At 61.7% G+C, this 41,214-nt stretch carries 35 protein-coding genes and 4 pseudogenes; 25 read left to right on the top strand and 14 right to left on the bottom strand.

The window, feature by feature from the left end:
• From ACK59L_RS15285 to nuoN, 13 genes are all read left to right on the top strand, one after another.
• Nucleotides 1–353 (top strand): NADH-quinone oxidoreductase subunit A (locus ACK59L_RS15285; RefSeq protein ID WP_409274522.1); only part of this gene is annotated, 353 nt, incomplete at its 5' end.
• A 9-nt stretch (nucleotides 354–362) separates the two neighbouring features.
• On the top strand, nucleotides 363–1,040 hold the full coding sequence (locus tag ACK59L_RS15280) for an NADH-quinone oxidoreductase subunit B family protein (RefSeq protein ID WP_023534774.1): 678 nt from the start codon (nucleotides 363–365) through the stop codon (nucleotides 1,038–1,040).
• 79 nt (nucleotides 1,041–1,119) lie between these two features.
• Nucleotides 1,120–2,901: an NADH-quinone oxidoreductase subunit C/D gene (gene nuoC, locus ACK59L_RS15275; protein WP_023534867.1), complete on the top strand. Its 1,782-nt coding sequence runs from the start codon at nucleotides 1,120–1,122 to the stop codon at nucleotides 2,899–2,901.
• 2 nt (nucleotides 2,902–2,903) lie between these two features.
• Complete coding sequence (gene nuoE, locus ACK59L_RS15270) at nucleotides 2,904–3,401, top strand: NADH-quinone oxidoreductase subunit NuoE (RefSeq protein WP_027916252.1); 498 nt, start codon at nucleotides 2,904–2,906, stop codon at nucleotides 3,399–3,401.
• Complete coding sequence (nuoF, locus tag ACK59L_RS15265; RefSeq protein ID WP_023534745.1) at nucleotides 3,398–4,777, top strand: NADH-quinone oxidoreductase subunit NuoF; 1,380 nt, start codon at nucleotides 3,398–3,400, stop codon at nucleotides 4,775–4,777. Before nuoE ends, nuoF begins: the two co-directional genes overlap by 4 nt.
• A 133-nt stretch (nucleotides 4,778–4,910) precedes the next feature.
• Nucleotides 4,911–7,625, top strand: a complete 2,715-nt coding sequence (nuoG, locus tag ACK59L_RS15260) for an NADH-quinone oxidoreductase subunit NuoG (RefSeq protein ID WP_409274518.1) — start codon at nucleotides 4,911–4,913, stop codon at nucleotides 7,623–7,625.
• Nucleotides 7,622–8,629: an NADH-quinone oxidoreductase subunit NuoH gene (nuoH, locus tag ACK59L_RS15255; protein WP_027916254.1), complete on the top strand. Its 1,008-nt coding sequence runs from the start codon at nucleotides 7,622–7,624 to the stop codon at nucleotides 8,627–8,629. Before nuoG ends, nuoH begins: the two co-directional genes overlap by 4 nt.
• Nucleotides 8,630–8,640: 11 nt before the next feature.
• Nucleotides 8,641–9,189 (top strand): NADH-quinone oxidoreductase subunit NuoI, encoded by a 549-nt coding sequence (nuoI, locus tag ACK59L_RS15250; RefSeq protein WP_023534793.1) that lies wholly within the window; start codon nucleotides 8,641–8,643, stop codon nucleotides 9,187–9,189.
• 10 nt (nucleotides 9,190–9,199) lie between these two features.
• The gene (nuoJ, locus tag ACK59L_RS15245) at nucleotides 9,200–9,700 is read left to right on the top strand and encodes an NADH-quinone oxidoreductase subunit J (RefSeq protein ID WP_023534783.1); all 501 of its coding nucleotides are present in this window, start codon (nucleotides 9,200–9,202) and stop codon (nucleotides 9,698–9,700) included.
• Between the two features lie 3 nt (nucleotides 9,701–9,703).
• Nucleotides 9,704–10,012 (top strand): NADH-quinone oxidoreductase subunit NuoK, encoded by a 309-nt coding sequence (gene nuoK, locus ACK59L_RS15240; protein ID WP_003251446.1) that lies wholly within the window; start codon nucleotides 9,704–9,706, stop codon nucleotides 10,010–10,012.
• A complete protein-coding gene (nuoL, locus tag ACK59L_RS15235; protein WP_196136375.1) occupies nucleotides 10,009–11,862 on the top strand; it encodes an NADH-quinone oxidoreductase subunit L in 1,854 nt (617 codons plus the stop codon). Before nuoK ends, nuoL begins: the two co-directional genes overlap by 4 nt.
• 49 nt (nucleotides 11,863–11,911) lie before the next feature.
• Nucleotides 11,912–13,444, top strand: coding sequence for an NADH-quinone oxidoreductase subunit M (nuoM, locus tag ACK59L_RS15230; RefSeq protein WP_023534786.1), 1,533 nt, complete (start codon nucleotides 11,912–11,914; stop codon nucleotides 13,442–13,444).
• A gap of 7 nt (nucleotides 13,445–13,451) precedes the next feature.
• Nucleotides 13,452–14,921, top strand: coding sequence for an NADH-quinone oxidoreductase subunit NuoN (nuoN, locus tag ACK59L_RS15225; RefSeq protein WP_058605086.1), 1,470 nt, complete (start codon nucleotides 13,452–13,454; stop codon nucleotides 14,919–14,921).
• Nucleotides 14,922–15,019: 98 nt separating this feature from the next.
• Here nuoN and ACK59L_RS15220 read toward each other — a convergent pair whose 3' ends face one another.
• Nucleotides 15,020–15,280, bottom strand: a complete 261-nt coding sequence (locus ACK59L_RS15220) for an ogr/Delta-like zinc finger family protein (RefSeq protein WP_144966709.1) — start codon at nucleotides 15,278–15,280, stop codon at nucleotides 15,020–15,022.
• Nucleotides 15,281–15,479: 199 nt separating this feature from the next.
• Between ACK59L_RS15220 and ACK59L_RS15215 the strand changes: the two genes are divergently transcribed.
• Nucleotides 15,480–15,869, top strand: coding sequence for a helix-turn-helix domain-containing protein (locus ACK59L_RS15215; RefSeq protein WP_196136376.1), 390 nt, complete (start codon nucleotides 15,480–15,482; stop codon nucleotides 15,867–15,869).
• Here the strand turns inward: ACK59L_RS15215 and ACK59L_RS15210 are convergent.
• From ACK59L_RS15210 to ACK59L_RS15200, 3 genes are read right to left on the bottom strand one after another with little or no spacing between them, the layout of a single operon-like run.
• Nucleotides 15,866–16,186, bottom strand: a complete 321-nt coding sequence (locus tag ACK59L_RS15210) for a hypothetical protein (RefSeq protein WP_228385183.1) — start codon at nucleotides 16,184–16,186, stop codon at nucleotides 15,866–15,868. The two genes, ACK59L_RS15215 and ACK59L_RS15210, sit on opposite strands and share 4 nt — an antisense overlap.
• Nucleotides 16,187–16,220: 34 nt before the next feature.
• Nucleotides 16,221–16,562, bottom strand: coding sequence for a head completion/stabilization protein (locus tag ACK59L_RS15205; protein ID WP_144966703.1), 342 nt, complete (start codon nucleotides 16,560–16,562; stop codon nucleotides 16,221–16,223).
• Between the two features lie 8 nt (nucleotides 16,563–16,570).
• Complete coding sequence (locus tag ACK59L_RS15200) at nucleotides 16,571–16,855, bottom strand: helix-turn-helix domain-containing protein (protein ID WP_230380112.1); 285 nt, start codon at nucleotides 16,853–16,855, stop codon at nucleotides 16,571–16,573.
• Nucleotides 16,856–17,073: 218 nt separating this feature from the next.
• Between ACK59L_RS15200 and ACK59L_RS15195 the strand changes: the two genes are divergently transcribed.
• A complete protein-coding gene (locus tag ACK59L_RS15195; RefSeq protein ID WP_409274513.1) occupies nucleotides 17,074–19,146 on the top strand; it encodes a TonB-dependent receptor family protein in 2,073 nt (690 codons plus the stop codon).
• A gap of 82 nt (nucleotides 19,147–19,228) precedes the next feature.
• On the opposite strand, the gene ACK59L_RS15190 is transcribed toward ACK59L_RS15195, so the two are convergent.
• Nucleotides 19,229–19,789, bottom strand: a complete 561-nt coding sequence (locus tag ACK59L_RS15190) for an NADPH-dependent FMN reductase (protein WP_058639798.1) — start codon at nucleotides 19,787–19,789, stop codon at nucleotides 19,229–19,231.
• Nucleotides 19,790–19,944: 155 nt separating this feature from the next.
• Between ACK59L_RS15190 and ACK59L_RS15185 the strand changes: the two genes are divergently transcribed.
• Entirely contained in the window at nucleotides 19,945–20,163 is a 219-nt protein-coding gene (locus tag ACK59L_RS15185) for a hypothetical protein (protein WP_023534782.1), read from the top strand.
• A gap of 80 nt (nucleotides 20,164–20,243) precedes the next feature.
• Here the strand turns inward: ACK59L_RS15185 and dnaQ are convergent, their stop codons facing one another.
• The 3 genes from dnaQ to ACK59L_RS15170 form a co-directional block, all read right to left on the bottom strand.
• Nucleotides 20,244–20,948 (bottom strand): DNA polymerase III subunit epsilon, encoded by a 705-nt coding sequence (gene dnaQ, locus ACK59L_RS15180; RefSeq protein ID WP_409274524.1) that lies wholly within the window; start codon nucleotides 20,946–20,948, stop codon nucleotides 20,244–20,246.
• A 155-nt stretch (nucleotides 20,949–21,103) separates the two neighbouring features.
• Nucleotides 21,104–21,550 carry a ribonuclease HI gene (rnhA, locus tag ACK59L_RS15175; RefSeq protein ID WP_023534768.1) on the bottom strand — a complete coding sequence of 149 codons (447 nt, stop codon included), beginning with the start codon at nucleotides 21,548–21,550 and terminating at the stop codon, nucleotides 21,104–21,106.
• Nucleotides 21,551–21,563: 13 nt separating this feature from the next.
• The gene (locus ACK59L_RS15170; RefSeq protein ID WP_409274510.1) at nucleotides 21,564–22,337 is read right to left on the bottom strand and encodes a class I SAM-dependent methyltransferase; all 774 of its coding nucleotides are present in this window, start codon (nucleotides 22,335–22,337) and stop codon (nucleotides 21,564–21,566) included.
• An 86-nt stretch (nucleotides 22,338–22,423) separates the two neighbouring features.
• Between ACK59L_RS15170 and gloB the strand changes: the two genes are divergently transcribed.
• The 7 genes from gloB to ACK59L_RS15135 all read left to right on the top strand — a co-directional run bounded on the left by gloB (nucleotide 22,424) and on the right by ACK59L_RS15135 (nucleotide 32,230).
• On the top strand, nucleotides 22,424–23,203 hold the full coding sequence (gloB, locus tag ACK59L_RS15165; protein ID WP_409274508.1) for a hydroxyacylglutathione hydrolase: 780 nt from the start codon (nucleotides 22,424–22,426) through the stop codon (nucleotides 23,201–23,203).
• Nucleotides 23,204–23,303: 100 nt separating this feature from the next.
• The gene (locus tag ACK59L_RS15160; RefSeq protein ID WP_409274506.1) at nucleotides 23,304–24,734 is read left to right on the top strand and encodes a transglycosylase SLT domain-containing protein; all 1,431 of its coding nucleotides are present in this window, start codon (nucleotides 23,304–23,306) and stop codon (nucleotides 24,732–24,734) included.
• Between the two features lie 129 nt (nucleotides 24,735–24,863).
• Nucleotides 24,864–26,693: an extracellular solute-binding protein gene (locus ACK59L_RS15155; RefSeq protein WP_409274504.1), complete on the top strand. Its 1,830-nt coding sequence runs from the start codon at nucleotides 24,864–24,866 to the stop codon at nucleotides 26,691–26,693.
• Complete coding sequence (locus ACK59L_RS15150; RefSeq protein WP_058605099.1) at nucleotides 26,690–28,525, top strand: extracellular solute-binding protein; 1,836 nt, start codon at nucleotides 26,690–26,692, stop codon at nucleotides 28,523–28,525. The genes ACK59L_RS15155 and ACK59L_RS15150 overlap by 4 nt, the downstream gene beginning before the upstream one ends.
• A 1-nt stretch (nucleotide 28,526) precedes the next feature.
• Nucleotides 28,527–29,600 (top strand): microcin C ABC transporter permease YejB, encoded by a 1,074-nt coding sequence (locus ACK59L_RS15145; protein WP_023534831.1) that lies wholly within the window; start codon nucleotides 28,527–28,529, stop codon nucleotides 29,598–29,600.
• A gap of 1 nt (nucleotide 29,601) precedes the next feature.
• Nucleotides 29,602–30,621: an ABC transporter permease gene (locus ACK59L_RS15140; RefSeq protein WP_409274501.1), complete on the top strand. Its 1,020-nt coding sequence runs from the start codon at nucleotides 29,602–29,604 to the stop codon at nucleotides 30,619–30,621.
• Nucleotide 30,622: 1 nt separating this feature from the next.
• Nucleotides 30,623–32,230 carry an ABC transporter ATP-binding protein gene (locus ACK59L_RS15135; protein WP_409274499.1) on the top strand — a complete coding sequence of 536 codons (1,608 nt, stop codon included), beginning with the start codon at nucleotides 30,623–30,625 and terminating at the stop codon, nucleotides 32,228–32,230.
• Nucleotides 32,231–32,300: 70 nt separating this feature from the next.
• On the opposite strand, the gene ACK59L_RS15130 is transcribed toward ACK59L_RS15135, so the two are convergent.
• Nucleotides 32,301–32,732, bottom strand: coding sequence for a hypothetical protein (locus tag ACK59L_RS15130; RefSeq protein WP_409274497.1), 432 nt, complete (start codon nucleotides 32,730–32,732; stop codon nucleotides 32,301–32,303).
• Nucleotides 32,733–32,819: 87 nt separating this feature from the next.
• Between ACK59L_RS15130 and ACK59L_RS15125 the strand changes: the two genes are divergently transcribed.
• Complete coding sequence (locus tag ACK59L_RS15125; protein ID WP_196136418.1) at nucleotides 32,820–33,200, top strand: MerR family transcriptional regulator; 381 nt, start codon at nucleotides 32,820–32,822, stop codon at nucleotides 33,198–33,200.
• Here the strand turns inward: ACK59L_RS15125 and ACK59L_RS15120 are convergent.
• Nucleotides 33,181–33,612 (bottom strand): annotated as a pseudogene (locus ACK59L_RS15120) (methyl-accepting chemotaxis protein); the annotation flags it as partial. The gene ACK59L_RS15125 and the pseudogene ACK59L_RS15120 overlap by 20 nt on opposite strands.
• A gap of 105 nt (nucleotides 33,613–33,717) precedes the next feature.
• Nucleotides 33,718–34,293 (bottom strand): annotated as a pseudogene (locus tag ACK59L_RS15115) (PAS domain S-box protein); the annotation flags it as partial.
• 400 nt (nucleotides 34,294–34,693) lie between these two features.
• Between ACK59L_RS15115 and ACK59L_RS15110 the strand changes: the two are divergent.
• The gene (locus ACK59L_RS15110) at nucleotides 34,694–37,621 is read left to right on the top strand and encodes an aminotransferase (protein ID WP_409274495.1); all 2,928 of its coding nucleotides are present in this window, start codon (nucleotides 34,694–34,696) and stop codon (nucleotides 37,619–37,621) included.
• Nucleotides 37,622–37,919: 298 nt separating this feature from the next.
• Here ACK59L_RS15110 and ACK59L_RS15105 read toward each other — a convergent pair.
• From ACK59L_RS15105 to ACK59L_RS15095, 3 genes and pseudogenes are all read right to left on the bottom strand, one after another.
• Nucleotides 37,920–38,279, bottom strand: a pseudogene (locus ACK59L_RS15105) (transposase); the annotation flags it as partial.
• Between the two features lie 237 nt (nucleotides 38,280–38,516).
• The gene (locus tag ACK59L_RS15100) at nucleotides 38,517–39,380 is read right to left on the bottom strand and encodes an RHS repeat-associated core domain-containing protein (protein ID WP_409274493.1); all 864 of its coding nucleotides are present in this window, start codon (nucleotides 39,378–39,380) and stop codon (nucleotides 38,517–38,519) included.
• Between the two features lie 523 nt (nucleotides 39,381–39,903).
• Nucleotides 39,904–41,209: pseudogene (locus tag ACK59L_RS15095) on the bottom strand (IS3 family transposase); the annotation flags it as partial.
• Between the last annotated feature and the right edge of the window lie 5 nt (nucleotides 41,210–41,214).

The following is a 41,214-nucleotide window of genomic DNA, read 5'->3' as shown; positions in this document are numbered from 1 at the left end:
TCGTCGGCCTGTGCGCCTTCATGCTCGGCCTGTCCAGCCTGCTCGGCAGCAAGGCCTGGGGCCGCGCCAAGAACGAACCCTTCGAATCCGGCATGCTGCCCACCGGCAGCGCGCGCCTGCGCCTGTCGGCAAAATTCTATCTGGTCGCGATGCTCTTCGTGATCTTCGATATCGAAGCCCTCTTTCTCTTTGCATGGTCTGTGTCCGTCCGCGAAAGCGGCTGGACCGGGTTCGTCGAAGCACTCGTTTTCATAGCAATTCTGTTGGCAGGTCTTGTCTACCTATGGCGCGTCGGGGCCCTTGACTGGGCACCCGAAGGTCGCCGCAAGCGGCAAGCGAAGCTGAAACAATGAGGCTTTGGCATGCAATACAATCTCACCAGAATCGATCCGGACGCACCCAACGAGCAATATCCGGTTGGTGAACGGGAAACCGTCACCGATCAACTGCTCGAAGACCAGGTCCACAAGAACATCTTCATGGGCAAGCTCGAAGATGTGCTGCGTGGCGCCGTCAACTGGGGCCGCAAGAACTCCCTGTGGCCGTACAACTTCGGCCTGTCCTGCTGCTACGTGGAAATGACCACGGCCTTCACGGCGCCCCACGACATCGCCCGCTTCGGCGCCGAAGTCATCCGGGCCTCGCCGCGCCAGGCCGACTTCATGGTCATTGCCGGTACCTGCTTCATCAAGATGGCGCCGATCATCCAGCGCCTCTATGAGCAGATGCTCGAGCCCAAATGGGTCATTTCCATGGGTTCGTGCGCCAACTCCGGCGGCATGTACGACATCTACTCGGTCGTTCAGGGGGTCGACAAGTTCCTCCCCGTGGACGTCTACGTGCCCGGCTGTCCGCCACGCCCTGAGGCTTTCTTGCAAGGCTTGATGCTGCTGCAGGAGTCGATCGGCCAAGAGCGACGTCCGCTTTCCTGGGTCGTGGGTGATCAAGGCATTTACCGTGCCGAGATGCCTGCCCAGAAAGAGCTGCGTCGTGAACAGCGCATTGCCGTCACCAACCTGCGCAGCCCCGACGAAGTCTGATCCAGCGACCTGCCGCCGGTGCCCGAGGGTGCCGGCGGCCTGGCTTCATTCTTAACGTTGACCCAAAGCGACCGAGACCATGACAGCGGACAACGCTATTTACATTCCGCCCTACAAGGCAAACGACCAAGATGTGGTCGTCGAATTGCACAACCGTTTTGGCGCCGAAGCATTCGTCGCCCAGGAAACCCGCACCGGTATGCCCGTGCTGTGGGTCAAGCGCGCCCAACTCAAGGAAGTGCTGAGCTTCCTGCGTGGCGTGGCCAAGCCCTACAGCATGCTGTACGACCTGCACGGGGTCGACGAACGCCTGCGCACCCAGCGCCGTGGCCTGCCTGCCGCCGACTTCAGCGTGTTCTACCACCTGCTGTCGATCGAGCGTAACAGCGATGTGATGATCAAGGTCTCGCTCAGCGAAGGCGACCTGAACCTGCCGTCGGTGACCAGCATCTGGCCCAACGCCAACTGGTACGAGCGTGAAGTGTGGGACATGTTCGGCATCGATTTCGCCGGCCACCCGCACCTGAGCCGCATCATGATGCCGCCGACCTGGGAAGGTCACCCACTGCGCAAGGACTACCCGGCCCGCGCCACCGAGTTCGACCCCTACAGCCTGACCCTGGCCAAGCAGCAGCTTGAGGAAGAGTCGGCGCGCTTCAACCCAGAAGCCTGGGGCATGAAGCGTCAGGGCGCCAACGAGGACTACATGTTCCTCAACCTTGGCCCCAACCACCCGTCTGCCCACGGTGCCTTCCGTATCGTCCTGCAGCTCGATGGTGAAGAAATCGTCGACTGCGTACCGGACATCGGCTACCACCACCGTGGTGCCGAGAAGATGGCCGAACGTCAGTCCTGGCACAGCTTCATTCCCTACACCGACCGTATCGACTACCTCGGCGGTGTGATGAACAACCTGCCGTACGTCCTGGCGGTAGAAAAGCTGGCCGGCATCCAGGTGCCGCAGAAGGTCGACGTGATTCGCATCATGCTCGCCGAATTCTTCCGTATCACCAGCCACCTGCTGTTCCTGGGCACCTACATCCAGGACGTGGGCGCCATGACCCCGGTGTTCTTCACCTTCACCGACCGCCAGCGCGCGTACACGGTGATCGAAGCGATCACCGGTTTCCGGCTGCACCCGGCCTGGTACCGTATCGGTGGCGTCGCCCACGACCTGCCGCGTGGCTGGGACAAGCTGGTCAAGGATTTCGTCGAGTGGCTGCCCAAGCGCCTGGACGAATACACCAAGGCCGCCCTGCAGAACAGCATTCTCAAGGGCCGTACCATTGGCGTGGCCGCCTACAACACGCAAGAGGCGCTGGCCTGGGGCACTACGGGTGCCGGCCTGCGCTCCACCGGTTGCGACTTCGACCTGCGCAAGGCACGCCCCTACTCCGGCTACGAGAACTTCGAGTTCGAAGTGCCGCTGGCCCACAACGGCGATGCCTACGATCGCTGCATGGTCCGTGTCGAGGAGATGCGTCAGAGTATCCGCATCATCGACCAGTGCCTGCGCAACATGCCGGAAGGCCCGTACAAGGCGGACCACCCGCTGACCACGCCGCCGCCCAAAGAGCGCACCCTGCAGCACATCGAGACCTTGATCACTCACTTCCTGCAAGTGTCGTGGGGCCCGGTCATGCCGGCCAACGAGTCGTTCCAGATGATCGAGGCGACCAAGGGCATCAACAGTTACTACCTGACGAGCGACGGCGGCACCATGAGCTACCGCACCCGGATCCGCACCCCGAGCTACCCGCACCTGCAGCAGATCCCTTCGGTGATCAAAGGCAGCATGGTTGCCGACCTCATTGCGTACCTGGGCAGTATCGACTTTGTTATGGCTGACGTGGACCGCTAAGCATGAACAGCACGCTTATCCAGACAGACCGTTTCGCCCTGAGCGAAACCGAGCGCTCGGCCATCGAGCATGAAATGCATCACTACGAGGACCCGCGTGCGGCGTCCATCGAAGCCCTGAAGATCGTGCAGAAAGCCCGTGGCTGGGTGCCGGATGGCGCCATTCATGCCATCGGCGAGGTGCTGGGTATCCCGGCCAGCGACGTCGAAGGCGTCGCCACCTTCTACAGCCAGATCTTCCGCCAGCCGGTGGGCCGCCACATCATCCGCGTGTGCGACAGCATGGTGTGCTACATCGGCGGCCACGAGTCGGTGGTCAGCCAGATCCAGAGCGAGCTGGGCATCGGTCTGGGTCAAACCACTGCCGATGGCCGCTTCACCCTGCTGCCGGTCTGCTGCCTTGGGAACTGCGACAAGGCCCCGGCGCTGATGATCGACGACGACACCTTTGGCGACGTGCAGCCTGCTGGCGTCTCCAAGCTGCTGGAGGGTTACGCATGACCATCACTTCCTTCGGCCCGGCCAACCGCATCGCGCGCTCGGCTGAAACCCATCCGCTGACCTGGCGCCTGCGTGAAGACGGCGAGCCGGTCTGGCTGGCCGAGTACGAATCGAAGAACGGCTACGCCGCTGCCCGCAAGGCGCTGGCGCAGATGTCGGCTGACGAGATCGTGCAAAGCGTCAAGGACTCCGGCCTCAAGGGCCGTGGTGGCGCTGGCTTCCCCACCGGGGTGAAGTGGGGCCTGATGCCCAAGGATGAGTCCATGAACATCCGTTACCTGCTGTGTAACGCCGATGAAATGGAGCCCAACACCTGGAAGGACCGCATGCTGATGGAGCAACAGCCCCATCTGCTGATCGAAGGCATGCTGATCAGCGCCCGCGCGCTGAAGGCCTACCGCGGCTACATCTTCCTGCGCGGCGAATACACCACCGCGGCGAAAAACCTCAACCGCGCCATCGATGAAGCCAAGGCCGCTGGCCTGCTGGGCAAGAACGTCCTGGGCAGCGGTTTCGATTTCGAGCTGTTCGTGCACACCGGTGCAGGCCGCTACATCTGCGGCGAAGAAACCGCGCTGATCAACTCGCTCGAAGGTCGCCGCGCCAACCCGCGTTCCAAGCCGCCCTTCCCTGCCGCCGTGGGCGTATGGGGCAAGCCGACCTGCGTGAACAACGTCGAGACCCTGTGCAACGTGCCGGCCATCGTCGCCAACGGCAACGACTGGTACAAGTCGCTGGCCCGCGAGGGCAGTGAAGACCATGGCACCAAGCTGATGGGCTTCTCCGGCAAGGTCAAGAACCCAGGCCTGTGGGAACTGCCGTTTGGCGTGACCGCACGCGAACTGTTCGAGGACTACGCTGGCGGCATGCGCGACGGCTTCCGCCTCAAATGCTGGCAGCCGGGCGGCGCCGGCACCGGTTTCCTGCTGCCCGAGCACCTGGACGCGCAGATGTACGCAGGCGGTATCGCCAAGGTCGGTACCCGCATGGGCACAGGCCTTGCCATGGCGGTGGACGACAGCGTCAGCATGGTCTCGCTGCTGCGCAACATGGAGGAGTTCTTCGCCCGTGAGTCGTGCGGCTGGTGCACACCCTGCCGTGATGGCCTGCCATGGAGCGTGAAGATGCTGCGCGCCCTGGAAAACCGCCAGGGCCGTGCCGAAGACATCGAGACCCTGCTGGGACTGGTCAACTTCCTTGGCCCAGGCCGTACCTTCTGCGCCCACGCACCGGGTGCGGTGGAGCCGCTTGGCAGTGCCATCAAGTACTTCCGCTCGGAGTTCGAGGCCGGTGTCGCGCCGGTCGTCGCTGGCGAGGCGTTGCGCCCTGACCTGGCAAGACCGCTTCAGGCAGGGCCGACCGTAGTCGGCGCATAACAAGATGTTCCAGCGGGTGGTCCGTGCCACCCGCCAGCTTGCCGACAGGCCCGACCCGATCGCGGCGTGTCGCAGGCTTACCGATTTCCATTAGCCACGCCTGCTCACGCGGGCCAACGAAGAACTTTGAACAATGGCCACTATCCACGTAGACGGCAAAGCGCTCGAAGTCAACGGTGCAGACAACCTGTTACAGGCCTGTCTGTCACTTGGCCTCGACATCCCTTATTTCTGCTGGCACCCGGCGCTTGGCAGCGTCGGTGCCTGCCGCCAGTGTGCGGTCAAGCAGTACACCGACGAGAACGACACCCGTGGGCGTATCGTCATGTCCTGCATGACGCCTGCATCCGACGGCACCTGGATCTCCATCGACGATGACGAGTCCAAGGCGTTTCGCGCCAGCGTCGTCGAATGGCTGATGACCAACCACCCGCACGACTGCCCCGTGTGCGAGGAAGGCGGTCACTGCCACCTGCAAGACATGACGGTGATGACCGGCCACAACGAGCGCCGCTATCGCTTCACCAAGCGCACCCACCAGAACCAGGACCTTGGCCCGTTCATCGCCCATGAGATGAACCGCTGCATCGCCTGCTACCGCTGCGTGCGTTACTACAAGGACTATGCCGGTGGCACCGACCTGGGTGTCTATGGCGCCCATGACAACGTCTATTTCGGCCGCGTCGAAGACGGCGTGCTGGAAAGCGAGTTCTCGGGCAACCTGACCGAAGTCTGCCCAACCGGCGTGTTCACCGACAAGACCCACTCCGAACGCTACAACCGCAAGTGGGACATGCAGTTTGCCCCGAGCATCTGCCACGGTTGCTCCAGTGGCTGCAACATCAGCCCAGGCGAGCGTTACGGTGAACTGCGCCGCATCGAGAACCGTTTCAACGGCTCGGTGAACCAGTACTTCTTGTGCGACCGGGGCCGCTTCGGCTATGGCTACGTCAACCGCACGGATCGTCCACGCCAGGCGCAACTGGCCGACGGTACCAAGCTGGGCCTGGACGCCGCCCTGGACAAAGCCGCCGACCTGCTGCGCGGTCGCACCATCGTCGGTATCGGTTCGCCACGCGCCAGCCTGGAAAGCAACTATGGCCTGCGCGAACTGGTCGGTGCCGAGTACTTCCACTGTGGGATGGAAGCCGGTGAACTGGCGCGCGTGCGCCTGGCGCTGGAGGTGCTGAACAACAGCCCCCTGCCCGTTCCGACCCTGCGCGACATCGAAGACCACGACGCGGTATTCGTGCTTGGTGAAGACCTGACCCAGACCGCTGCCCGTGTCGCCCTGGCCGTGCGCCAGGCCACCAAGGGTAAGGCCGAGGCCATGGCCGAGGCGATGAAGGTTCAGCCGTGGCTCGACGCCGCCGTCAAGAACATCGGTCAGCATGCGCTGTACCCCCTGTTCATCGCCAGCTTGGCCGAGACCAAGCTCGACGACGTGGCCGAGGAGTGCGTGCATGCAGCCCCGGCGGACCTGGCCCGCCTTGGTTTTGCCGTGGCCCATGCCATCGACCCAAGTGCACCCGCCGTCGCCGGCCTGGACGACGAGGCCAAGGCCCTGGCCCAGCGCATCGCCGATGCCCTGATCGCCGCCAAGCGCCCGCTGGTCATTGCCGGCACCTCGCTGGCCGATGCCTCGCTGATCGAGGCCGCCGCCAACATCGCCAAAGCCTTGAAGCTGCGCGAAAAACAAGGCTCGCTGAGCCTGGTGGTGCCTGAAGCCAACAGCCTTGGCCTGGCCATGCTGGGCGGCGAATCGGTCGACGCTGCGCTGGACGCGGTCATCGACGGCAAGGCCGACGCCATCGTGGTGCTGGAAAACGACCTCTACGCCCGTGTGCCTGCGGCCAAAGTGGACGCTGCCCTGGCAGCGGCCAAGGTGGTCATCGTTGCCGATCACTCCAGAACCCCGACGGTCGAGCGCGCTCACCTGGTACTGCCGGCCGCTTCCTTCGCCGAAGGCGACGGCACCCTGGTCAGCCAGGAAGGCCGTGCCCAGCGCTTCTTCCAGGTGTTCGACCCGCAGTACCTGGACAGCAGCATCCAGGTCCACGAAGGCTGGCGCTGGATGCACGCCCTGCGTGCAACCTTGCTGGCCAAGCCCGTGGACTGGACCCAACTGGACCACGTGACCCACGCCTGCGCCCAGGCGGCCCCGCAACTGGCTGGCATCGTCGACGCCGCACCAAGCGCCGCCTTCCGCATCAAGGGCCTGAAGCTTGCCCGCGAGCCGCTGCGCTACTCCGGTCGCACCGCCATGCGCGCCAACATCAGCGTGCACGAGCCGCGTACCCCGCAAGACCGCGATACGGCATTCGCCTTCTCCATGGAAGGGTATTCGGGCTCGGCCGAGCCACGTCAGCAGGTCCCGTTCGCCTGGTCGCCAGGCTGGAACTCGCCCCAGGCCTGGAACAAGTTTCAGGACGAGGTGGGCGGTCACTTGCGTGCCGGCGACCCCGGCGTGCGCCTGATCGAATCCCAAGGTGATGGCCTGGCCTGGTTCACCACGGTGCCTGGCGCCTTCAACCCGGCCCGCGGCACCTGGACAGCGGTACCGTTCTTCCACCTGTTCGGCAGCGAAGAAAGCTCCTCGCGTGCCGCGCCAGTGCAAGAGCGCATTCCGGCTGCCTACGTGGCCCTGGCCAAGTCCGAAGCCGATCGCCTGGGCGTCAACGAAGGCGCCCTGCTGGACCTGAACGTCGCGGGTGTGGCGCTACGCTTGCCGCTGCGTATCAATGAAGCGCTGGGCGCTGGCCTGGTCGCGCTGCCCAAGGGCCTGGCCGGCATCCCGCCAGCCGTGTTCGGGGCATCCGTCGAAGGCCTGCAGGAGGCAGCACAATGAGCTGGTTCACCCCCGAAGTGATCGACGTGATCCTCACCGTGCTACGGGCCATCGTGGTCCTGTTGGCGGTGGTGGTCTGCGGCGCGCTGCTCAGCTTCATCGAGCGGCGCCTGCTGGGCTGGTGGCAGGACCGTTACGGTCCGAACCGCGTCGGCCCGTTCGGCATGTTCCAGATCGCTGCCGACATGCTCAAGATGTTCTTCAAGGAAGACTGGAACCCGCCCTTCGTCGACCGCGTGATCTTCACCCTGGCACCGGTCGTGGCCATGAGCGCCCTGCTGATTGCCTTCGTGGTCATCCCGATCACCCCGACCTGGGGCGTGGCCGACTTGAACATCGGCCTGCTGTTCTTCTTCGCCATGGCCGGTCTGTCGGTGTATGCCGTGCTGTTCGCCGGCTGGTCCTCGAACAACAAGTACGCCTTGCTCGGCAGCTTGCGGGCCTCGGCCCAGACCGTGTCGTACGAAGTGTTCCTGGGCCTGGCGCTGATGGGCGTGGTGGTGCAGGTTGGCTCGTTCAACATGCGCGACATCGTCGAGTACCAGGCGCAGAACCTGTGGTTCATCATTCCGCAGTTCTTCGGCTTCTGCACCTTCTTCATCGCTGGCGTGGCCGTGACTCACCGTCACCCCTTCGACCAGCCGGAAGCGGAACAGGAACTGGCCGACGGCTACCACATCGAGTATGCCGGCATGAAGTGGGGCATGTTCTTCGTCGGTGAGTACATCGGCATCATCCTCATCTCGGCGCTGCTGGTCACCCTGTTCTTCGGCGGTTGGCACGGCCCGTTCGGCATCCTGCCGCAACTGTCGTTCCTGTGGTTCGCCCTGAAGACCGCGTTCTTCATCATGCTGTTCATCCTGCTGCGCGCCTCCATTCCGCGCCCACGCTATGACCAGGTGATGGACTTCAGCTGGAAGTTCTGCCTGCCGCTGACCCTGATCAATTTGCTGGTGACCGCTGCGATCGTGCTTTACAACACGCCAGCCGTCGCGGCCCAGTGAGGATTTGACCCATGTTCAAGTATATCGGCGACATCGTTAAGGGCACCGGCACCCAGCTGCGCAGCCTGGCCATGGTGTTCTCCCACGGGTTCCGCAAGCGCGACACCCTGCAGTACCCCGAAGAACCCGTGTACCTGCCGCCACGCTACCGTGGCCGCATCGTCCTGACGCGCGACCCCGACGGCGAAGAGCGCTGCGTGGCCTGCAACCTGTGCGCGGTAGCCTGCCCGGTGGGCTGCATCTCGCTGCAGAAGGCAGAAACCGACGACGGCCGTTGGTACCCGGAGTTCTTCCGCATCAACTTCTCGCGCTGCATCTTCTGCGGCCTGTGCGAAGAAGCGTGCCCGACCACCGCAATCCAGCTGACTCCGGATTTCGAAATGGCCGAGTTCAAGCGTCAGGACCTGGTGTACGAGAAAGAAGATCTGCTGATCTCCGGCCCCGGCAAGAACCCTGACTACAACTTCTACCGTGTTGCGGGCATGGCGATCGCTGGCAAGCCGAAAGGCGCTGCGCAGAACGAAGCCGAGCCGATCAACGTGAAGAGCTTGCTCCCATAAGGACAGAAAGATGGAATTCGCTTTCTACTTCGCATCCGGGATCGCCGTGGTCTCCACCCTTCGGGTGGTGACCGGCACAAACCCCGTGCACGCCCTGCTCTACCTGATCATCTCGCTGATTTCCGTGGCGATGATCTTCTTTTCCCTTGGCGCGCCGTTCGCGGGCGCCCTGGAAGTGATCGCCTATGCCGGCGCCATCATGGTGCTGTTCGTCTTCGTGGTGATGATGCTCAACCTGGGGCCGGCGTCGGTCGCCCAGGAGCGCGGCTGGCTCAAGCCCGGTATCTGGGCAGGGCCGGTGATCCTCGGCGCCCTGTTGCTGGTGGAGCTGCTGTACGTGCTGTTCGTCGCACCCAGCGGCGCTGCCATCAGCGGTACCACCGTGGGCCCGAAAGCAGTGGGTGTGAGCCTGTTCGGCCCTTACCTGCTGGTGGTCGAACTGGCGTCGATGCTGCTGCTCGCGGCAGCTGTCACCGCCTTCCACCTGGGCCGCAATGAGGCGAAGGAGTAAATCATGGGTGCTATCCCTCTCGAACATGGTCTGGCCGTCGCCGGCATCCTGTTCTGCTTAGGTCTGGTTGGCCTGATGGTCCGCCGCAACATCCTCTTCGTGCTCATGAGCCTGGAAGTCATGATGAACGCTTCTGCCCTGGCGTTCGTCGTCGCCGGTGCCCGTTGGGTCCAACCCGATGGCCAGGTGATGTTCATTCTGGTGATCAGCCTGGCAGCAGCCGAGGCCAGCATTGGCCTGGCCATCCTGCTGCAGCTGTATCGCCGCTTCCACACTCTCGACATCGATGCTGCCAGTGAGATGCGCGGATGAACCTTCTCTTCCTGACTTTCGTCTTTCCCCTCATCGGCTTTGTGCTGCTGTCGTTCTCGCGCGGGAGGTTCTCGGAAAACCTGTCCGCCCTGATCGGCGTCGGTTCGGTAGGCCTGTCGGCGGCCACGGCCGCCTACGTGATCTGGCAGTTCAACGTCGCCCCGCCTGAAGGCGGTGCGTACAGCCAGCTGCTGTGGCAGTGGATGTCGGTGGATGGTTTTGCACCGAACTTCACCCTGTACCTGGATGGCCTGTCGGTCACCATGCTGGGCGTAGTGACGGGTGTGGGCTTCCTGATCCACTTGTTCGCGTCCTGGTACATGCGTGGCGAGACCGGCTACTCGCGGTTCTTCTCGTACACCAACCTGTTCATCGCCAGCATGCTGTTCCTGATCCTGGGCGACAACCTGCTGTTCATCTACTTCGGTTGGGAAGGCGTGGGCCTGTGTTCCTACCTGTTGATCGGTTTCTACTACAGCAACCGCAACAACGGTAACGCAGCGCTCAAGGCCTTCATCGTCACCCGGATTGGCGACGTGTTCATGGCCATCGGCCTGTTCATCCTGTTCGCCCAACTGGGCACGCTGAACGTCCAGGAACTGCTGGTGCTGGCACCGCAGAAATTCCAGGCCGGTGATACCTGGATGGTGCTGGCAACACTGATGCTGCTGGGCGGCGCCGTGGGCAAATCCGCGCAGCTACCGCTGCAGACCTGGTTGGCAGACGCCATGGCCGGCCCGACCCCAGTGTCGGCGCTGATCCACGCGGCGACGATGGTCACGGCCGGTGTCTACCTGATCGCCCGTACCAATGGCCTGTTCCTGCTGGCGCCGGACATCCTGCACCTGGTGGGCGTGGTGGGTGGCGTGACCCTGGTGCTGGCGGGCTTCGCTGCACTGGTGCAAACCGACATCAAGCGTATCCTGGCCTACTCGACCATGAGCCAGATCGGCTACATGTTCCTGGCCCTGGGCGTCGGCGCCTGGGATGCGGCGATCTTCCACCTGATGACCCACGCCTTCTTCAAGGCGCTGCTGTTCCTGGCCTCGGGTGCCGTCATCGTGGCCTGCCACCATGAGCAGAACATCTTCAAGATGGGCGGCCTGTGGAAGAAGCTGCCCCTGGCCTACGCCAGCTTCGTGGTGGGTGGCGCTGCCCTGGCGGCCTTGCCGATCGTGACCGTGGGCTTCTACTCCAAGGACGAGATCCTGTGGGAAGCCTTCGCCAGCGGCAACTCCGGCCTGCTTTACGCCGGCTTGGTCGGCGCCTTCATGACCTCGCTGTACACCTTCCGCCTGATCTTCATCGCCTTCCACGGCGAAGCCAAGACCGACGCTCATGCCGGCCACGGCATCAGCCATTGGCTGCCACTGGGCGTGCTGATCGTGCTGTCGACCTTCGTCGGCGCATGGATCACCCCGCCGCTGGCTGATGTGTTGCCACAGAGCGCAGGCCATGCCGGCGGTGAAGCCAAGCATGCCCTGGAGATCACCTCGGGCGCCATCGCCATTGCCGGTATCCTGCTTGCCGCCTTGCTGTTCCTGGGCAAGCGCAGCTTCGTCAGCGCGGTGGCCAACAGTGGCATCGGCCGCGTGCTGTCGGCCTGGTGGTTCGCGGCCTGGGGCTTTGACTGGATCTACGACAAGCTGTTCGTCAAGCCCTACCTGCTGATCAGCCACCTGCTGCGCAAAGACCCGGTTGACCGCGGTATCGGCCTGATCCCTCGCCTGGCTCGCGGTGGCCATGTGGCCATGACCAAGACCGAGACGGGCCAGCTGCGCTGGTACACCGCCTCCATCGCCATTGGCGCAGTGCTGGTACTTGGCGCTGTGGTGGTGGCCGCGGTATGACCATGAACCTTGCGAACCTTGCGACCCTGCAAAAGGAAACCAACCCGTCATGATTTTGCCTTGGCTGATCCTGATCCCCTTCATCGGCGGCTTCCTGTGCTGGCTGGGCGAGCGCTTCGGCGCTACCCTGCCGCGCTGGATCGCGCTGCTGACCATGTCCCTGTTGCTCGGCATCGGCCTGTGGCTGTGGGCTAACGGCGACTACACCCTTGCCCCTGCCCCGGGCGCCGAGCCTGCATGGGCCCTGGAATACAAAGTCCAGTGGATCCAGCGCTTCGGCATCAGCATCCACCTGGCGCTCGACGGCCTGTCGCTGCTGATGATTCTGCTCACTGGCCTGCTGGGCGTGCTGTCGGTGCTGTGCTCCTGGAAAGAGATCCAGCGCCATGTCGGCTTCTTCCACCTGAACCTGATGTGGATCCTGGGCGGTGTGGTCGGTGTGTTCCTGGCGCTGGACCTGTTCCTGTTCTTCTTCTTCTGGGAAATGATGCTGGTGCCGATGTACTTCCTCATCGCGCTCTGGGGTCATAGCTCAGCGGACGGCAAGAAGACGCGCATCTACGCGGCGACCAAGTTCTTCATCTTCACCCAGGCCAGCGGCCTGATCATGCTGGTGGCGATCCTGGGCCTGGTCCTGGTCAACTACACCAACACCGGTGTGATCACCTTCAACTACAGCGACCTGCTCAAGGCCGACCTGCCGGCCGGTACCGAGTACCTGCTGATGCTGGGCTTCTTCATTGCCTTTGCCGTGAAGCTGCCGGTGGTACCGTTCCACTCCTGGTTGCCCGATGCCCACGCCCAGGCGCCAACTGCAGGCTCCGTGGACCTGGCCGGTATCCTGCTCAAGACCGCGGCCTATGGCCTGCTGCGCTTCGCCCTGCCGCTGTTCCCCAATGCATCGGCAGAGTTCGCGCCCATCGCCATGACCCTGGGCCTGATCGGCATCTTCTACGGCGCTTTCCTGGCCTTTGCCCAGACCGACATCAAGCGCCTGATCGCCTTCTCCAGCGTCTCGCACATGGGCTTCGTGCTGATCGGCATCTACTCCGGTAGCCAGCAAGCACTGCAAGGTGCGGTCATTCAGATGCTGGCTCACGGCCTGTCGGCTGCCGCGCTGTTCATCCTGTCCGGCCAGCTGTACGAGCGTCTGCATACCCGTGACATGCGCCAGATGGGCGGGCTGTGGCACCGCATCGCCTACCTGCCTGCCATCAGCCTGTTCTTCGCTGCCGCCTCCCTGGGGCTGCCAGGTACCGGCAACTTCGTGGGTGAGTTCCTGATCCTGATCGGCAGCTTCGTACACGTGCCGTGGATCACCGTCATCGCCACCACTGGCCTGGTGTTCGGCTCGGTCTACTCGCTGATCATGATTCACCGCGCCTACTTCGGCCCGAGCAAATCGGACACCGTACTGGCCGGCATGGACACCCGCGAGCTGGTCATGGTGCTGGGCCTGGCGGTACTGCTGGTGCTGCTGGGCGTGTATCCACAGCCGTTCCTCGACACCTCTGCCGCCACCATGAGTGGTGTGCAGCAGTGGCTCGGTTCCGCTTTCACTCAACTCGCTTCGGCCCGGTAAGAGCGCTATGGAATTCACCACTCAACACTTCATCGCATTGGCGCCGATGCTGATCACCACCATCACCACGGTGGTGGTGATGCTGGCGATCGCCTGGAAGCGCAATCACTCGCAGACATTCCTGCTGTCCACCGTGGGGCTGAACCTGGCCCTGCTCTCGATCCTGCCGGCTTTGAAGGTCGCGCCCCTGGCGGTTACGTCGCTGATCACCATCGACAAGTTCGCCTGCCTGTACATGGCGATCATGCTGGTCGCGACCCTGGCGTGCGTGACGCTCGCCCATGCCTACCTGGGCGAAGGCGCCAAGGGTTTCCCGGGCAACCGCGAAGAGCTGTACCTGCTGCTGCTGATGTCGGCACTGGGCGGGCTGGTGCTGGTCAGCGCCAACCACCTGGCGGGCCTGTTCATTGGCCTGGAGTTGCTGTCGGTACCGGTCTATGGCCTGGTGGCCTACGCCTTCTTCAACAAGCGCTCGCTTGAAGCCGGCATCAAGTACATGGTGCTGTCGGCAGCAGGTTCGGCCTTCCTGCTGTTCGGCATGGCGCTGCTGTACGCAGACGCCGGTAGCCTGACCTTCGACCAGCTGGGCAAGGCGCTGGCTGCCACCAGCATGCCGAGCCTGCTGGCTCAACTGGGTCTGGGCATGATGCTGGTCGGGCTGGCGTTCAAGCTGTCGCTGGTACCGTTCCACCTGTGGACGCCCGATGTGTACGAAGGTGCCCCGGCGCCGGTCGCAGCGTTCCTCGCCACGGCCAGCAAAGTAGCGGTCTTCGCGGTGGTCATCCGCCTGTTCATGCTCTCCCCTGCCGCCAGCAGCGGTGTGCTGAGCACGGTGCTTGCAGTGATCGCCGTGGCCTCGATCCTGGTCGGCAACCTGTTGGCGTTGACTCAGAACAACCTCAAGCGCCTGCTGGGTTACTCGTCCATCGCCCATTTCGGCTACCTGCTGATCGCGCTGGTCGCCAGCAAGGGCTTGGCGCTGGAGGCCATGGGCGTCTATCTGGTCACCTACGTGCTCACCAGCCTGGGGGCGTTCGGCGTCATCACACTGATGTCCTCGCCTTACGGTGGCCGCGACGCTGATGCGCTCTACGAGTACCGCGGCCTGTTCTGGCGTCGCCCCTACCTGACTGCCGTGCTGACCGTGATGATGCTCTCACTGGCCGGCATCCCGCTCACCGCTGGCTTCATCGGCAAGTTCTACATCATTGCCACCGGTGTCGAGTCGCAACTGTGGTGGCTAGTAGGTGCTCTGGTAATCGGTAGCGCCATTGGCGTGTACTACTACTTGCGCGTCATGGTGACCCTGTACCTGGTAGAGCCGAACCTGCGCCGTCATGATGCCCCGCTGAAATGGGAACAGCGCACCGGTGGCGTCATGCTGCTGGCCGTCGCCGTGCTTGCGTTCATTCTCGGCGTGTATCCACAGCCCTTGCTGGACCTTGTCCAGCAAGCAAGCCTGCAACTGATCGGCTGATCGGTCTGGCAACGCAAAACACCCCGCTTGTGCGGGGTGTTTTTGTATCCGCGCCATTAACCTCGTACGCCATCCTTGGCCACATCGTTGCGCCTCACTCACCGCGCCAGCTCAGCGGCTGTGTCCGGTAATGCCGCCTTGCGCACGTCGCCCTTGGCGGGTGGTAGGTAAACGCCAGGGTTGGGCATGCCGCTTGGGGACAGCTCGTGGGTCATCTCGAACTCAGCCCGTACTGACCAACCACACGCCTCGGTGGTGCATTGCAAATAGGCAATTCGCAGGAAAATATGGCGGCCTTCGCTGGTACGTATGCGCATGCGGCTGTGGCAATGCGGGCAAACCAGTTTATAAGTACTCACGAGAAGTACCTGCTAGCATTGTTCATGCTTCTGCGATGCAGGCATGATCCTAGAGCCACGTAAGTTTTAGCTGAATTCGGGGCTGGGTGGCTCATCTTCAAGTTTCTCATGCGGGAATCCTCCTAAAAGTACAGGGCTGTATTCGTAACGAGTAGTTTAAGCCCATGGAATATCATTAAACCAGTGATGGATATTTGTTATGAGTACTCATGCGCTCGCTGCCGTCATGGACCGTCTTAAGCAGCTGACCGGTACCCAAACCGATGCGGAGCTTTCGCGGGCGTTGTCGATCAGCCCGCAGACGTTGAGCAGCTGGAAAGTCCGCAACAGTGTCCCGTACTCACTTTGCGTAGAAACAGCCATGCACTATGCGTGCTCTCTTGACTGGTTGCTGTTGGGCAAGGGCCACCCTGACTTTATTCCTCAAGACGACGCTGAGTGGGAGTCGGATTTGCTGGAGCGATTGCGCAGTCTGTCCCCCACTGACCGGCAGGCCGTCCTGCTCTTGATCAAGGACAAGCAACGGATACAGCGGTTGGAACAGCGACTGACCGAACTCAGTAAGGGGGCTGGTAGCGGTACCCCTTAACCCCGACGGCGCCAACGCTGAATCAGCTCCCGCGGATCCAGCGAATCCAGCCAGACCATGACCTTCAAGCTGATGGGAATGACCACGACAGCGGCGACGAAGGCCGACATACCAGGGGTCAGCAAAGGCGCGATGGACGAAATCAAGGGTTCGAACAGATGCCCTACCCCAACCGTTACGAACACCAGCAGTATTTTCTTGCTCAATGTAAGCCGCTTGGCCGTGTCGGTGATCAGCCGATCTCGAGCTGCACTGACCAGCAACGCGCCAAGCAAGGCGGCAAACAACACGCTGGCTTCGGCGCTCAGCAGTTCCATGACCGCGTGGAATTCACCCCCTGCGTAAAGTCGTTCAGCCATGACGCATACCCCGGCGTGGTGAGCGTACGTAGGGCACGCCCAGGTAGAGCATGATTGCCGCGTCCACGAAGCACAGATAACAAATGCGCAGCGCACGCCCATGGTCATGCCCGCACACATCATCCAGGCGTCTGTAGCCCAGGCTTCGCAACGCGGCGCGCCAGTTGGCAAACTCGCGAGCGGCTTTGATCACGGCGCAATGAGCAGCTACCTCGATTGCCGCATCCCCCGTGGTTCGCTGCAACTTCAGGCGCTTGCGCAGCCCGTTCAGATCAATACGTGGCCAGAATGGGTCATGGCAGTCGCCAGCACGAGCAGTGTCTTGATGGTTCATAAATCACCTCACGCTTCGGCCAAAAGGCCATAACGAATAGCCTTGATGACTGCCCCTACCCGGGTAGGCACATCGAATTTGCGCATGATGTTGGATACATGAAAATTCACCGTCGACTCCTTACACCCCAGTATCTGCCCGATTTCCCACGAGCTCTTACCGTAGGCGCACCACAGCAGTACCTGTTGTTCGCGGGGCGTCAGGCGCGCGGGGGCGATTGTGGGGTCGCCGGTAGGCGCGCCTGTGGGTTTAGCTGAGACGGATTGTTGTGGACCTCTTGGATCGGTAGCCATGTTCGAACTCCGGGTAGGTGACGACCGGCGATGCTGCCGGCCTGCACTCACCTTACGAAGCAAGTACGCGCCTGCTCTAGCGGCGGGCTTTGTACGGAAACTTCATACACTTGCGCGCCTTGAAAACCCGATGGATTCGCCGACTTTCGACGTGCTCCGAGCGCCATTTCGCTCGTCTCAATGCTGATATTCGTCCGCCATCTATCTGGAGCCCTACAATGCGTTGCGTTTTGTCCCTTACCCCCTGCGTGGGTATGCTGGGTGTGTTCATGGCCGCCCAGCCCGCGCTGGCAGCGGTGCCGGTCGAACTGGGCCAGGTGCTGATCACCGAGGAGGAACAGGACGACCTGAGCGCCGCCAGTGAGCGCTTGCGGGCCATACCGGGCGCCAGCAACGTGGTGGACATGCACGGCATTGGACAAGGCCGCGTGGCCAGCAACCAGGACGTTCTGGCCTACCAGCCAGGGGTGTTCGCCCAGTCGGCAGGTAACGATGGGATCAAGCTGTCGATCCGTGGCTCGGGCATCAACCGGGCCCCGGGTGCGCATGGCTCGGGTGTGTACACCCTGTTCGATGGCCTGCCCCTGACTGGACCAGGTGGCACGCCCTACGAGCTGTTCGAACCGTTATGGTTGAGCCGCGCCGAAGTGCTACGGGGGGCCAATGGCTTTGATCAAGGTGCCCTGGCTCTCGGCGGCGCGATCAACTATGTCACCCACACGGGCCGCGATGCCGCGCCATTGCAGATACGTTACGAAGTGGGCAGCCGGGGCTATCAGCATCGGCACATCAGCTCGGGCCAGGTGCTCGGTGACCTGGATTACTACGTGGCCCTTACCGACGTCGAGTACAACGGCTATCAGCGGCACAGCAGTGGCAGCGCCAGCGGGACTGCCGCCAACATCGGCTACCGCTTCAACCCGAACCTGGAAACGCGGTTCTACCTGCGTTACCGGGAAACCGAAAACGAACTGGCCGGCCGCCTGACCAAAGACCAGATCAAGCACCACCCGCGGGCAGCCAACCCAAGCTACCTGGCTCGCGATGACAGTCGCCCGCAACCGGGCAGCACCTGGGTAGGCAACAAAACAACCTTCTACCTCGATGATGACGCCAAGCTTGAAGCTGGCCTGGTGTACCACGATTACCCCATGGACCTTCGCGAAGGGCCCATGCGCCTGAAAGTCGCCTATACCGACGTCAGCGGCACACTCGACTACAGGCGCCGCGATACGTTGTTCGGGCGCGAAAGCAAGTCCACAATCGGCTGGCGCACCACCAAACACCTGCCCAACAGCGGCGCGTCGCAGTTTGCTCGTAACGGCCATGTATTTGCAGACCGCACCCGGGACTTTACCTACCAAGGCTCAGACACCGTGTTGCACGTGGGTAACGACCTGGAGCTGGTACCCAATGTGTGGCTGACCACAGGCCTGGCCGCGATCTATACCCGCCGCGAGAGCGACGTGACCTACCCTGCCCAGGGTGGCAAGGTGTCCATGCACGACTGGGACTATGCGCCACGGGTGGGCCTGCGCTACGACATACGCCCCGACCTGCAGGTATACGGCAACCTCAGCCGGTCGGTAGAACCGCCGCACCCTTGGTCATTGATCTGGAGTGCGCCAAGCGTTGGCGGCAAGCAGATTCAACCGATCAAAATGCAGAACCAGACCGCCACCACGCTGGAGGTGGGTGCGCGCGGCGAGTCCGCGGTCGGACGATGGGACCTTGCCTGGTACTACTCCCAGGTACGCCACGAACTGCTCGCGGTCGAGGTGGTGCCGAACTTCACCTCGGAATTCAACGCCAGCGCCACGGTGCATCAAGGGGTGGAGGCCGGGCTGGACAGCACCCTATGGGAACAGTCAGGCATGGGCCGGCTGAGCCTGCGCCAGGCCTATACCTTCAGTGACTTCCATTACCGCGACGACGAAAAATTCGGCCACAACCGCCTGCCGGGCATCCCCATGCATTACTACCAGGCCGAGTTGCGCTTCGACTGGCCCAATGGCTTCTACGCCGGGCTCAACACGCAGATGGCGTCCAAGGTGCAAGTGGACTATGCCAACAGCTACCACGCCGACGATTACGCTACGCTCGGTGCCCGTCTCGGTTGGGACTCGCCGCGGCGTGACTGGCAGACCTGGCTGGATCTACGCAACCTGACCAACAAACGTTACGCGGCGACCGTTACCCCAGGCTTCAATGACGCAGGGCGCGACATTGCCCGCTCGACCCCGGGGGAAGGCGCTGCGGTCTATGCCGGAGTGTCCTATACCTTCCATTGACTGCCACAATCGAGCATTCTCTGGCTGACAGACATTGCGCCGGCCGGCTGGCCCGCGCAATGTGGCGCCGCCTAGGCCACCGTCATACGGACCGATTGAGCTTCACCCAAGAGGCAAACTTGTCGATGAAGCCCTGCAGAAACGGCCGGGTTTTGTCGTTGAGCTTGCCTGACTCGTCGAACAAACTGGCAGCGCCGCCAATGTAGGCCTCCGGCATCTGCATGCACGGCATGTCCAGGAACACCAGAGACTGACGCACCGAATGGTTGGCACCAAAGCCGCCGATCGCGCCTGGCGACACGCTCGCCACGGCTGCCGGTTTGCCGCCCCACGCGCTTTGCCCGTAAGGCCTTGAACCCACGTCGATGGCATTTTTCAGGCAGCCTGGCATGGTCCGGTTGTACTCTGGCGTGACGAAGAGCACCGCATCGCTGCCCTTGATGTCCTCCCGAAAGCGTGTCCAGGCAGCTGGTGGCGCATCGGTTTCCAGGTCTTCGTTGTACATGGGTAAGTCGCCGATCTCGACGATCTTCAGTGCCAGGCTAGACGGCGCCAGCTCAGACAGCGCGCGGGCCACCTTGCGGTTATAGGAATCCTTGCGCAGGCTACCGACGACGACGGCAACCGAATAGACCTGGGTCATGGCAATCTCCAACTTCATGTTTTCAGGGACGATGTAGTTATAGATGACCGTTTTGCGCTGCTTTGGTTTTTTTTCCTGGCCGCGAAAACTTCCCTTGCCCTTGGAAGGTCTACTGCTACAGACATTTCCTACGCAATTCAGAGGGTTCCACCCAAATGGCAGCAGTAATGGTCGGCCAATTCCATGCCCGCGACGCCGAAGGCCGTATCTATCCCGTGCACGAGTTCCAGGAATCTACCCTGCAACTGGACGGCAGCACGACCGGCGCACCTATCACTACCTACCGCCTGGCCATCGGCGACCGCGTCAACTACCTGGGTGAAAATCGATTCGAGCTTGCCCGCACCGGTGTCGAAATCATTCGTATCCCCTGACACGAAGACGGCCTTAGCTCGTTACTGCTCAATCATGTCTGGAGCGCTTGGCCGCCCATGGTTGAGCAGGCTGTAATTATTTAGTCAGCTGACGGCTCAGTCAGCGCCTGCCAGAGCGATGGACCGCCGGCAGACTTGGCAATTGCTGCAAGGCGTTCGGCATGGGCTTCGAGCTCATCCGATGCGGCCAGAATGATCCGACCCGGCGCACGTCCGCTGATGCGGCGAATATCAGCTCCACCACTGCCCTGCCCGTTTTCGTCCGAATCGCTGCCATGCCCTGCCAACGACAGGCTGGTCTGGCCGCCGGTCATTGCCAGGTAGACATCCGCCAGCAGCTCGGCGTCGAGCAGTGCGCCGTGCAGTTCGCGCCCCGAGTTGTCGATATCGTAGCGTTTGCACAAGGCATCCAGGCTGTTGCGTTGCCCCGGATGACGCGCCCGCGCCAGCAACAAGGTGTCGAGAATGGTGCAGTGCTGGGATAGGTCGGCACGGTCCTGCTGGCCCAGCAGCGCGAACTCGTTGTTGATGAACCCCACGTCGAACGCTGCGTTATGGATGACCAGCGTGGCGCCCTGGATGAACGCGAAGAACTCCTCGGCTACGTCGCTGAAGCGAGGTTTGCCAACCAGAAAGGCGTCAGTGATGCCGTGGACGTTGATTGCGCCCTCGTCACTTTCGCGGTCAGGCTGCAGGTAGACGTGGAAGTGCCGGCCTGTCAGACGCCTGCCGACCACCTCGACGCAGCCGATCTCGATGATGCGGTGCCCCTCGCTGACCGGCATACCCGTGGTTTCGGTATCGAGGATAACGAACCGCTTGTCTTGCTGTTGCTCCACCTGGGGACTCCAACTTGCATCGCTTACAAAGGTGCGCAGTATAACAGCAGGCCGAAGGCAAGCGCTGTGCCCCCTTCGCACCTGGGATCAGGTTCAGGGCTTCATGCGCGGGCGCGCACTTCGTCCACGCCACGGTTGGCCAGCTGGTCCGCACGCTCGTTGCCGGGGTGGCCGATGTGGCCGCGCACCCACTTCCAGGTCACCTTGTGGCGGTTGACCTGTTCGTCGAGCAACTGCCACAGGTCGGCGTTCTTCACAGGCTCCTTGGCCGCGGTCTTCCAGCCACGCTTTTTCCAGTTGACCATCCACTCGTTGATGCCTTTCATCACGTACTGCGAGTCAGTCGTCAGCACGACCTCGCACTCACGCTTGAGCGCCATGAGCCCCTGGATGGCGGCCATCAACTCCATGCGGTTGTTGGTGGTCTCACGTTCGCCGCCCCACAACTCTTTTTCAACGCCCTTGAAAATCATCAGCACGCCCCAGCCGCCGGGGCCAGGGTTGCCCTTGCAGGCACCATCGGTAAACATTTCGACGCTATCGCTCATGTACCACTCGTATTTACTGCTTATCAGGATCGGGGGTCGCCGAGGTGCGGTTGACCTTGGCCAACGGCAACGGCAGTAACTTGCCCATCGGCTCGCGACGCTGGGGCCGCAGCGGCCGCAGGCCCACGACCATCTTGCGCGCCACCAGCACATAGACACCGCCGCCAGCGCTTTGCCACCCGCCCGCCATACGCTCCCACCCTTGCAGGCGCTGCTGCCAGGCAGGCGAAGCAAGCGGCGGACGATAGCACCCGAAGCGGCGTTTCTCCAAGGCAAAGCCCAGCAGATTGAGCCAGTCACCCAGTCGCGAAGGCGAGATGCAGCGGGCCTTGCGCAAAGCGCCGCGGCTGAACAGGTGACGCACCCCCCAGCTGCTCCATGGGTTGATCCCAACGACCAGCAGATGGCCGCCGGGGCGCACGGCGCTGGCGGCCTCCCGCAGCAGCCCATGGGGCGACAGGCTGAAATCCAGCCCATGTTGCAACACCACCACATCGGCCGCGTGCTCGCTCAACGGCCAGGCCTGTTCCTCGCAGACGATCTCCACCCCCGGCAGCGGTGCGCCGAGGCGCACGTTGCGCTGGACCTTCGGCGCACTGGGCGGGGCATCGGCGCAGGGGCCGTAGTGCACCAGGTAGCCACCGAAGAAGCGCCCCAGCTCTTCCTCCAGCAGCTTCTGTTCTTCGTGCAGCATCAACTGGCCGAGCGGGCTCTGAAACCACTCACGGGCCAGGCTGATCAGCTTGACCCAGTCCGGGTCGGCCTGGGCGAAGGCTTGGTCGGTCATTGTGCAATTCCTCGGAAGGTTCTCCCACCGCGCCATCGCGGCTAAGATGCCTTCATGTGCCAAGCAAGGCGAATCGGATTCCCACCATGATACAGATCGAAGCGTTGCCCGCTTTCTCGGACAATTACATCTGGTTGTTACAGGATACTGCCAAACGCCATTGCGCGGTGGTCGACCCTGGCGATGCTGGCCCAGTGGAACGGTGGCTCGCCGCTCACCCTGGGTGGCAGCTGACCGACATGCTCATCACTCACCATCACAACGACCATGTGGGCGGTGTGGAGCGGCTCAAGGGGTTGACTGGCGCGCTAGTGCACGGCCCAGCCAACGAGCGCATCCCGTGCAGGGATGTGGCACTGGACGATGGCGATCAGGTCACGGTGCTGGGAGAGGTGTATGACGTGCTTGCCGTGCCAGGCCACACGCTGGGGCATATCGCGTTCTTCAACGGTGGCGCGGCTACACCTGTGCTGTTCAGTGGCGACACCCTGTTCGCAGCTGGGTGCGGGCGCATGTTCGAGGGCACTGCCGAGCAGATGCAACCGGCGCTAGCTCGCCTGGCAGCCCTGCCAGCCGAGACCCAGGTGTACTGCGCCCATGAATACACCTTGAGCAACCTGCGTTTCGCCAAGGCCGTGGAACCTGGCAATGAAGATGTATTGAAGCGCTTCGAAGCGGTTTCCCAGCTGCGTGCGCAAGAGCGCATCACATTGCCCACCACCATTGCCTTGGAACGGCTGACCAACCCCTTCCTGCGCACCGCTGAAACATCTGTTAAACAAAAAGCAGACGAATGGAAGGGACATTCCAACACCTCGCATGTCGCTGTTTTTGCTGCCTTGAGGTCTTGGAAAGATAGCTTCTGATAACCCCAAGATATATCGCAAGTGGCGGTCAGAGGTTGACCCGGTCCGGAGCGGTTCCTAGAATCGCCGAAATTTTTTGCCCGGATACCTGTGCCCGCCGATGTCTTCCCGAAGCCGCAGAACCTCTCATTCCGTCGCGCTGACGCGCCTGGCCCAGGTCAGTGCGCTCGCGCTGGCCGCCACCTTGGTGGGTTGCCAGAGCACGCGTCAGCTCGACGAAGCCGATAGCGTCCGTGCGCACAGCCAGCAAGCGCGAATCAAGCCAAGACCCGCGCCGTTGCTGGTCAAGCCGGTCGAGCAAGCGCCTCGGGATGTCTGGGAACGCATGCGCCAGGGCTTCGTGCTCCAGGAGTACCGCGACGTCAACCCGCGCATCGATCAGCAGCGCCTGTGGTTTGCCAGCAACCCGACGTTCATCGAAAGTGCTGGCGAGCGCGGCAGCCTCTACCTGCACTACATCGTCGAACGCCTCGAAGAGCGCGGCATGCCACTGGAGTTGGCCCTGCTGCCGGCGATCGAGAGCGCCTACAACCCAATGGCCTACTCACGCGCCAGTGCAGCCGGCATGTGGCAATTCATGCCAGCCACCGGCCGGCACTTCAACCTGCGCCAGACCAACTTCTATGACGGGCGCCGCGATGTCACCGCTTCGACCAACGCCGCGCTCGACTACCTGACCCGCCTACACGACATGTTCAACGGCGACTGGTTGCTGGCGCTGGCGGCCTATAACGCTGGGGAAGGCACGGTCAGCCGGGCAATGGAGCGCAACGAGAAGCTGGGCTTGCCCACCGACTACTGGAACCTGCCGCTGCCTCAGGAAACCCGTGACTATGTGCCGAAACTGCTGGCCTTGTCACAGGTAGTTTCCACGCCTGAAGCCTACGGTGTGAACCTGACGCCGATTGCCAACGAACCGTACTTCGAGGCCGTCGCGATCAACGACCGGCTCGACCTGACGCGGGTGGCTGCCTTCGCCGACATCGACGAAGACGAACTCATCCAGCTGAACCCAGCCTTTAAAAAGCGCATGACGGTCGATGGCCCGAAGCAGTTGCTGGTACCCACGGCCAAGGCGCAGCTGCTCTCGGCCAGCCTCTCCAACCTCAACCCCGAGCAGTTGGTCACCCTTCAGCCCCCCAAGGCAGCTTTCGCTCGCGCCGTGGCCGAAGCCAAGGCGCCTGTGGCCGCGCGCAGCTACAAGGTCAGGCGTGGTGACAACCTGGGGGCCATCGCCAAGGCCAACCGTGTCTCCATTGCGGACATCAAGCGCTGGAACCGCCTTTCGGGCAGCAGCCTGCGCGCAGGCCAGGTGCTAGCCCTGCGCGGCGGCAACGCCTCCAGTGGCGCCGCCAACCGGGTCGCCAGTTCGGCAAAACGCACCACTCAATACAAGGTGCGCAAGGGCGATTCGCTGTATCTGGTGGCCAAACGCTTCAATGTCGAGATGACCCACCTCAAGCGCTGGAACCCGCGCAGTGGCCATGCACTGAAACCAGGCCAGACCCTGACCGTCTACGTCGGCCACTGATCCCTGGCGGCAAGGGGACACCCGTACGTGCGCGTACCTGTGTTTTCTTGCCGTTTGGCGCTTGCCGCGCCAGTGCAAACTGTTACTGTAGCCCGATCAAAGCCCAATGCCTTTGGATCGGATGCCGACTTGATACGTCCCCTCCTTCTTACACTCAGCCTGGCCTTGAGCTTTCCCGCCGTCGCAACCGTGAGCGAAAGCCACGGTTACGCGCAGTTCGGCACGCTCAAGTACCCGGCCTCGTTCACCCATTTCGACTGGGTCAACCCGCAAGCCCCCAAAGGTGGCACCTTGCGGGCGATGGCCTTCGGTACGTTCGACACCCTCAACCCCTATACCTTCAAGGGTACGAGCCCGGTGAGCACGCCCAACTTTCAACAGTATGGGGTCAACGAACTCAATGAAACCCTCATGGTGGGCACCGGCCAGTACGACCCCTCGGGCGATGAGCCGACCTCCAGTTATGGGCTGATCGCCCGCTCGGTCGAATACAGCCAGGACCGCAGCTGGGTGGTGTTCAACCTGCGCCCGCAAGCCCGCTGGCACGATGGCAAGCCCATCACGTCGGCAGACGTGGCCTTCTCCTTCCGCACACTGCTCAAGGAAGGCCATCCGCTTTACCGGACCAACCTGCAGGAAGTGCAGCGGGTGGACATTCTCGGGCCGCTGCGTATCCGCTTCGTGTTCAAGCGTGCCGGCAACCCTCTGCTGATCCTGCGCCTTGGGGAAATGCCCGTTCTGCCCCAGCATTACTGGCGCACACGCGACTTCAAGGCCACCACCTTCGAGCCCCCGCTGGGCAGCGGGCCATACCGGGTGACCCAGGTACAGCCAGGCCGGCGCCTGGTGTTCGAGCGCGTCAAAAATTACTGGGGCAAGGATCTGGCGGTCAATCGCGGCAAGTACAACGTCGACCGTGTCGAGTACGAGTTCTACCGCGACTCGACCGTTGCCTTCGAAGCCTTCAAGGCAGGCGAGTTCGACATCTACATCGAGCATCAGGCCAAGAACTGGGCCAACGGCTACACCTTCCCCGCCGTGCGGCGCGGCGAGGTGATCAAGGCGCAGATCCCCCACCGCATCCCGACCCAGACCCAAGGCCTGTTCATGAACAGCCGTCGGGCCACCTTCAGCGATCCACGGGTGCGCCAGGCGCTGGGCCTGATGTTCGATTTCGAGTGGACCAACCGTGCGCTGTTCAGCAGCGCCTACCGCCGTTCGACCAGTTATTACCCCAACAGCGAATTCGCAGCCGCCGGCCTGCCCCAGGGCAAGGAATGGCTGTTGCTGGCCCCGTTTCGCGACCAGCTTCCGGCCAAGCTGTTCACCGAACCCTACCAGGTCAGCCGCACGGACGGGCGCGGAATCGACCGGCAGACGTTGCGCAAGGCCCTGTCCTTGCTGGCGGAGGCCGGGTGGACGCTCAAGGACCAGCGCCTGGTCGACAGCAAGGGCCAACCGCTGCGCATGGAAGTGCTGCTGGTAAACCCCAACCTGGAACGCATCCTGCAGCCGTATGTCGAAAACCTCTCCAACATCGGTGTAGACGCGCGCTTGCGAACCGTGGACCGCGCCCAGTACAAACAGCGACTGGACCAGTTCGACTTCGACATGATTCTGATGACCCTGAACCAGACCCTGAGCCCGGGCCTCGAGCAGTGGCTGTACTTCCATTCAAGCCAGGCGGGCACCAAGGGCAGCAAGAACTACGCCGGGGTTGACGACCCTGTGGTCGATCATCTGCTCGACACCTTGCTGGCGGCGCGCACCCGTGATGACCAGGTCGCAGCGGCGCGAGCGCTGGACCGCGTGCTGTCATGGCAGCACTACATGATTCCCAACTGGTACCTCGACAACCACCGCCTGGCCTACCGCAATCGGTTCGGCTTCGTCACCACGCCGCCCTATACCCTCGGGCTGAACAGCTGGTGGATCAAGACTTTGGAGAAAGCCCAATGACGCCCACGCATTCCTTGCGCCGGCTGGCCGGCAGCCTGTTGCTGGCCTGCCTGAGCCTTCCCGCGCTGGCAGCGCCGCAGCACGCACTCACCCTGTACGACGAGCCGCCCAAATACCCAGCGGATTTCAAGCACTTCGATTACGTAAACCCGGACGCTCCCAAGGGTGGCACCTTCCGCCAGTCCAGCTTTGGTGGGTTCGACAGCCTCAACCCCTTCATCAACAAGGGGGTATCGGCCGAAAACATCAGCATCATCTACGACACTTTGATGCGCCAGAGCCTGGACGAGCCTTTCACCGAATATGGCCTGGTCGCTCGACAGATCGAGAAGGCGCCTGACAACAGCTGGGTGCGCTTCTACCTGCGCCCCGAGGCGCGGTTCCACGATGGCCATCCCATGCGCGCCGAAGACGTGGTGTTCACCTTCAATGCGCTGATGAAGGACGGTGCCCCCCTGTACCGTCAGTACTACGCGGACGTGGCCGAGGTGGTCGCCGAAGACCCGCTCAAGGTCGTGTTCAAGTTCAAGCACAAGGGCAACCGTGAACTGCCGCTGATTCTCGGTCAGTTGCCCGTGCTGCCCAAGCATTGGTACGCGCAGCGCGACTTCAACCGCGGCAACCTGGAAATTCCGCTGGGCAGCGGGCCCTACAAGGTGGCCGAGGTCAAGGCCGGGCGCTCGGTGCGCTATGAGCGGGTCAAGGACTATTGGGCCAAGGACTTGCCCATCAACCGTGGTTTCTACAATTTCGACGCCATGACCTTCGATTCCTACCGCGACACTACGGTTGCGCTGGAGGCACTGAAGGCCGGCGCCTTCGACTATGCGCTGGAGGTCAGCGCCAAGAACTGGGCCACAGCCTACAACGTGCCAGCCGTGCGCGACGGCCGCCTGATCAAGGAGGAGCTGCCCAATGGCAACCCCACCGGCATGCAGGGCTTCATCTTCAACATCCGCCGGCCGGTCTTCCAGGATATACGCGTGCGCAAGGCGCTGAGCCTGCTGCTGGACTACGAATGGACCAACAAGCAGCTGTTCAACGGCGCCTATACGCGCACCGGCAGTTACTTCGAGAACTCCGAGATGGCGGCCCGTGGCCTGCCCGGCCCTGGCGAACTCAAAATCCTCGAACCGGTGCGCAGCCAGGTGCCTGAGCAGGTCTTCACCCAGGCCTTCCATAACCCGGTCAGCGACGGCAGCGGCATGATCCGGGAGCAGCAGCGCCAAGCCTACAAGTTGCTGCAGGAAGCGGGCTGGAAAATCGTCGACGACAAGATGGTCGACACCAACGGCCAGCCGGTCAGCATCGAGTTTCTGCTTGCCCAGACCGAGTTCGAGCGCGTTTTGCTGCCCTTCAAGCGCAACCTCGCGGACCTGGGTATCGAGCTCAACATCCGCCGGGTCGATGTGTCCCAGTACATCACCCGCCTGCGCTCGCGCGATTACGACATGATTGTCGGCGGCTACCCCCAGTCCAATTCCCCTGGCAACGAGCAACGGGAATTCTGGTCCAGCGCGGCCGCCGACAACCCCGGCAGCCGCAATTTCATCGGCCTGCGTGACCCTGCCATCGACCAACTGGTCGATGGCCTGATCAACGCCGAGTCGCGTCAGAGCCTGATCGACCACTGCCGCGCCCTGGACCGGGTGTTGCTGTGGGGCTACTACGTGATTCCAAACTGGCACATCAAGACCTGGCGCGTGGCCTATTGGAACCACATCGGTCACCCCAAGGTTTCGCCCAAGTACGACATCGGCATCGACACCTGGTGGATCAAGCCCGGCACATCGCCCAAGGCAAGCCAGGCCACTGCCGGCGAGGCCAACTGACATGCTGGCCTATATCCTGCGGCGACTGCTGCTGATCATCCCCACATTGTTCGGCATCCTGATCATCAACTTCATCATCGTCCAGGCCGCTCCTGGCGGGCCAGTGGAGCAGATGATCGCCAAGCTCGAAGGGTTCGAAGGCGCCACCAGCCGAATCGCAGGTGGGGGCGCCGAGGTGTCGGTGGCCGGCTCCAACTACCGGGGTGCCCAAGGCCTGGACCCTGCGCTGGTGGCGGAGATCGAGCGCATGTACGGCTTCGACAAATCGCCGCCCGAACGCCTGTGGATCATGATCAAGAACTATGCCCGGCTGGATTTTGGCGACAGCTTCTTCCGTGACGCCAAGGTCATCGACCTGATCCTGGAGAAGATGCCGGTATCGATCTCGCTGGGACTGTGGAGCACGTTGATCATGTACCTGATCTCGATCCCCCTGGGGATCGCCAAGGCGGTCAGACACGGCAGTCACTTCGATGTGTGGACCAGCTCGGCGATCATCGTGGGCTATGCCATCCCGGCGTTCCTGTTCGCGATCCTGCTGATCGTCCTGTTTGCCGGCGGCAGCTACTTCGACTGGTTCCCACTGCGCGGCCTGACCTCCAACAACTTCGATGAGCTGAGCACCACGGGCAAGGTCCTCGATTATTTCTGGCACTTGGTGTTGCCGATCACGGCCCTGGTGATTGGCAACTTCGCCACCATGACGCTGCTGACCAAGAACAGCTTTCTCGACGAGATCAACAAACAGTACGTGGTCACCGCCAAGGCCAAGGGCCTGAGCCGGTCACGGGTGCTGTACGGCCACGTGTTCCGTAATGCCATGTTGTTGGTGATCGCAGGCTTTCCCTCGGCGTTCATCGGCATCTTCTTCACAGGCTCGCTGCTGATCGAGGTGATCTTCAGCCTCGACGGGCTGGGCCTGATGAGTTTCGAAGCGGCCATCAACCGCGATTACCCGGTGGTCTTCGGCACCCTGTTCATCTTCACCCTCCTGGGGCTGGTGGTGAAACTGATCGGCGACCTGACCTACACCTTGGTCGATCCACGCATCGACTTTGCCAGCCGGGAGCACTGACATGGCCTTGTCCCCCCTGAACCGTCGTCGCTTCGAGCGTTTCAAGGCCAACCGCCGTGGCTGGTGGTCGCTGTGGCTGTTCCTGGTCCTGTTCGGGCTGAGCCTGGGCGCCGAGCTCATCGCCAACGACAAGCCCATTGCCGTGCAGTACGACGGCCAGTGGTACTTCCCTGCCTTCAAGCGTTACCCGGAAACCACGTTTGGCGGTGAGTTCCCGCTGGAAGCCAACTACAAGAGCCCCTACGTGCGTGACCTGCTGGCCAAGAAGGACAGCTTCGTACTGTGGGCACCCATACCGTTCAGCTACCAGAGCATCAACTACGACCTGCGCGTGCCCGCCCCCGCTCCACCCTCAGCTGACAACTGGCTGGGCACCGATGATCAAGGGCGCGACGTGTTGGCACGGGTGATCTATGGGTTCCGCATTTCGGTACTGTTCGCCCTTACCCTGACCGTGCTCAGCTCCATCATCGGCGTGATCGCCGGTGCCTTGCAGGGGTTCTATGGTGGCTGGGTGGACCTGGCTGGGCAACGCTTCCTGGAAATCTGGTCCGGCTTGCCAGTGCTCTACCTGCTGATCATCCTAGCCAGCTTCGTGCAGCCCAATTTCTGGTGGTTGTTGGGCATCATGCTGCTGTTTTCCTGGATGAGCCTGGTGGACGTGGTCCGCGCCGAATTCCTGCGCGGACGCAACCTGGAGTACGTTCGCGCCGCGCGCGCACTGGGCATGCGCAACGGGGCGATCATGTACCGGCATATCCTGCCCAATGCCATGATCTCGACCATGACGTTCATGCCGTTCATTCTCACCGGCGCGATCGGCACGCTGACCGCATTGGACTTTCTCGGCTTCGGCCTGCCTCCGGGCGCTCCGTCGCTTGGCGAATTGGTTGCGCAGGGCAAGTCCAACCTGCAGGCGCCGTGGCTGGGCATCAGCGCATTTGCCGTGCTGGCCGTGATGCTGAGCCTGCTGGTATTTATCGGCGAGTCCGCCCGCGACGCCTTCGACCCGAGGAAGTGACATGAGCGAAGAAAACCTGATCGAAGTGCGCGACCTTGCCGTCGAGTTCGTGAACGGCGAGCACACCAACCGGGTGGTCGACGGTATCAGCTTCGACATCCGCAAAGGTGAAACGCTGGCGCTGGTCGGAGAAAGCGGTTCGGGCAAGTCGGTGACTGCCCACTCGATCCTGCGCTTGCTGCCCTACCCCCTGGCGCGTCATCCCGGTGGCACGATCCGCTACCAAGACAAGGATTTGCTGCAGCAGAACGAAAAGAGCATGCAGCGCATTCGTGGCGACCGTATCGCGATGATCTTCCAGGAGCCGATGACCTCGCTCAACCCGCTGCACTGCATCGAAAAACAGATCAACGAAATTCTGCTCATCCACAAGGGGCTGACCGGCAAGCAGGCCACCGCTCGCACCCTTGAGTTACTGGAGATGGTCGGCATCCCAGAGCCGCGCAAGCGCCTCAAGGCCCTACCCCATGAACTCTCGGGCGGGCAACGTCAACGTGTGATGATCGCCATGGCGTTGGCCAACGAGCCAGAATTGTTGATTGCAGACGAACCGACCACCGCGCTGGACGTGACCGTGCAACTCAAGGTGCTTGACCTGCTCAAGGCGCTGCAGGCGCGCCTGGGCATGGCCTTGTTGTTGATCAGCCATGACCTGAACCTGGTACGGCGAATCGCGCACCGGGTGTGCGTGATGCAGCAGGGGCAGATCGTCGAACAAGCCGACTGCGCCACGCTGTTCGATGCCCCACAGCACCCGTATACACAGATGCTGATCAACGCCGAGCCCAGCGGTTTGCCGGCGCACAACACCCCCGGCTCGCCACTGCTGGCAGTGGATGACCTGAGGGTGTGGTTTGCGATCAAGAAAGGCTTGCTGCGCCGCACCGTCGACCACGTCAAAGCCGTGGACGGTATCAATTTCAGCCTGCCCCAGGGGCAGACCCTGGGCATCGTGGGCGAGTCGGGCTCAGGCAAGTCGACCCTGGGCCTGGCGATTCTGCGCTTGATCGGGAGCCAAGGTGGCATCCGCTTCCACGGGAAAGAACTGCAAGGGCTGAACCAGCAAGCCGTACGCCCCCTGCGGCGGGAAATGCAGGTGGTATTCCAGGACCCGTTCGGCAGCCTCAGCCCCCGCATGAGCGTGGCCGAGATCGTGGGTGAAGGCCTGCGCATCCACCGTATCGGGACCGCCCAGGAACAGGAAGCCGCCATCATCGCAGCGCTGCAGGAGGTCGGACTGGACCCGCAGACGCGCCATCGCTACCCCCATGAGTTCTCAGGCGGCCAGCGCCAGCGCATCGCGATCGCCAGGGCCCTGGTGCTCAAGCCGGCGCTGATCCTGCTGGACGAGCCCACCTCCGCGCTGGACCGGACGGTACAGCGCCAGGTGGTTGAGCTGCTGCGCAACCTGCAACAGAAATACAACCTCACCTACCTGTTCATCAGTCACGACCTGGCAGTGGTCAAGGCTTTGAGCCATCAGCTGATGGTGATCAAGCAAGGCCATGTGGTCGAGCAAGGGGATGCTCAAACCATCTTTCAGGCCCCGCAACACCCCTACACCCAGCAACTGCTGGAGGCCGCGTTCTTGCAGCCTGAAGCCCGTTAACGCCCACGGCGCGTTAACCGTGTCCCGGCCCGGCGCGCTCTTCTACAGGGCGCGTCGGTTTGACACGCTGTCAGGCGGCGGCGGGCGTTTCACACTGCGCCTGGCAACGACCGGTGACGGGCATCAATTGCAGAATTGCCCACACCACTTCCATCACCAGGATGCCCCAGATCAGCGCTGAACCGCCGTGCACCAGCGCATAGAGCTGCCAGGTACTGAACAGCACGCGACCGGCTGCATCATAACGTCCGAACCGCACTTGAGGATGACGTATGCGCAGCCACGCCCACACGCAGACGATCGACCCCATGAGGTTGGCCATCAACATGTGCATCGGCTCGAACACCGGCAGTTCACCCGAAAGCCCCAGGGAGACGTGCATGTCACCCAGCCAGCCGTGCAACCAGACGAATGTCCATGGGGTCGCGAAACCGATGGTCATCAGCAAATCGTAATAACCACTGGTACGCACCAGCTTGCGGTATTGGGCCTTGCTCCACATCGTCGAACACCTTCCTCAAGTAAAGAAGGCCCTAAGCTAAAGCCTGGAGTATGCTCCAGGGTCAAGCACCCCAAGAAGGAGATTGCTGTGCGAATTGGTCGACTTGCCGCCTGCTGCGAAGTCAGCCGCGATACCCTGCGGTTCTATGAGGCCCGGGGCTTGATCAAGGCCCAGCGCTCGGCCAACGGTTATCGGGACTATGCCGATGACACCGTACAACTGGTCGCCTTCATCCGTACGGCGCAGCAGCTTGGGTTCAGCCTCAGCGAAATTGGCAGCAATGTGCAGCAGTTGTGGAGCGCTACCGAGCCGGCACAAGCCGTTGAAGCATTGTTGCGCGATAAACTGGCGCTCATCGAGCAGCGCATGGCCGACCTGCAGGGGCTGCGTGCGGCCTTGCTGCACCGCCTGGAGCTGGCCTGCCCCCTGCGCCCAGACCTGCAGGACGCTAACGCAGGTCCTTGCTGACCCGCTCGACAGCGCCGACCACGCGCTTGGCGCCTTCCTGGATACTGCTGATGACATGCCCTGCATGGTCAGCCAGCTGCAGGCCGTTGGCCGCTTCGGCACGGCTGCTTTGCACTTCGCCCACGGCCTGGTTCACCAACGCTTGGTTACGTGCCACCACCGCATCGATTTCCGCCGTGGCCGCGCTGGTACGTCCGGCCAGTTTGCGCACCTCGTCTGCCACCACGGCGAAGCCACGCCCCTGATCACCCGCCCGCGCCGCCTCGATGGCTGCGTTGAGCGCCAACAAGTTGGTTTGCGATGCAATGGCACCAATGGTCTGGACGATGGCACTGATCACCGTCGATTGCTGGCCGAGCGCGCTGATGGTGTCACCGGCCGACTGCAGTTGACGCGCGACCCCCTGCATGGACTGCCCCACTTCCTGCATGACCACGACCCCTTCGCTGGCGCTGCCATCGGTTTGCAGCGACACCTCCAGCGCCACCTGCGCCGCTTGCTTGACGGCTTCTTCACGCTGCACCTGGTCCGTCACCAGGGAAGCGAACTTGACCACCCTTACCAGCTTGCCGCTGGCATCGCTGACCGGGTTGTAGCTGGCCTCGAGCCAGACCTCATGCCCGTGGCGGTCCAGGCGTTTGAAACGCCCGGTCACGTAGCGACCTGCGTTGAGGGTGCGCCAAAAGTTGCTGTATGCCTCGCCCTTGACCTCATCAGGGCTGCAGAACATGCGGTGATGCTGCCCCACCACTTCGTCCAGGCGGTAACCCAACGCCGTCAGGAAGTTGGGGTTGGCGGCCAGCACCTTGCCCTCAAGGTCGAACTGGATGATGGCGCTGGAGCGTAACAGGGCCTCCAGCAGCGCCTGGCTTTCTTGCGCAGGAGCCGCCAGCCAGTTCCCGAGTGGCTGCCCTACCACCGCTTCGGGCGAAACGCCCAAGGCAGTGGCGAACGCCGGGCTGCATTCGAGAGCGCGACGTTGTGCATCAAGGCGCAAGAATGCGCCGTTTTCCAAAACGTCCAGGCGCTGGCGAAGCGTAGCCAGTTCGGTTTCGCGGGCGGCCAAGGTAGCTTTGAGTTGCCGATTGAACATGGGGTCACCTGAGGGTGGGGTGCATCAGCACCAGCGTACTGTCACTGCTTACGGGTGACAGATCAGTCAATACTTGTACAGGCCCAAAGCGCGGTCCAAAGGGGTGCCTGGGGTCTGTCCATCACGTCCCTGATGCCGTTTCGACTCGAAGATACGGCGGTCGTTCCTATAGACAGGCTTAATAAATGTGATTGAACGGGACGAAGGCGCGGCGAAGGACGCCATCATCCAGATATCACTTTTTCTGTACAAGAAATCACCTGTGTACAAGTTCAATACAAGGGCCTTTGCTCCGCGCTGGCGCGTGGACGGTTTTCAGAAAAACTGAAGACAATCGTCTTTCTTCATCGCCAAGAACGCGCATAAATAACGTCAGTCTCCTTATGACCCGGTACGACCTATGCCTACACGTCTTCATGATGCCGCCACCGTCCTTCGCCAGATCACAGAACGTGTGAGCCTGCCAGCGCCCTGCCTAGCACTCTCGCAGGCACGTGAACTGCTCTCGGAGCACTACGGCCTCTGTGGTGAACTGCAGCCGCTTGGCAGTCAACAGGATCTGAATGTGCTTATGGATACTGGCCAGGGCAAGTTCGTGCTCAAGGCGTGCCACGCCAGCTATGCCGAGCCCGAGCTGCACGCTCAGCATGCTGCGCTAGGTGTGCTGCGTGACCAGGGCTTGCCAGTGCCTTCGGTGGTTGCCGCAAAGAATGGCAACACCCTGCTGACACTGGATATCGATGGGCAGGCGCTAAGGGTCCGGGTCTTGGAGTACTTGCAAGGACAGCCCTTGACCCGATGCGGGTGGCTTCCAGCCCCTGTGATCCAGGCGATGGGCACGCTCTGCGCGCGGGTCGACAGGGCCCTTGCAGATTTCGACCACGAAGGTCTGGCACGCACGCTGCAGTGGGATCCCAGGCACGCCCCGGCATTGATTGACCGCCTGCTGCCACAGGTGGAAGACCCCAGGCTACGCGGGCGACTGAGCGAGGCAGCACGAGCCGCTGCCATCCGCCTTTCCCCGCTGATGAAGCAGTTGCCCATCCAGGCCGTGCACTTGGACATCACCGATGACAACACCGTCTGGGCTCAAGATGCGCAGCGCCAGTGGCAACTGCAGGGGCTCATCGATTTCGGCGACCTGGTTCGCACCTGGCGCGTTGCCGATCTGTCGGTGACCTGCGCAGCGCTGCTGCATCATGCCGAAGGCGACCCCTTCAGGGTGCTCGCCGCCGTCAGTGCCTATCAGGCGGTCAATCCGCTGACCGAGGCAGAACTACGCGCGTTGTGGCCCTTGGTGCTCAACCGTGCAATCGTGCTGGTGCTCAGCAGCGCTCAACAGCAGGCCATCGACCCCGGTAACCAGTACATTCGCGATAACGCCGCCCATGAATGGCAGATTTTCGAGACTGCGCAGGCCGCACCGCTGGCACTGATGGAAGTCGCCATTTTACAGGCAGCTGGTTTGGCGCCTTCGGCCCCCTGCTTCGTTGATAGCGCACCGCTGCTACCTACCGTGGCTGGCCACCCGGTCGCCCGCCTCGATTTGGGGGTGCTGAGCGTGCACTGCGATGCCGGCAACTGGGAGGTGCCAGGGTTCGACCAGCGCCTGCTGGCAGCCCAGTCAGCGCCAGCGTGCACGTTGCATGGGCAGTATCGCTTGTCCCAGACACACATTGATCGGAGCGAAGAACCGGCAACCTGCGCATTGGGGGTGGAGCTGAAACTGGAACCTGGCACGGCCGTGCAGGCGCCGGAGGACGGCACGTGGCGGTCTGTCGATGAACAGAGCGGGTATTTGCGCAGCTCCTCATGGGACCTGTGGCTCAATGGTTTGGCACAGGCTCCCGCCAATGGGCAATGGTTGCGAAAGGGCGATCCCTTGGGCAACAGCGGCGAGAGGCTCAGCGTCCAGCTATGCCTGGACAGCAGCCTCGAACCGCCGTTCTTCGCCGCGCCCTCCCGCGCGCCAGCATGGCTGGCCCTGTGCCCTTCCCCTGCGGGCTTACTGGGTTTGGACTGCAACGCAGACGCCCTGCCAGACCCTCACGCGTTACTGGCTCGACGCGAGGCCAGTTTTGCCCGGTCGCAGAAGCATTATTACCTAGACCCACCCCAGATCGAGCGCGGCTGGCGCAACTACCTGATCGATCTGCAAGGTCGCTCTTACCTGGACATGCTCAACAACGTGGCCGTACTCGGGCATGGTCATCCGCGCATGGCGGCCGAGTCGGCACGGCAATGGTCGCTGCTCAACACCAATTCGCGCTTTCACTACGCCGCCATCACCGAATTTTCCGAACGCCTGCTGGCCCTGGCGCCCGACGGATTCGACCGCGTGTTCATGGTCAACAGCGGTACCGAAGCCAATGACCTGGCGATCCGCCTGGCATGGGCCTACAGCGGTGGACGCGACATGCTCAGCGTACTGGAGGCCTACCATGGCTGGTCGGTGGCGACCGATGCGATCTCCACGTCCATTGCCGACAACCCGCAGGCCCTGGAAACCCGCCCCGCCTGGGTGCACCCGGTCGAAGCCCCCAACACGTTCCGCGGCCGTTTCCGCGGCCCGGACAGCGCCGCTGACTACCTGCGCGACGTCGATAACCGGCTGGCCGAACTCGATGCGAGCGGGCGCAAGCTGGCTGGGATCATCTGCGAACCTGTGTATGGCAATGCCGGCGGCATTGCCTTGCCGCCGGGCTACCTGCAAGCGGCCTATGCCAAGGTGCGCGCACGCGGCGGGGTATGCATCGCCGACGAAGTGCAGGTGGGCTATGGCCGTCTAGGGGAATATTTCTGGGGTTTCGAGGAGCAAGGCGCGGTGCCGGATATCATCACCATGGCCAAGGGCATGGGCAATGGCCAGCCGCTGGGGGTGGTGATCACCCGTCGCGAAATCGCCGAGGCGCTGGAGGCTGAGGGTTACTTCTTTTCCTCTGCCGGCGGTAGCCCGGTCAGTTGCCGCATTGGCATGGCGGTACTGGATGTGTTGCAGCAGGAGGGCCTGTGGGACAACGCCCGCGAGACGGGGCGCTATTTCAAGGCCCGGCTTCAAGCGCTGGTCGACAAGCACCCCTTGGCGGGTGCGGCGCATGGTTCGGGTTTTTATCTGGGGCTGGAACTGGTGCGCGACCGGGATACGCTGGAACCTGCGACCGAGGAAACCATGGTGCTGTGTCACCGTCTGCGCGAGTTGGGGATTTTCATGCAGCCGACGGGCGATTACCTGAACATCCTGAAGATCAAACCGCCCATGTGCACCACGCGGGCGAGTGTGGACTATTTTGTGGACTGTATTGATCGGGTGCTTTCGCAGGGAGTGTGAGGCGATAGCCTGTTAATCCGGAGCGTTTGAGCCGTGGACGTGAGCCTGCGGCAACGCGGGCAAACTCTGAACTCTGCTCGTACGCCATGTATCAACTCCTGACCATACATAGTCAACTTTCTGCTGTTGCTGTTGCTGTTGCTGTTGCTGTTGCTGTTGATCTTGATCTTGATCTTGATCTTCGCGACTTCAGAAGACCGGAGTGAGGGAACCCCGAAGCGCAGCGTAGGGGCCGTATGAATGGAGCGCAGCGTTTTTTGGTTACTTTTTGTCGCGTTTGACAAAAAGTGACTCGCCGAATCGCAAATTGATTCATCGCGCTCTTCCAATCATGCGCCGCTGAACCCCAGTTCGCCGTGATATTTCGTAGTCCAAGCCAGATCAGCTTGGTCGCCGCATCGTCGGTCGGGAAGTAACCACGGGTCTTGATGATCTTGCGTAGCTGAGAGTTGTTGCTCTCGATAGCGTTGGTCGTGTAAATCACTTTCCGGATGGCTGGCGGGAAGACGAAGAAGGGAATCACTCGATCCCAGGCCCGTCTCCAGGCAGCCACCACTGTTGGATACTGCTTGCCCCAAGGGCCGTTTTCAAAATCGTCCAGCGCCTGCTCAGCCGCCTCGGCGTTGATGGCCTGGTAGATCGGTTTCAGCGCCTTGGCGGTGCGATGGCTCAGATGAATAACGATAGGGGGTATAAGCAAACGCACCTGACCGTGGTATTTCATCCAATGTATCAAGTTAGTTTCTCGAGACAGGCTTCATGATAATTTACCTCTTGCTATTTTCATGCAATTTCGAGTTGAGCGCCAGCCAGGAAAACAGACGTTCCGAGGTGGCCCCGCGCAGCCCCCCTTATATGGCGACGACTTGCAGCAACGCTGCCCACATAAGCAACATCACTCACGCTCCCACCGCCCCCTCCGTTTATCCGAGCCCCTACGAACAAGCGGATACTGAATGAAATCTCTGACCAACACCTTATCGAACCCACTCTCACGAATTACTCTAAAACCATCCCCATCATCATAGTCGAGATCAACCCCCCTTCTTAACTGATCGTTTTTTGCATAAACTCCATACACATACCCAACCCCCTGATCACGATACTCGGCATACCGGGCATACCACTTGGCAGCTGCAATATCTGGCGAGTAATGAAAACCCGGCCCCATCGCGCTGTCATCATTGGGATTAATGACAAGACCCGCCTCCAGTGAAGCCTTATGGAATTCGGTACTTCCATGAAACCCGATCAAGTCATACCCCGCTGTGTCAGACCGCCCCATTGTCACCTGCAATTTTATTTCAGATATATCTCGGACCGCTTGAAACACCTTCCCAAGGCCGTTTTTTGGGCCAAATGCCTGCACTGGAGCTACCGCTACCGAGGTGACATTTGCGTGTATTGAGTGAAAAATATTAGCACCTGCTTTCGAAGGCTTAGGCTGGCCAAAGATGCTAGATATTGTTGAACGAGAATTAGAAAGAAATCTTCCTATTCTGGAGTTACCGCTTGGGTCCCGATAATTTATCGGATCCTGAATGCAGTAACCATAGCAATTCAAATCACCGGCTCCGAACGGACTTACATCATCTGGCGAACTGAACCGCATCAAGGCAGGGATGAATAGCCGATAGCCGATACCCAGTAAGTAGCTCCCAGAAACTGAATCTAATCGCTCACCGTTGAAACCCAGCGGACTCAATGAGCCGGGGCAATAACCGTAAGGCGAATAAGTAAATAATCCTGACGACGCCACGGCACTCTCCTCATCCAATGGATAGGTAATTGATCGTGCCGAAGCGTCTTCGGTAGAAATACTCCGATTTCACCTCAGCATCGCCCTGTTGCCAAGGCGGCTGCCCTTACGACCTGTTTTTCTCTGAGACTACCCCTTCCAGCGCTGACGGTAATCAGGGCAAGTCGAGCGACCGCCCTCTGTCACGGCCCTCACCTAACTCCGAATCCTTGAAGCACTTGGACCGATGGGGTACTGTATGAAGTCTCTTACCAATACGTTACCAAACCCTCTTTGACGAACCACTTGAAAAGCGCCATCAAAGTATTCATCAACCTGCCTTTTAAATTGTGAGCTTTCCCATACACCCCATACAACTAGCCCTTGTCATCCAAGGCCTATTTATCCATTAGCAACACATTACCTCAACTGGCAAAAATGATAGGGGTCGCGCTGAGGCGGCCGGCATTGATGGCAGGGTGTGCACTACAGGGTTTTTGAGATGGGGCGGATCTCGAGCGCCGCCCGCGCGGCGCTTCGGGACTATGGCGCTCCAATTGCGGGTGCCACCCGACCATCGTTCGGGTCGCCTGTCTCTGGCTTGACGATAAATCGCATCACGCCGAGCCAGGATTTCCCGGTTTTTTCCCTCGTGGCGTTGAGCCGGTGTCACGAAGCGGATTTGGCTAGGACGATGTGCCGTGTTGTACCAGGTCAAAAAGTCTCTCACCCAGAAACGCACATCCTCCAAGCTGGCAAACCCGCTCTGTGGCCACTGTGGGCAGTATGTCAGCGTTCTGAACAGTGACTCAGAGTAGGGATTGTCGTTGCTGACGCGTGGTCGGCCACGAGAGGGCGTGATGCCCAGGTCATACATTTTGGTCAGCAGCGTCGTAGACTTCATCGGCACGCCTTTGTCCGAGTGAAGTACCAGCGGCTGCCGCCAGCACTTTTCTTACGCTCCGTTGCAGTAACGCATCTGCGTTTTCGCCATTTTCTGCCTCGTAAACTTCCCAGCCCACTGCCTTGCGGCTGTAGATGATCCTCGATCAGGTAGAGGTAGTAAAACTTCCCGCGAACCGGCGAAGGCAGGTAGGTGATGTCCCACGGCCACGCCTGATTAGTTGCTGTCGCCGCCTAGGTGATGGGTACCTCATGACGATGCGGTCTCTTGGCTCGCGAGCGATGATGCTGTTGGCCTGCAGCATGCAGCACACGGTAAAAGGTCGCTTCTGAGGCCAGGTATTGGCCCTCGTCAGCCAGTTACGGCACGATCTGGCTCGGCGGCAGATGTGCGTACGCCTTGCTGTTACAGAGCGCTACGATAGCTTGACGCTCAAACTCACTGAGTGCGTTGCTAGGTGCAGGCCTTACGGTTGTGGTACGACCATCAGCACGCATCTCATCAGGCGAGCTCCAGCGTTGTAGCGTTCGTAGCGAAATGCCGACCTCCAGACAAGCCGGTGCCCCGCGGGCACCCGCCGCAATAACTTCATTAAGCCAACCAACGAGTAAATGCCGTCCTGGCAACAAGGTCAGTTGCCCTCGTCGTCGCTGCCCCAGTAGGCATTGAGCTTTATTCGCAGCACCAGCAAGGCCGCGGCTTCAGCCAACGCTGCATCCTTGCGATGCAGTTCCCGTTCCAGCTCACGGATACGATTTTTGTCCTCTCGAGACTGACCCGCACGCACATTTTTAGCTGTCGACTACCTCGTGCTGCTGGCGATAAACGCATTACGCCAGTCGGTTATCTGCTCAGGGAAAATGCCTTGGCGCCGGCAATACTCACCAATCTCCAGCTCCGAAAGCGCTGCAATTTCCATGATGACCGCCATCTTGGCTTCGGCTGACTAAC

It is taken from the genome of Pseudomonas sp. KCJK9111, assembly GCF_046231935.1.
In the GTDB taxonomy this organism is placed as follows: Bacteria; Pseudomonadota; Gammaproteobacteria; order Pseudomonadales; family Pseudomonadaceae; genus Aquipseudomonas; species Aquipseudomonas parafulva_B.
This window is presented reverse-complemented; position numbering and strand designations above follow the sequence as displayed.

Excerpts from the sequence above, each read along its gene's own strand:
- ACK59L_RS15280 (WP_023534774.1), top strand. The coding sequence starts at position 363 with ATGCAATACAATCTCACCAGAATCGATCCGGACGCACCCAACGAGCAA.
- nuoC (WP_023534867.1), top strand. The coding sequence starts at position 1,120 with ATGACAGCGGACAACGCTATTTACATTCCGCCCTACAAGGCAAACGAC.
- nuoE (WP_027916252.1), top strand. The coding sequence starts at position 2,904 with ATGAACAGCACGCTTATCCAGACAGACCGTTTCGCCCTGAGCGAAACC.
- nuoF (WP_023534745.1), top strand. The coding sequence starts at position 3,398 with ATGACCATCACTTCCTTCGGCCCGGCCAACCGCATCGCGCGCTCGGCT.
- nuoG (WP_409274518.1), top strand. The coding sequence starts at position 4,911 with ATGGCCACTATCCACGTAGACGGCAAAGCGCTCGAAGTCAACGGTGCA.
- nuoH (WP_027916254.1), top strand. The coding sequence starts at position 7,622 with ATGAGCTGGTTCACCCCCGAAGTGATCGACGTGATCCTCACCGTGCTA.
- nuoI (WP_023534793.1), top strand. The coding sequence starts at position 8,641 with ATGTTCAAGTATATCGGCGACATCGTTAAGGGCACCGGCACCCAGCTG.
- nuoJ (WP_023534783.1), top strand. The coding sequence starts at position 9,200 with ATGGAATTCGCTTTCTACTTCGCATCCGGGATCGCCGTGGTCTCCACC.
- nuoK (WP_003251446.1), top strand. The coding sequence starts at position 9,704 with ATGGGTGCTATCCCTCTCGAACATGGTCTGGCCGTCGCCGGCATCCTG.
- nuoL (WP_196136375.1), top strand. The coding sequence starts at position 10,009 with ATGAACCTTCTCTTCCTGACTTTCGTCTTTCCCCTCATCGGCTTTGTG.
- nuoM (WP_023534786.1), top strand. The coding sequence starts at position 11,912 with ATGATTTTGCCTTGGCTGATCCTGATCCCCTTCATCGGCGGCTTCCTG.
- nuoN (WP_058605086.1), top strand. The coding sequence starts at position 13,452 with ATGGAATTCACCACTCAACACTTCATCGCATTGGCGCCGATGCTGATC.
- ACK59L_RS15215 (WP_196136376.1), top strand. The coding sequence starts at position 15,480 with ATGAGTACTCATGCGCTCGCTGCCGTCATGGACCGTCTTAAGCAGCTG.
- ACK59L_RS15210 (WP_228385183.1), bottom strand. The coding sequence starts at position 16,186 with ATGGAACTGCTGAGCGCCGAAGCCAGCGTGTTGTTTGCCGCCTTGCTT.
- ACK59L_RS15205 (WP_144966703.1), bottom strand. The coding sequence starts at position 16,562 with ATGAACCATCAAGACACTGCTCGTGCTGGCGACTGCCATGACCCATTC.
- ACK59L_RS15200 (WP_230380112.1), bottom strand. The coding sequence starts at position 16,855 with ATGGCTACCGATCCAAGAGGTCCACAACAATCCGTCTCAGCTAAACCC.
- ACK59L_RS15195 (WP_409274513.1), top strand. The coding sequence starts at position 17,074 with ATGCGTTGCGTTTTGTCCCTTACCCCCTGCGTGGGTATGCTGGGTGTG.
- ACK59L_RS15190 (WP_058639798.1), bottom strand. The coding sequence starts at position 19,789 with ATGACCCAGGTCTATTCGGTTGCCGTCGTCGTCGGTAGCCTGCGCAAG.
- ACK59L_RS15185 (WP_023534782.1), top strand. The coding sequence starts at position 19,945 with ATGGCAGCAGTAATGGTCGGCCAATTCCATGCCCGCGACGCCGAAGGC.
- dnaQ (WP_409274524.1), bottom strand. The coding sequence starts at position 20,948 with ATGCCGGTCAGCGAGGGGCACCGCATCATCGAGATCGGCTGCGTCGAG.
- rnhA (WP_023534768.1), bottom strand. The coding sequence starts at position 21,550 with ATGAGCGATAGCGTCGAAATGTTTACCGATGGTGCCTGCAAGGGCAAC.
- ACK59L_RS15170 (WP_409274510.1), bottom strand. The coding sequence starts at position 22,337 with ATGACCGACCAAGCCTTCGCCCAGGCCGACCCGGACTGGGTCAAGCTG.
- gloB (WP_409274508.1), top strand. The coding sequence starts at position 22,424 with ATGATACAGATCGAAGCGTTGCCCGCTTTCTCGGACAATTACATCTGG.
- ACK59L_RS15160 (WP_409274506.1), top strand. The coding sequence starts at position 23,304 with ATGTCTTCCCGAAGCCGCAGAACCTCTCATTCCGTCGCGCTGACGCGC.
- ACK59L_RS15150 (WP_058605099.1), top strand. The coding sequence starts at position 26,690 with ATGACGCCCACGCATTCCTTGCGCCGGCTGGCCGGCAGCCTGTTGCTG.
- ACK59L_RS15145 (WP_023534831.1), top strand. The coding sequence starts at position 28,527 with ATGCTGGCCTATATCCTGCGGCGACTGCTGCTGATCATCCCCACATTG.
- ACK59L_RS15140 (WP_409274501.1), top strand. The coding sequence starts at position 29,602 with ATGGCCTTGTCCCCCCTGAACCGTCGTCGCTTCGAGCGTTTCAAGGCC.
- ACK59L_RS15135 (WP_409274499.1), top strand. The coding sequence starts at position 30,623 with ATGAGCGAAGAAAACCTGATCGAAGTGCGCGACCTTGCCGTCGAGTTC.
- ACK59L_RS15130 (WP_409274497.1), bottom strand. The coding sequence starts at position 32,732 with ATGTGGAGCAAGGCCCAATACCGCAAGCTGGTGCGTACCAGTGGTTAT.
- ACK59L_RS15110 (WP_409274495.1), top strand. The coding sequence starts at position 34,694 with ATGCCTACACGTCTTCATGATGCCGCCACCGTCCTTCGCCAGATCACA.